52 protein-coding genes (1 of these 52 cut by a window edge) are annotated in these 56893 nt (G+C 67.6%); 20 read left to right on the top strand and 32 right to left on the bottom strand.

Annotation, left to right across the window (positions count from 1 at the left end):
* The 3 genes in view from gcvP to ACYVLV_RS03320 are tightly spaced (at most 55 nt apart) and all read left to right on the top strand, a layout consistent with a single transcriptional unit that may run on beyond the window.
* Window positions 1-2693 carry the 3' portion of an aminomethyl-transferring glycine dehydrogenase gene (gcvP, locus tag ACYVLV_RS03310; RefSeq protein ID WP_460807674.1) on the top strand. Its footprint begins 208 nt before the window's first position, so only the last 2693 of its 2901 coding nucleotides appear in the window; its start codon lies beyond the left edge, outside the window; the stop codon is at window positions 2691-2693.
* A gap of 43 nt (window positions 2694-2736) precedes the next feature.
* Window positions 2737-3612 (top strand): mechanosensitive ion channel family protein, encoded by an 876-nt coding sequence (locus ACYVLV_RS03315; protein ID WP_460807675.1) that lies wholly within the window; start codon window positions 2737-2739, stop codon window positions 3610-3612.
* A 55-nt stretch (window positions 3613-3667) separates the two neighbouring features.
* The gene (locus tag ACYVLV_RS03320; protein ID WP_460807676.1) at window positions 3668-4399 is read left to right on the top strand and encodes a sulfotransferase family protein; all 732 of its coding nucleotides are present in this window, start codon (window positions 3668-3670) and stop codon (window positions 4397-4399) included.
* An 8-nt stretch (window positions 4400-4407) separates the two neighbouring features.
* On the opposite strand, the gene ACYVLV_RS03325 is transcribed toward ACYVLV_RS03320, so the two are convergent.
* The 5 genes from ACYVLV_RS03325 to pepN form a co-directional block, all read right to left on the bottom strand.
* Window positions 4408-7557, bottom strand: coding sequence for an AAA family ATPase (locus tag ACYVLV_RS03325; RefSeq protein WP_460807677.1), 3150 nt, complete (start codon window positions 7555-7557; stop codon window positions 4408-4410).
* Complete coding sequence (locus ACYVLV_RS03330; protein WP_460807678.1) at window positions 7557-8732, bottom strand: exonuclease SbcCD subunit D; 1176 nt, start codon at window positions 8730-8732, stop codon at window positions 7557-7559. The genes ACYVLV_RS03325 and ACYVLV_RS03330 overlap by 1 nt, the downstream gene beginning before the upstream one ends.
* A gap of 50 nt (window positions 8733-8782) precedes the next feature.
* A complete protein-coding gene (locus ACYVLV_RS03335) occupies window positions 8783-10156 on the bottom strand; it encodes a hypothetical protein (RefSeq protein WP_460807679.1) in 1374 nt (457 codons plus the stop codon).
* 89 nt (window positions 10157-10245) lie between these two features.
* Window positions 10246-11058, bottom strand: a complete 813-nt coding sequence (locus ACYVLV_RS03340; protein WP_460807681.1) for a formate dehydrogenase accessory sulfurtransferase FdhD — start codon at window positions 11056-11058, stop codon at window positions 10246-10248.
* Window positions 11058-13505: an aminopeptidase N gene (gene pepN, locus ACYVLV_RS03345; RefSeq protein WP_460807683.1), complete on the bottom strand. Its 2448-nt coding sequence runs from the start codon at window positions 13503-13505 to the stop codon at window positions 11058-11060. The genes ACYVLV_RS03340 and pepN overlap by 1 nt, the downstream gene beginning before the upstream one ends.
* Window positions 13506-13692: 187 nt before the next feature.
* On the opposite strand from pepN, the gene ACYVLV_RS03350 reads away from it, so the two are divergent.
* Window positions 13693-15540, top strand: coding sequence for a SpoIVB peptidase S55 domain-containing protein (locus ACYVLV_RS03350; RefSeq protein ID WP_460807685.1), 1848 nt, complete (start codon window positions 13693-13695; stop codon window positions 15538-15540).
* 77 nt (window positions 15541-15617) lie between these two features.
* On the opposite strand, the gene ACYVLV_RS03355 is transcribed toward ACYVLV_RS03350, so the two are convergent.
* Complete coding sequence (locus ACYVLV_RS03355; RefSeq protein ID WP_460807687.1) at window positions 15618-16619, bottom strand: NADP-dependent oxidoreductase; 1002 nt, start codon at window positions 16617-16619, stop codon at window positions 15618-15620.
* Between the two features lie 64 nt (window positions 16620-16683).
* On the opposite strand from ACYVLV_RS03355, the gene ACYVLV_RS03360 reads away from it, so the two are divergent.
* Window positions 16684-17190 (top strand): SRPBCC family protein, encoded by a 507-nt coding sequence (locus tag ACYVLV_RS03360; protein ID WP_460807688.1) that lies wholly within the window; start codon window positions 16684-16686, stop codon window positions 17188-17190.
* Window positions 17187-18068, top strand: a complete 882-nt coding sequence (locus ACYVLV_RS03365; RefSeq protein WP_460807690.1) for an oxidoreductase — start codon at window positions 17187-17189, stop codon at window positions 18066-18068. Before ACYVLV_RS03360 ends, ACYVLV_RS03365 begins: the two co-directional genes overlap by 4 nt.
* 27 nt (window positions 18069-18095) lie before the next feature.
* On the opposite strand, the gene ACYVLV_RS03370 is transcribed toward ACYVLV_RS03365, so the two are convergent.
* Both ACYVLV_RS03370 and ACYVLV_RS03375 read right to left on the bottom strand, forming a co-directional pair.
* Window positions 18096-18803 (bottom strand): peptidylprolyl isomerase, encoded by a 708-nt coding sequence (locus tag ACYVLV_RS03370; RefSeq protein ID WP_460807691.1) that lies wholly within the window; start codon window positions 18801-18803, stop codon window positions 18096-18098.
* 103 nt (window positions 18804-18906) lie between these two features.
* A complete protein-coding gene (locus tag ACYVLV_RS03375) occupies window positions 18907-19122 on the bottom strand; it encodes a hypothetical protein (protein WP_460807693.1) in 216 nt (71 codons plus the stop codon).
* A 41-nt stretch (window positions 19123-19163) separates the two neighbouring features.
* Between ACYVLV_RS03375 and ACYVLV_RS03380 the strand changes: the two genes are divergently transcribed.
* From ACYVLV_RS03380 to ACYVLV_RS03390, 3 genes are read left to right on the top strand one after another with little or no spacing between them, the layout of a single operon-like run.
* Window positions 19164-19823 (top strand): nitroreductase family protein, encoded by a 660-nt coding sequence (locus tag ACYVLV_RS03380; RefSeq protein WP_460807694.1) that lies wholly within the window; start codon window positions 19164-19166, stop codon window positions 19821-19823.
* Window positions 19824-19874: 51 nt separating this feature from the next.
* Window positions 19875-20147, top strand: coding sequence for a DUF7218 family protein (locus tag ACYVLV_RS03385; RefSeq protein ID WP_460807695.1), 273 nt, complete (start codon window positions 19875-19877; stop codon window positions 20145-20147).
* A gap of 32 nt (window positions 20148-20179) precedes the next feature.
* The gene (locus ACYVLV_RS03390; protein ID WP_460807696.1) at window positions 20180-20938 is read left to right on the top strand and encodes a sortase domain-containing protein; all 759 of its coding nucleotides are present in this window, start codon (window positions 20180-20182) and stop codon (window positions 20936-20938) included.
* A 96-nt stretch (window positions 20939-21034) separates the two neighbouring features.
* On the opposite strand, the gene ACYVLV_RS03395 is transcribed toward ACYVLV_RS03390, so the two are convergent.
* A complete protein-coding gene (locus tag ACYVLV_RS03395) occupies window positions 21035-21322 on the bottom strand; it encodes a Fe-S cluster assembly protein HesB (protein WP_460807698.1) in 288 nt (95 codons plus the stop codon).
* Between the two features lie 108 nt (window positions 21323-21430).
* The gene (locus ACYVLV_RS03400) at window positions 21431-22015 is read right to left on the bottom strand and encodes a peroxidase-related enzyme (protein WP_460807699.1); all 585 of its coding nucleotides are present in this window, start codon (window positions 22013-22015) and stop codon (window positions 21431-21433) included.
* A gap of 163 nt (window positions 22016-22178) precedes the next feature.
* On the opposite strand from ACYVLV_RS03400, the gene ACYVLV_RS03405 reads away from it, so the two are divergent.
* Both ACYVLV_RS03405 and ACYVLV_RS03410 read left to right on the top strand, forming a co-directional pair.
* Window positions 22179-23480 (top strand): HNH endonuclease, encoded by a 1302-nt coding sequence (locus ACYVLV_RS03405; RefSeq protein ID WP_460807701.1) that lies wholly within the window; start codon window positions 22179-22181, stop codon window positions 23478-23480.
* A 383-nt stretch (window positions 23481-23863) separates the two neighbouring features.
* Window positions 23864-26776 (top strand): helix-turn-helix transcriptional regulator, encoded by a 2913-nt coding sequence (locus ACYVLV_RS03410; RefSeq protein WP_460807702.1) that lies wholly within the window; start codon window positions 23864-23866, stop codon window positions 26774-26776.
* On the opposite strand, the gene ACYVLV_RS03415 is transcribed toward ACYVLV_RS03410, so the two are convergent.
* Complete coding sequence (locus ACYVLV_RS03415; RefSeq protein ID WP_460807703.1) at window positions 26777-27145, bottom strand: VOC family protein; 369 nt, start codon at window positions 27143-27145, stop codon at window positions 26777-26779. It lies immediately after the preceding gene.
* Between the two features lie 200 nt (window positions 27146-27345).
* Between ACYVLV_RS03415 and ACYVLV_RS03420 the strand changes: the two genes are divergently transcribed.
* Complete coding sequence (locus ACYVLV_RS03420) at window positions 27346-27699, top strand: TraR/DksA family transcriptional regulator (RefSeq protein ID WP_460807704.1); 354 nt, start codon at window positions 27346-27348, stop codon at window positions 27697-27699.
* 17 nt (window positions 27700-27716) lie between these two features.
* On the opposite strand, the gene vapC is transcribed toward ACYVLV_RS03420, so the two are convergent.
* Genes vapC through ACYVLV_RS03455 form a run of 7 tightly spaced genes read right to left on the bottom strand, consistent with a single transcriptional unit; the run spans window position 27717 to window position 33680 of the window.
* Window positions 27717-28112 (bottom strand): type II toxin-antitoxin system VapC family toxin, encoded by a 396-nt coding sequence (vapC, locus tag ACYVLV_RS03425; protein ID WP_460807705.1) that lies wholly within the window; start codon window positions 28110-28112, stop codon window positions 27717-27719.
* On the bottom strand, window positions 28109-28318 hold the full coding sequence (locus tag ACYVLV_RS03430; RefSeq protein WP_460807706.1) for a type II toxin-antitoxin system VapB family antitoxin: 210 nt from the start codon (window positions 28316-28318) through the stop codon (window positions 28109-28111). Before ACYVLV_RS03430 ends, vapC begins: the two co-directional genes overlap by 4 nt.
* 41 nt (window positions 28319-28359) lie before the next feature.
* Window positions 28360-28947, bottom strand: a complete 588-nt coding sequence (locus ACYVLV_RS03435) for a hypothetical protein (protein ID WP_460807707.1) — start codon at window positions 28945-28947, stop codon at window positions 28360-28362.
* A 47-nt stretch (window positions 28948-28994) separates the two neighbouring features.
* Window positions 28995-29774, bottom strand: a complete 780-nt coding sequence (locus tag ACYVLV_RS03440; RefSeq protein ID WP_460807708.1) for an enoyl-CoA hydratase — start codon at window positions 29772-29774, stop codon at window positions 28995-28997.
* Between the two features lie 47 nt (window positions 29775-29821).
* Window positions 29822-32173 (bottom strand): ATP-binding cassette domain-containing protein, encoded by a 2352-nt coding sequence (locus tag ACYVLV_RS03445; RefSeq protein WP_460807709.1) that lies wholly within the window; start codon window positions 32171-32173, stop codon window positions 29822-29824.
* A 48-nt stretch (window positions 32174-32221) separates the two neighbouring features.
* Window positions 32222-33409, bottom strand: coding sequence for a cytochrome P450 (locus ACYVLV_RS03450; protein ID WP_460807710.1), 1188 nt, complete (start codon window positions 33407-33409; stop codon window positions 32222-32224).
* Between the two features lie 7 nt (window positions 33410-33416).
* Window positions 33417-33680, bottom strand: a complete 264-nt coding sequence (locus ACYVLV_RS03455; protein ID WP_460807713.1) for a GlsB/YeaQ/YmgE family stress response membrane protein — start codon at window positions 33678-33680, stop codon at window positions 33417-33419.
* Window positions 33681-33888: 208 nt separating this feature from the next.
* Here ACYVLV_RS03455 and ACYVLV_RS03460 point away from each other — a divergent pair, with 208 nt between their 5' ends.
* Complete coding sequence (locus ACYVLV_RS03460) at window positions 33889-34038, top strand: hypothetical protein (RefSeq protein ID WP_460807714.1); 150 nt, start codon at window positions 33889-33891, stop codon at window positions 34036-34038.
* Between the two features lie 25 nt (window positions 34039-34063).
* Here ACYVLV_RS03460 and ACYVLV_RS03465 read toward each other — a convergent pair whose 3' ends face one another.
* Entirely contained in the window at window positions 34064-35080 is a 1017-nt protein-coding gene (locus ACYVLV_RS03465) for a zinc-dependent alcohol dehydrogenase family protein (RefSeq protein WP_460807715.1), read from the bottom strand.
* A gap of 118 nt (window positions 35081-35198) precedes the next feature.
* Between ACYVLV_RS03465 and ACYVLV_RS03470 the strand changes: the two genes are divergently transcribed.
* From ACYVLV_RS03470 to ACYVLV_RS03485, 4 genes are all read left to right on the top strand, one after another.
* Window positions 35199-36725, top strand: coding sequence for a helix-turn-helix domain-containing protein (locus tag ACYVLV_RS03470; protein WP_460807717.1), 1527 nt, complete (start codon window positions 35199-35201; stop codon window positions 36723-36725).
* A 24-nt stretch (window positions 36726-36749) separates the two neighbouring features.
* Window positions 36750-37586, top strand: a complete 837-nt coding sequence (locus ACYVLV_RS03475) for a glycerophosphodiester phosphodiesterase (protein ID WP_460807718.1) — start codon at window positions 36750-36752, stop codon at window positions 37584-37586.
* Window positions 37583-38941, top strand: coding sequence for an MFS transporter (locus ACYVLV_RS03480; protein WP_460807720.1), 1359 nt, complete (start codon window positions 37583-37585; stop codon window positions 38939-38941). Before ACYVLV_RS03475 ends, ACYVLV_RS03480 begins: the two co-directional genes overlap by 4 nt.
* 153 nt (window positions 38942-39094) lie before the next feature.
* Window positions 39095-39478: an RNA polymerase-binding protein RbpA gene (locus ACYVLV_RS03485; protein ID WP_460807721.1), complete on the top strand. Its 384-nt coding sequence runs from the start codon at window positions 39095-39097 to the stop codon at window positions 39476-39478.
* A gap of 19 nt (window positions 39479-39497) precedes the next feature.
* On the opposite strand, the gene ACYVLV_RS03490 is transcribed toward ACYVLV_RS03485, so the two are convergent.
* The 8 genes from ACYVLV_RS03490 to kdd all read right to left on the bottom strand — a co-directional run bounded on the left by ACYVLV_RS03490 (window position 39498) and on the right by kdd (window position 48087).
* On the bottom strand, window positions 39498-40010 hold the full coding sequence (locus ACYVLV_RS03490; protein ID WP_460807722.1) for an FxsA family protein: 513 nt from the start codon (window positions 40008-40010) through the stop codon (window positions 39498-39500).
* The gene (locus tag ACYVLV_RS03495; RefSeq protein ID WP_460807724.1) at window positions 40010-40792 is read right to left on the bottom strand and encodes a polyprenol monophosphomannose synthase; all 783 of its coding nucleotides are present in this window, start codon (window positions 40790-40792) and stop codon (window positions 40010-40012) included. The genes ACYVLV_RS03490 and ACYVLV_RS03495 overlap by 1 nt, the downstream gene beginning before the upstream one ends.
* Window positions 40789-42324: an apolipoprotein N-acyltransferase gene (gene lnt / locus ACYVLV_RS03500; RefSeq protein WP_460807726.1), complete on the bottom strand. Its 1536-nt coding sequence runs from the start codon at window positions 42322-42324 to the stop codon at window positions 40789-40791. The genes ACYVLV_RS03495 and lnt overlap by 4 nt, the downstream gene beginning before the upstream one ends.
* Window positions 42325-42740: 416 nt before the next feature.
* A complete protein-coding gene (kal, locus tag ACYVLV_RS03505; protein ID WP_460807728.1) occupies window positions 42741-43127 on the bottom strand; it encodes a 3-aminobutyryl-CoA ammonia lyase in 387 nt (128 codons plus the stop codon).
* On the bottom strand, window positions 43127-43903 hold the full coding sequence (gene kamE, locus ACYVLV_RS03510) for a lysine 5,6-aminomutase subunit beta (protein ID WP_460807730.1): 777 nt from the start codon (window positions 43901-43903) through the stop codon (window positions 43127-43129). The genes kal and kamE overlap by 1 nt, the downstream gene beginning before the upstream one ends.
* Window positions 43900-45489, bottom strand: coding sequence for a lysine 5,6-aminomutase subunit alpha (gene kamD / locus ACYVLV_RS03515; RefSeq protein ID WP_460807732.1), 1590 nt, complete (start codon window positions 45487-45489; stop codon window positions 43900-43902). The genes kamE and kamD overlap by 4 nt, the downstream gene beginning before the upstream one ends.
* Window positions 45486-47054, bottom strand: coding sequence for an amidohydrolase (locus ACYVLV_RS03520; protein WP_460807734.1), 1569 nt, complete (start codon window positions 47052-47054; stop codon window positions 45486-45488). The genes kamD and ACYVLV_RS03520 overlap by 4 nt, the downstream gene beginning before the upstream one ends.
* Complete coding sequence (gene kdd, locus ACYVLV_RS03525) at window positions 47047-48087, bottom strand: L-erythro-3,5-diaminohexanoate dehydrogenase (protein ID WP_460807736.1); 1041 nt, start codon at window positions 48085-48087, stop codon at window positions 47047-47049. The genes ACYVLV_RS03520 and kdd overlap by 8 nt, the downstream gene beginning before the upstream one ends.
* Window positions 48088-48251: 164 nt before the next feature.
* Here kdd and ACYVLV_RS03530 point away from each other — a divergent pair, with 164 nt between their 5' ends.
* Window positions 48252-49643 carry a KamA family radical SAM protein gene (locus ACYVLV_RS03530; protein WP_460807738.1) on the top strand — a complete coding sequence of 464 codons (1392 nt, stop codon included), beginning with the start codon at window positions 48252-48254 and terminating at the stop codon, window positions 49641-49643.
* A gap of 6 nt (window positions 49644-49649) precedes the next feature.
* Here ACYVLV_RS03530 and ACYVLV_RS03535 read toward each other — a convergent pair whose 3' ends face one another.
* Window positions 49650-50102 (bottom strand): Lrp/AsnC family transcriptional regulator, encoded by a 453-nt coding sequence (locus ACYVLV_RS03535; RefSeq protein WP_460807740.1) that lies wholly within the window; start codon window positions 50100-50102, stop codon window positions 49650-49652.
* A 39-nt stretch (window positions 50103-50141) separates the two neighbouring features.
* Here ACYVLV_RS03535 and ACYVLV_RS03540 point away from each other — a divergent pair, with 39 nt between their 5' ends.
* Entirely contained in the window at window positions 50142-51071 is a 930-nt protein-coding gene (locus ACYVLV_RS03540) for a 5'-3' exonuclease (RefSeq protein ID WP_460807742.1), read from the top strand.
* 57 nt (window positions 51072-51128) lie between these two features.
* Window positions 51129-51806 carry an SDR family oxidoreductase gene (locus ACYVLV_RS03545; RefSeq protein ID WP_460807743.1) on the top strand — a complete coding sequence of 226 codons (678 nt, stop codon included), beginning with the start codon at window positions 51129-51131 and terminating at the stop codon, window positions 51804-51806.
* A 95-nt stretch (window positions 51807-51901) separates the two neighbouring features.
* Here ACYVLV_RS03545 and ACYVLV_RS03550 read toward each other — a convergent pair whose 3' ends face one another.
* From ACYVLV_RS03550 to tatC, 4 genes are read right to left on the bottom strand one after another with little or no spacing between them, the layout of a single operon-like run.
* The gene (locus ACYVLV_RS03550; protein WP_460807745.1) at window positions 51902-54760 is read right to left on the bottom strand and encodes a DEAD/DEAH box helicase; all 2859 of its coding nucleotides are present in this window, start codon (window positions 54758-54760) and stop codon (window positions 51902-51904) included.
* Window positions 54757-55653 carry a diacylglycerol kinase gene (locus tag ACYVLV_RS03555; RefSeq protein WP_460807747.1) on the bottom strand — a complete coding sequence of 299 codons (897 nt, stop codon included), beginning with the start codon at window positions 55651-55653 and terminating at the stop codon, window positions 54757-54759. The genes ACYVLV_RS03550 and ACYVLV_RS03555 overlap by 4 nt, the downstream gene beginning before the upstream one ends.
* A 10-nt stretch (window positions 55654-55663) precedes the next feature.
* Window positions 55664-56065, bottom strand: coding sequence for a hypothetical protein (locus ACYVLV_RS03560; protein ID WP_460807749.1), 402 nt, complete (start codon window positions 56063-56065; stop codon window positions 55664-55666).
* Window positions 56062-56841, bottom strand: a complete 780-nt coding sequence (gene tatC / locus ACYVLV_RS03565) for a twin-arginine translocase subunit TatC (RefSeq protein ID WP_460807751.1) — start codon at window positions 56839-56841, stop codon at window positions 56062-56064. The genes ACYVLV_RS03560 and tatC overlap by 4 nt, the downstream gene beginning before the upstream one ends.
* Window positions 56842-56893 lie beyond the last annotated feature (52 nt).

A 56893-nucleotide genomic window follows, 5' to 3' on the forward strand; every position in this document is an offset into this window, starting at 1 on the left:
AAACCGTCGCCTCCGAACTGCGTCAGATGGCCGCGACGAACAAGCCCGCCACCGCCATGATCGGTCTGGGCTATCACGCCACCATCACCCCACCGGTGATCCGCCGCAACGTGCTCGAGGACCCCAGTTGGTACACGGCGTACACGCCTTACCAGCCGGAGATCTCCCAGGGCCGTCTCGAGGCGCTGATCAACTTCCAGACCGTCATCTCCGACCTGACCGGGCTGCCCACGGCCAACTCCTCGTTGCTCGACGAGGGGACGGCCGCCGCTGAGGCGATGACCCTCGTTCGTCGCGGTAACCGCAAGGCCCAGGGCCCCTTCGTCGTCGACGCCGACGCACTGCCCGCCACGATCGACGTCGTGCGCACCCGCGCCGAGGCGATGGGCATCGAGATCGTGGTCGCCGACCTGTCGCTCGGGCTTCCCGAGGGTGAGCTGTGCGGGGTCCTGATCCAGTACCCCGGCGCCACCGGTCGCATCGTCGACCCCACCCCGCTGATCAGCGCGGCCCACGAGCACAACGCCCTGGCGGTCGTGGCTGCGGACCTCCTGTCACTCACGCTGCTGGAGGCGCCCGGCTCACTGGGCGCCGACGTCGTGGTCGGGTCCTCCCAGCGTTTCGGAGTGCCCCTGTTCTACGGCGGCCCCCACGCCGGATTCATGGCCGTCGCCGCCGGGCTCGAGCGTCACCTCCCGGGTCGACTCGTCGGGGTGTCGATCGACGCCGCCGGCCGCCCGGCGTACCGCCTGGCCCTGCAGACCCGTGAGCAGCACATCCGTCGCGACAAGGCGACCTCGAACATCTGCACCGCCCAGGTGCTCCTCGCCGTAGTGGCGTCGATGTACGCCGTTTACCACGGTCCTGAGGGGCTGCGTCAGATCGCCACCAGGACCCACCGGTACGCCGCCGTTCTGGCCCAGGCCCTGCGCGACGCCGGCTACTCGCTCGGGTCCGAGACGTTCTTCGACACCCTCACCGTCCACACCCCGAGGCGCGCGGCCTCGATCCAGACCGCCGCCCGCGAGCAGGGTCTCCAGGTGCGGCTCGTGGACGAGGACACCATCGGGATCAGCACCTCCGAGCGCACCACCGCCGCGGATCTGGTCGGTGTGCTGGCAGCCTTCGACATCACCTGCACCGAGGCGAACATCGCCGCTATCGATGGCGAGACCGCCGACGCACTCCCGACCGAGTTGGGCCGCACCTCGGCGTACCTCACCCACGAGGTGTTCTCCAGCCACCACAGCGAAACGGCGATGCTGCGTTACCTGCGCAAGCTCTCCGCCCGCGACTATGCGTTGGATCGCGGGATGATCCCGCTGGGCTCATGCACCATGAAGCTCAACGCCACCACCGAGATGGAACCGGTCTCGCTCCCGGGGTTCGCGGACCTGCACCCCTTCGCTCCCGCGGAGGACGCCCGTGGCTACCGCGAGCTCGTGGACCAGCTGGAGGAGTGGCTGGCCCAGGTCACCGGTTACGACCGGGTGTCCATCCAACCCAACGCAGGGTCCCAGGGGGAGCTGGCCGGGCTGCTGGCCATCCGTGGCTATCACCTCTCGCGCCTCGAATCGGGCATCGACACCACGCCCCGCGACGTCTGCCTGATTCCTTCCTCCGCCCACGGCACCAACGCCGCGTCGGCGGTCATGGCGGGCATGCGGGTGGTGGTGGTCAAGGCCGCCGAGGACGGCGGGATCGACCTGGACGACCTGCGGACCAAGTGCGAGCAGCACGCGGACACTCTCGCGGCGATCATGGTGACCTACCCCTCGACCCACGGGGCCTACGAGGACTCGATCACCGAGTTGTGCTCGATCGTGCACGGCCACGGGGGACAGGTCTACGTCGACGGCGCCAACCTCAATGCGCTGTTGGGGTACGCCCGGCCCGGTGAGTTCGGCGGCGACGTCTCGCACCTCAATTTGCACAAGACCTTCTGTATCCCGCACGGCGGTGGAGGGCCGGGCGTCGGCCCGGTGGCCGTCCTGGATCATCTGGCCCCCTATCTGCCCTCGCACGCCCAACACCCGGATCCCGCGAAGCGGGCAGGCATCGGACCGATCAGTTCCGCGCCGTACGGCTCGGCTGGGATCCTGCCGATCTCGTGGGCCTACATCCGCCTCATGGGCGGTGAGGGGCTCACCCGAGCGACCGCGTGCGCGGTGCTGTCGGCCAACTACATCGCCGCCCGGCTGGGGGAGTTCTTCCCGGTGCTCTACCGCGGGCACGGCGACCTCGTCGCCCACGAGTGCATCCTCGACGTCCGGGGCATCAGCAAGAGCACGGGAGTCACGATCGACGACGTCGCCAAGCGTCTGATCGACTACGGTTTCCACGCTCCGACGATGTCCTTCCCGGTCGCCGGCACCCTGATGGTCGAGCCGACCGAGTCCGAGGACCTGGCCGAGATCGACCGCTTCTGTGACGCGATGATCGCTATCAAGGGCGAGATCGACCGGGTCGGAGCAGGGGAGTGGACCCCCGAGGGCTCCCCACTGCGCGGTGCCCCCCACACCGCCCGCACCCTGGTGGGCGAATGGGACCGGGACTATCCACGCGAGGTGGCAGTCTTCCCGGCCGGCATCGATCCCGACAAGTATTGGCCCCCGGTGGGGAGGGTCGACCAGGCGTACGGCGATCGCAACCTGACGTGCTCCTGCCCGCCGCTGGAGGCTTTCGCCGAGTAGGGCTTCCACCCGGGCAGCTGGGCCGATGCGTCAGGATGGGTGCGTGGACGACATCGGCGGGTCAGGCATCTCGGTCATCGAAGCTCTGGTCGCCGTGGGGGTCCTCGCCGGGGGATTCCTGGTCGCGTACGTCGTGCGCCGATTGCTGGTCCGCGCCCTGAGTGGACCCGACAATGCCGCGGGAGCGGCCCGGATGCTCGGACGCTTCGTGCAGGTCATCCTGATCGGCGCGGTGCTGGTGTTCGTTCTGAACTCGCTGGGCCTGGCGATCACTCCGCTCCTCGGCGCCTTGGGGATCGGTGGTATCGCGGTCGCGCTGGCCGTGCAATCGGTCCTGACCAACGCGATCTCCTCGGTGATCCTGCAGATCCGGCGGCCCTTCCGGAGCGGCGACCAGATCGCCACCAACGACCTCGAGGGCCGGGTGTTGGAGGTCAACTTCCGCACGGTGCGCCTGTTGACCTTCGACGGCAACGACGTGTTGATCCCGTCCTCCCACGTCCTGGATGCCCCGATCACCAACTACACCAAGACCCCGGTCCGGCGCACCGAGCTCATCATCGGGTTGGACTACGAGACCGACCTCGAGCACGCGATCCAGGTGCTGCGCGAGGTCACCCCTACCGTGGAGGGGGTGCGCGAGCAGCACGCACCAGAGGCCTGGGTCTTCGAGTTCGGCGACAGCACCATCAACGTGGCCCTCCGGTTCTGGCACGCCTCACCGAACGCCGACATGTGGCGAGTCCGCAGCGAGGTGGCCGTCGCCGCGAAAGCCGCGCTGGACGCCGAGGGCATCACCATCGCCTTCCCCCAGCAGGTCGTTCACTTCGCCCAGTCACGTGAGCAGTCACGTGAGCAGTCACGTGAGCACTCACGTGAGCAGCCACGTGATCAGCCACGTGAGGGGCCCTCGACCTGAACGCAGAGGTGGGTCCCACCGCGCCGAGAGGTTCGGAATCTATAGGGTTCACCTCATGGGACACCCGGCATGGATAGGCCTCGGCGCACAGCGCAGCGGCACCACCTGGCTGACCGATCTGCTGACCCAGCACCCGCAGGTCGGACTCGGGGAGAACCAGAAGAAGGAACAACAGCTGCTGCACAAGGTGGCGGACGGCCGCATCGAGGCTACGGAGTACTTCGACCTCTTCCCGGACAACGGAACGGCCCGCGGCGAATGGTCCCCGCAGTACCTCCGCCACGCCTCGACCCCGGCGACGGTGGCGCATCTCCTGCCCGACAGCCTGTTGCTCGTGCTGTTGCGCGACCCCGTGGCCCGTTTCAAGTCAGCGATGAGCCTGGCGCTGACCCGGGAGCAGCAGAAGCGACGCAGTGACCCGAAGAAGCGCACGATCCAACTTGCCTGGCCCTACCCGGTGCCGATGATGGTGCAGACCTGGACCGGTTTCTATGCCGATCAACTGGCCGCGTGGGCCCAGGCCTGCGGACGGGAGCGGATGATGGTGATGGTCCACGAAGAGGTCCGCAACGACCCTCAGGGCACGGTCGACGCGATCTGGTCCCGGCTGGGAGTGTCCTCGGTGCCCCTCGGCCTGGAGGTCACCGAGAAGTCGCACTCGAGCAGCAAGGTGTCCTGGGAGTGGACCCCGGGTCTGCAGGAGTCGCTGACTGCGATGTACCGACCGCAGTACGCCCGCCTCGAGCAGGAGTGGGGCCTGGACCTGTCCGGGTGGGCCAGCCGCTAGGGCTTCGATCAGCCCCGGATCGCCAGGGTGGAGCCGGAGCGGGTCTTGGTGACCACCAGCTGGGTGGGGATCCGGTCGCGCATCTCCGCCACGTGGCTGACCACGCCGACCACTCGGCCCCCATCGCGCAACGAGTCCAGGGTGTCCATCACGCCGTCCAGTGTCTCGGCGTCGAGGGAGCCGAACCCCTCGTCGACGAACAGGGTGTCCAGTCGCATCCCGCCTGCCTCGCCGCTGATGACGTCGGCCAGACCCAGGGCGAGGGCGAGCGAGACGACGAAGGTCTCACCACCAGACAGCGTTGCGGGGTCCCGGGACTCACCCGACCAGTCGTCGCGCACCAGCAGGCTCAGTCCGCCGCGCTTCTCCCCGGCCCCACGCTGACCGGTGTGCACCAGGGAGTAGCGCTGATCGCTCATCCCCGACAGACGCTCGTTGGCAGCGTCGACGACCTGGCTGAGGCGGTAGGCCAGCACGTAGGCCGACAGCCGCATGTGCCACCGGTTGTCGGCCGACTTGCCCTCGACGAACGCGCCCAGTGCGTTGGCCAGGACCAGTTGGTCATGACGGGGTCGCCACGTGAGATCGGCCTGCGCGTAGGCCCGGGTCAGATCAGCCAGCCGCTCGCTGCGCGAGGTCAGCAACACGACCTGCTCGCGCGCAGTGCTCGCGCTGGCCCGACGCTGGGTGCAGGTCTGGGTCAGTGCTTCGAGGTCCGGCAGGGGCTGCGCGGCCTCCTGCTGCGCCCCGGGCTCGGCCAGGATGCGGCGTACGGCGGCAAGTTGGTCCTCGTGAAGGCGGACCGCCTCGTCGAGTTCGCGGACCTCGGCCTCGGGGAGAAGCGCAGCTCGCGCATTCTCGGTCGTATCGAAACCGGCGCGTTGCAGCGAGGTCGAGAGTCGTGCGTTCGCCTCGTCCAGGGCCAGCCGGGCGACCTCTGCCGCCTGGAGGGCTTCCTGCGCCGTGCGGCCGGCTTCGACCTGGTGATCGCTGCGAGACAGCGCCTGGGCCAGGTCGGTCTCTCCGGTAGCGAGGAGTGCCTCGGTCAGGTCGCCCTCGATGCTGCGGATCTCGGCTTCGAGCACCCGGATCGCGGAGGTCGCCTCGCGCGCCTCGTCCTGGCGATGGCTCACCGCCGTGGCGACCAGATCCAGTTCGCGTTCCTGCGTGGCGCGACGTCCTTCGAGCAGGGTGACCTCGCGGCCCGCGGCGTCAGCGACGCTGCACTCGCGCTCCAGTGTCGCGTGCTGGGTTCGTGTGTCGGCTTCAGAGTCGGTGCCGGCCCGTTGTTGGGCTACCGCGAGCCCGGTTACGAGGTCGCGCACCGCGCCGTCCCGGGCGTGGGCCTCGGCCTTGGCGTCCTCCATCTGGGTGAAGGCCTGCTTCTCCTGCGTGGCGTCCGGGGCACGGGTGTCTCGCAGCGCCTTGTCGGGATGGTCGGCGGAACCGCAGACCGGGCAGCAGTCGCCGACGGCGAGTTGACCGGCGATCTCCGCCGCCATGCTCTCGAGGCGAGCCTCCTTCAGGAACAACCAGGTCTCGCGCAGATCCTGAGCGCGCTGTTCGATCACGTGGTGTCGCTCCCGCGCTGCCTCCAGGCGGGCCATCAGATCGCGCACCTCGGCGTGCGCGGACAGTCGCTCGATTGACTGCGCCACCCGGGACATCAGGTCGGGACGACGCGAGGAGTTCTCGCGCGCCACCAACAGGGCGGCATCGATCTCGCTCAGCACCCCGGTGATCCGGGTGGACCGGTCGGACAGGTCCGCCTCGTGTCCGACCGCCATCTCGCGGCGACTCTCGACCTGCCGGACCTCGGCGCTCGCTGCGTCGAGTCGCGCGGCCTTGGGCAGGAGATGACGCAGACGAACACATCGATCGGACGCCTTATCCACGGCGGTTTGCAGTGCTTGTGCGACGGCCGGTGCGGATTCGTCCAGTGTGGCGGGATCGAAGGGCTTCGGGCTCGCGGAGGTCCCGGGATCGTCCCACTCGAACAGGAGCTGCCCGTCCTGCCCGTCCTGCCCGCGCATGCCAGCCTGTTCGGGGGGAGGAGCGGTCATGGGCGACTGGGCTGTCAGTTCAAGACCGCTCTCGACAGCCAGGAGAACGCTGGCCCGGGCGTGGGCCCGCGTCGGGGTGTAGCGCTGCTGCCGGTCCGCAGCGATGTCGAGCACGTCGGCCAGACCGGCGGCCCGTCGGGCGAGTTCGAGGCGTTCCCGACGCCACAGGTGATCGACGGACTGCGCCTGCAGTGCCGTCCTCTCCGCCGATGCCTCGACGAGCCGAACCCGCCGGCCTCGGATCAGCTCGGCCTCCTGCAGCGCAGCCTGGGCCTGATCCTCGGCCAAGGCCGCCAGCTCGTGGGTGTTGCGGGCGCCGTCGAGGCGCTCGTCCACCTCACTGCGGTGCGCGCTCAGCCAGGTGAGCAGGCTGCCGCTCGTGGCCGGTTCGGTGAGGTCGCCGAGATCCCAGTCCTCCGGCACCGGCTCGTCGACCACCTCGCTGACCCGGCTGATCACCTCGGCGAGTTCGTGGTGGGCCTGCGTGGTCTCCCGTCGCAGTTGGAGACGGTGCTCGCGCAGCCAGGCCTCGACCCGTTCGAAGCGACCGGTGCGGAAGAGTCGCTGGAGCAGTTGGTGGCGCTCCTCGGAGGTAGCGCGCAGGAAGGCCTGGAACTGACCCTGGGGGAGGAGGGCGACCTGGGTGAACTGGGTGAGGTTCATCCCCACGAGGTCGCCGATGATCTGTCCCGTCTCGTCGGCGCGGCTGGACAGATGGCGCCAGGTGCCATCGACGCTCTCGCTCAGCGAGACCGCCGGGGGCTCCGAGGTGAGACCGGTCCCACGCTTCTTGGGTCGATCCCACGAGGGGGACCGGGTGATCCGGAACCGTCGACCGGCCAAGGTCGTCTCCAGCGCAACCTCGGGCCTGGCGCCGGGTTCGGCGTGGTCGGAGCGGAGCCGTTTGGCGGCGTTGCGATCCCCGGGTACCGCGCCGTACAACGCGAAGGTCACTGCATCGAGCACACTGGTCTTGCCGGAGCCGGTGGCGCCGGAGAGCAGGAACAGGCCGGCTTGGGAGAGTTGATCGAAGTCGACCCTCACGGTGTCGGAGAACGGGCCGAACGCCGTGACCTCGAGATGGTGGAGACGCATCAGCCACCAGACCGATCGGGATCGGCGTCCGGGTCGGCACAGCAGGCGTCGACCGCCTGGAGCAACAGGGCGCTTTCCTCGGCCGTGGGGTCGCTGCCCCGCATCTGGCGCATGAACTCGACGGCGATCTCGGACTCGCTGCGTGAGTGGGTCGCCGACGCCGGGAGTCCACCCCAGGCCGGGGCGGGAGTGTCGAAGGAGAGGACCAAGGTGTGCGGGAAGCGGCGCCTGATCTGGTCCATGGCCTGGGCAGGACGGGCCACGTCGGTCAGGGTGACTTCGAGCCAGGACTCCTCGTGCGTCCGCAGGTCGGGGTCGGTGAGCAACTCGTCCAACGAGCCACGAAGACGCGCCAACCGTCGCGGCACGGGGGCCTCGATGAACTCGACCGACTCGAGGCCGCCAGACCCCAACTCGACCAGCCAGGACCCCTTGCGGTGGGTCGCCTCGGAGAACGAGTAGGCCAGCGGACTGCCGCTGTAGCGCAGTCGGTCGGAGAGGGTGTGACGACCGTGCAGGTGACCCAACGCCACGTAGTCGGGGCCGTCGAAGACGCCGGCCGGGACGTGGGAGATGCCCCCCACACTGATGTCGCGCTCGGAGTCACTGGGCGTCGTCTCGGCCTCGCCGCCGATGACGAAGGCGTGGGCCAGCGCCACCGAGCGAGTACGCCGGTCGCGGGCGGCGAGATCCGCGCGGACCCGTGTCATGGCGTGTGAGAGGGCGGCCCGGTGCGATCGCTCGCTCAGAGCCCAGGGCTCGGCCACCGCCAAGGGGTCGAGGTAGGGAAGCGCGTGGACGACCACCGGCCCGTGGTCGTCGGCCAGGATGACCGGGGTCCCCACGGTGCCGGGATCGGTGCGGATGAACACGCCCGCCTCGTCGATGAGTCTCGAGCTGAAACCCAACCGGTGCGCGGAGTCGTGGTTGCCGCTGCTGATCACCACCTGCGCTCGCGATCGCGCCAACCGGACCAGGGTCTCGTCGGCCAGCGCCACGGCGTCGACCGCGGGCAGGGCTCGGTCGTAGACATCGCCGGAAACCACCACCAGATCGACTGATTCCTTCTCCACCGCCTCGAGGAGATGGTCGACGTACGACGCCTGGTGCTGCAGCATGCCCTCCCGGTGGAACGACCGGCCCAGATGCCAGTCGGAGGTGTGGAGGATGCGCATGTGAAGACCGTAGAGCGGACCGCCGACAGTTCGGCGTACCCACGCCAGGGTCAGGGCTGACGAGACTCCAGGAGAGCCTGAAAGGCCTCGTAGTTGTCCCGTTCGATCTGGTCCACGTCGACGAAGAGCCCGGCGACGTCGATCAGCTTCTGACCCACATCGTCGAGGGTGCGGGCCGTCCCTCCGGCCAGGGTGACGTACTCGTCGCGTAGATCGTCCCACTCGGGAAAACCGCCGTAGGGGGACATGCCCACGGATCCCGAACGCGACCACGCGTTCAACTCACCCGACCTCGCCACCTGGTTGCGAGCGCCGCGCACCTCTCCGGCGATCACCGGGACGACCGCACGACCCAGGAACACGAGAGTCTCCGGTTTGACGTCGATGTCTCCCGTGACCAGGACCTGGTCGTCGGGTACGGACAGCAGATCCGGAGTCATGGCCAGGTCGAAGGAGCCCGCGTTCGACCGGACCTCGTCGAGCCCGGAGTTCAGGCTCTGCTGGATGATCTCCTCCTCGTCGTACAACGCCTGGTCGAAGGCCGCGAGATTTTCGCGAAGTTTGTCGAAGACGGCGCCCGGGCTGTCGCCTCCGTAGGTCTGCTGGGCCGCCCCCGACGCGGCCTCGTCGGGGGCGAAGGCACCCAGGATTCCCAGGACCGTGCGGACGCCGCCGAGGACGGCGGCCGAGGTCCCGGCGGTGACGAACAGGCTGGCTCCGGCGAGAACCGCACCGATGATCTTGAGCGCCTCCCCACTCCCGCCGCTGCTCTTGGCCTGGAGAACGCGCAGAACGTCGTCCGCGATGGCGGCCACGTCCAACCGGGCTTCCTTCCAGAGGTTGCGCTCTCCGGTCAGGCAGGTTCCCAACAGCCCGACCATGGCCAGTTGACCGCGCACGACGCCCGGCAACCGGTTGGAGTAGTTGGCTGCGAAGAGGTCCATGGTGACGCCGTTCATGGCCACCACCTCACCCACCACCGATTGGAGTGCGGAGTCCAGATCACCGTTGCCGGTCTGGATCTCCGCGTCGGTGCCGGCTCCGGTACTGGTCGCGATCGTTGCCACGTTCAGCCGCCCGGCCGCCTCCTGGAGCACGTTCACCTGGGAGTCGAAATCGGCCGGATCCGGGAGGCCCAGCCATGGCCGGAAGGCGTCGTTCATCTGTTCGTACCAACTGCGCCACAGCGCCCGGAAGTCGGTCTGGACCCCTGCGAACTCACCGACGTTGAACCGCTCGTCGTTGTTGACGTCATAGAGGTAGAGCCCGGTCGCGTCCAGTTCGTAGGTGGTCATCGGGGAGACCGCGAACCCGGAGACCCACCCATTGGCGGTGGGGTACCAACCGAGCAACTCCATGTCCCACTCGATGGCCGCGTCCGCCATCCGCGCCACGGTGCCCAGCAGTTCGTCATAGGTCGACATGCGTCAGATTCTCTTCTTCGGTTGGTCGGGACATCCTGGGTGTTACCCGCGGACCCCGGTCGGCAAACCTGCTCGAGCCGTTGGGGCAGTTACGACGTGTAACGAACCGTCCTCTGAGCGGAGGTGAATCCATAGAGGCTCAGACCTCCGGTGCGCGCGAGATCCACGGCCAGACTGGTGGGGGCGCCGACCGAGATCATGGTCCCGATCCCGGCCGCCAGTGCCTTCTGCACCAACTCGAATCCGGCCCGCCCGCTGACCACCAGGGCCGCTTCCGCCGGAGACTCTCCGGCCATGATCCTGGCCCCGGTCACCTTGTCCACCGCGTTGTGCCGCCCCACGTCCTCACGCACGACGAGAAGCGCACCCTGGGCGTCGGCGAGGCCGGCGGCGTGGACACCGCCCGTGTGGTCGAAGACGCGCTGCCTCTGGCGCAGGGCGTCCGGCAGGCGTCGGACGACGTCGGGGTGGGGCGCGGGACCGCTCCACGCGAGAGCGGGATCGGGGATGGCGGCCTGCACACTGTCGCGTCCGCACACCCCACACGCCGAGGAGCCCGCGGTCACGGACTCGTGCTGGTGGGGGACCTCGGACGGCGCCTGCTCCAGGGTCGCGGTGACGACGTTGAACTCCTGATCCGGTGCGAGGTCCACGTCGGTGCAGTAGGCGATGCGACTCACCGTGCCGAGACCCTCATGCGCGATCCAACCGGCCACCAGTTCGAAGTCATGCCCTGGGGTCCGCATGGTCACCCACACCCGCTCGGCGGGGCGCCCGGGCCAGGCCAGACGGATCTCGAGAGGTTCCTCGGTGACCAGCCGGTCCTCACGCTGGCGTTCCCGGTCGCCGACGAATTCCGTGACGCGGGTGCGCGTGACGGGGCCGGGTCGTCGGTCGCGCATCAGTGGGGGAAGGTCGCGCGGACCAGGCAGCGCCGGCGCAGGTCGTCGAGTTGGTCGGCGACCCGGCGTGCCACGGCGGGCACCAGCACGTCGGGTTCGAGGAGTGTCTCCAATGCGGCTACGGCTTCTGCGGTGGCGGCGGTGCGCGGGAAGAAGGACTCCGCGGTCAGGGCAAGGACCCAACCGCTGCGCACCTCGGCAGTGGCGGGGAGTTCCTGGATGTAGCGCGCGACGTACTGGTCGGTGAGGGATTCCTGTCCGTCCTGCCACAGCCCGGCGCCGGCTGCTTCCAGCTCGTAGTTGGGTACGTCGACCGCACCGGTGAAGCGTTCCCAGGCAAACTGCTTGGCCTCGGGGGTGGGCATGGAGGCGACGGCGCGGGCGTGGTGGGCACGCGTGGTGACGGTCTCCTCGGACGCCAGTAGACGGTCCACGTCCGCGCGGTCGACGGCTCCGCTGCGCGCCAACGCGGTCGTCAGGCGCCACCGGAGATCACCGTCGAGGTCGAGTCCGGAGGGCAGGTCGGTCCCGTCCCGCCACCCGCGGAGGAGGGCAGCGTCACAGGTGGTGGAGATCGAGGCCCGGAAGGCAGTCAGTTGCTCCTCTGATCCAGGGTCCGTGGTGCCCAATGCCTCCATCAGAGCGGCGTTGATCCGTTCCAAGGACCCCTCGGAAGCAGCCGGTAGGACCTCCCGAAGCAGCCACGGAATCGTGCGCCGACCGGTGTCCTCCGAATCGGCTAGTGGCGGAGCCGCCACGACGAGGTCGACGATGTCGTCCGGATCGATGGCCGCCACGGAGTAGCCGCTCTTGAGGTTGTTCCACGTCGCGGCGATGAGTCGGTGATCCTCGACGCGGGGGAGGTGCTCGACCAGGGATTCGACGGTCAGCGGATTCGGCACGTAGACCGCCCAGCTGGTCTCGTCGGGGTCCAGGATCACGGGGCCAACGGGGTCGACCGACACAGGAGTCACCGGTCCGTCGATGGTGACCGGGGTCCGGCCCACCCCGAGCACCTCCACGTCGAAACGGTGGGTCCGGTTGGCGGGGTGCTCGGGAGGAGGCGTCCGGACCAGCGTGCCGTTCGAGCGGTCGAGGGTGATCCGGTCGGGACCCGCGGTGCGAAGCCACTGGTCGATGACGGGGGAGAGGTCGCCCGCACCGCTGCGTTCCCAGCTGGCGAAGAGATCATGCATGGTCGCGTTGCCGAACCGGTTGCGGGTGAAGTGGTCGACGGCCCCGGCGAAGAAGACGTCGTCGCCCAACGAGGTGGCCAACTGCTTGAGGATGCTGGAGCCCTTGGTGTAGGAGATCCCGTCAAAGTTCTGCAGGGCGGCCACGGCGTCCACGGCGCCGTTCCCGGCGACCGGGTGGGTGCTGGGACGCTGATCGGCGGACAGTCCCCACTGGCGACGGGCCCAGGACACCTGGGTCCAGGCGTCGTCGTACTCGGTGACGTCGGCGGTCACCCGGTTGCCCATGTATTCGGCGAACGACTCGTTGAGCCACAGGTCGTCCCACCACACCGGGGTGGTGATGTTCCCGAACCACTGGTGGGCCATCTCGTGCGCGACGGTGGTGGCCCGGCCGATCCGGGTCCCTCGGGTGACCCGGGTGTCGAAGAGCATCTGATCGCGGTAGGTGACACAACCGGGGTTCTCCATGGCTCCGGCGTTGAACTCGGGCACGAAGGCCTGGTGGTAGTTCCCGAAGGGGTAGCGGATGCCGAAGAGCCGGTGGAACTCGTCGAAGCATTGCTTGGTGAGGGTGAACAGTTCCTGGGCGTCGGCTTCGAGTGGACCGGCCAGGCTGGCCCGGCTGCTCAGGCTCAACGGGATGCCGTCGTGCTCGTCTCGGATCAGGTGGTACGGCCCGGCGACCAGGGTCACGAAGTACGTCGAGAGCGGCTGGGTCTGCTCGAACTCCCAGACGCCGGGTTCGACCTGCTCGCCGGGGGCGTTCCCGATCACCGTCCACGCCCGAGGGGCCCGCACGTGGAAGGTGTACGGCGCCTTGAGGTCCGGTTGGTCGAAGCACGCGAAGATCGTGGGTGCAGCGTCCATGAACGACATGCCGTAGACGTAGGTGTTGCCGTCCACCGGGTCGGTGCTGCGGTGCAGTCCCTCGCCGTCGTTGCGGAACGGCATCACCGCCTCGACCACCAGGCGGTTGGTGCCTTCGAGGGTCTCGAGCGGGAGCCGACCGTGCTCCAACAGATCACTGCTCAACGTCTGATCGTTGAAGACGACGCGGACCAAACGGTTCGGTTTGACCTCGATGAACGTGTTGCCGCCGCGGCTCTCGAAGGTCACCTCGGTCACCGAACCGAACGTCGATTCGTCCGCGGCCGAAGAGAGATCGAGCCGCACGTCGTACGACGTGACATCGATCTGACGGAACCGGGCCTGCGCCTCGGTCTGGAGAAGTGGTTGCCCCTGCGTGGTCACCGGTTCACCCTACGAGGACTCACGGAACGAGTGGTCGGCGAGTCGCCGGCAAATGGTGTTCCCAATTGCAGAAACGAAGCCTATATTTCGAATACTCGGCGTCGACGACCGGTGATTCCTCCCCTCGTCGCGACGGGGACAGGGTCCTCGCTGTGAGGTCCCGCCTCGTGAAAGGGAATCACCCCAGATGTCGTCCTATCGAGCCTCTCGAATCTCTCATCTCCATCCGGGTCGTCCTCACCTGCGCCGTCCGGCGCTGCTGGGCCTCACCGCTGCACTGGGTCTGAGCGCCGCCCTTGCGGCCCTGAGCCCGGGTCAGTACGCCGTGGCTGCCGACCCGGCCGCCGATTGCGCGGTCGCCTACCCGATCTCCGAACTGAGCGAGGGTGACGCCGTGAACGGGCTCACCGTCACCCGGGGCACCACGCCCAGCGCCTTCACCGGTGAGGTGATCGGGGTCCTCGAGAACGGCATCGCCCCGGGGCTCGACATGGTCCTGATGAATCTGGAGTCTCCCGAGATCAATCGGGTCGGCGGGATCTGGCAGGGCATGTCCGGCTCCCCGGTCTACGCCGCCGACGGTCGCCTGATCGGCGCGATGGCCTACGGACTGGTCTACGGGTCGACCTCGGTCGCGGGCATCACCCCCTTCGAAGACATGGACGAATACCTCCCCGGGGCACGCCCCGCCGGTCGCGCCGACCTGGACCCGGCCATGGCCCGGAAGGTGGCCCGTCACAGCGATGTGACGGCTCGCCAGGCCAGCGAGGGCCTGCGCCAGCTCCCCATGCCGCTGGGCGTAGCCGGAGTGGGGGCCAACCGAGTGAAATCCACGGCGGACCGCCCGTACCTGAATCGCGACGCCTACGCGTTGGGCCGCAGCACGTCCGCAGCAGCCGGTCCAGACACGATCGTGGCTGGCGGCAACATCGGCGCCTCAATGTCATACGGCGACATCACCCTCGCGGCGGTCGGCACCGCCACGTCGGTGTGCGGGGGCCGTGTGGTCGGGTTCGGCCACCCGATGATCTTCAGCGGCGAGACGTCCCTTGGGTTGCACCCCGCCTCGGCCCTGCTCATCCAGGAGAACCCGCTCGGGGTTCCCTTCAAGGTGGCCAACATCAGCGACCCCGCCGGCACCATCACCGATGACCGGCTCACGGGGATCAGCGGCTTCTTCGGGCCGGTTCCATCCAGCACATCGGTGACCTCGACGGTGACCAAGGGCGCCAAGAGCCGGACCGGGACAACCGAGGTCGTATTCGCGGACGCCTCCGCCGAGGCGACTTTCTATCAACTGCTCGCCAACCACGACCGGGTCATCGACGGCCATGGGCCAGGTTCGGAGGTGCAGTCCACGACGATCAGCGGCACCGATGAGAAGGGCGCGCCCTACTCGATCATCCTCGCCAACCGATACACGTCCAAGACCGGGACCGTCATCAACTCCAGCTACCCCGTGGCCGATCTGGTCTACTCGTTGACCTCGCTGGCCGGGGTCTCTGTGGACTCCGTGACGGCCACAGCCACGGCAACATCGGACGCCTCGGAGTACCAGATCGTGCAGATCCAGCAGCGTCGCGCCGGCGCGTGGACGAAGCTCAACGGGCGCAACCCGGGAACCATCAAGGCAGGGAAGAAGCTGAAGCTCCGCTACGTACTGCGGAGCTCGGCCGGCACCCGCACCGTGCAGGACACCTACCGGATCCCCAAGCAGGCAGCGGGCTCACGCATCAAGGTGCGCGTGAACGGCGGCAACCAGGGTGACGACTTCTTCTTCTACGAAGAGTTCGGCGGCCGCACCAACACCGTGGCCCGGATCAAGAAGAGCACCGAGGGCGCAACCCGCAACGACGAGATCTCCGCCTCGCTGTTCACCGCCGGTCAGGGCGGAGGCTCCGAGAACTTCGGCTTCGAGTTCTTCCGGGGTAAGGCGGGCAAGCCGTTCGAGGGGATCGACCGCGAACGCACCAAGGGCCCCCTGGACCGCGTGGTCAGCGGACGCCTGCAGAGCCGGATCAAGGTCACCGGCTGAGTCGCCAGCAACTTAAACTCGTGAATCCCATGCACCTGGTGCATGGGATTCACGAGTTAGTGGGGTGTGTGGCGGGCTCAGTCCAGGCGGACGATCATCTTCCCGGTGTTGCCACCGGTGAAGAGCGCCCCGAAGGCGTCGACCATCCGGTCGAGACCCTCGTAGGCCGTCTCGCGGAAGACGAGGTCGCCGGAGGCCACCAGGGGTCCGAAGGTCTGGTAGAACTCGCTGGTCGCCTCGGGGAAGTCGGAGACGATGAAGCCCTGGATCTTCAGGCGCTTGGAGATGATCATCATCATGTTCCGCGGGCCAGGCTGGGGCGCCTCGGCGTTGTAGCCGGCGATGGCTCCGCAGGCCGCGATGCGGCCGTAGTCGGCCATGTGGAAGATCGCACCCTCGAGGTGATCACCACCGACGTTGTCGAAGTAGACGTCCACAGGGCCGTGCTCGGCGAGCTGCTTGGCGACCGAACCGTCGTGGTAGTTGAACGCGGCGTCGAAGCCGAGCTCGTCGACCAGCCACTTGACCTTCTCATCCGAGCCGGCCGAACCGATGACCTTGCCGGCTCCGAGGTGGCGCGCGACCTGGCCGGCGACCGAACCCACGGCACCGGCGGCGCCGCTGATGAAGACGGTCTCGCCCTTCTTCAGCTCACCCACGCGGGACAGGCCGGCGTACGCCGTCAGACCGGGCATGCCCAGGACGCCGAGGTACGCCGAATCGGGGGCCACCTCGGTGTCGACCGGGCGGACCTGGCTGCTGGGAAGCAGGGCGTGGGTGCGCCACCCGGCCATGTGCAGCACCGAGGTGCCGACGGGGACGTCGGGGTCACCGGAGGCCTCGACCACACCGACCGCGCCGCCCTCCAGGGCGGCGTCGAGGGCGAAGGGCGGGACGTAGGACTTGACGTCGTTCATGCGTCCGCGCATGTAGGGGTCGACGGACAGGACGGTGTTGCGGATCAGCACCTGACCGGCGGCGGGGTCTTCGAGAGTCGTCGTCTTCGTCTCGAAGTTCTCGGGCACAGGCGTTCCGGCCGGCCGGCTGATCAGGTGGATCTCACGCGCTTCGGTAGTCATGTCCTCGATCCTGTCAGGCGGTTCCTCATACACAGCACCGGGAGGGTGCGCCAAGATGACCCTCATGTCTGACACCTTGATCCCCTGCCGCGCCGTCACGACCGCTGAGGTCCACCGCGCTCCCGTCCGTTTCGTGAACTCCGTCGACCTGCCGGTGACCCCCGAGCAGCTCTTCGAGGTGCTCGCCGACGCCGAGTCCTGGCCCCAGTGGGTCCCCGCGATCAAGAAGGTCACCTGGACCAGCCCCGAACCCATCGGGGTCGGGACGACGCGCACCGTCGACATGGTCGGGGGGATCGTGGGCGACGAGGAGTTCATGGACTGGGACCCGCCCCGGACGATGGGGTTCTACTTCACCCACACCACGGCGCCCGGCATGGAGGCCTTCGGCGAGTACTACGACGTAACCCCCACGGCGACGGGATGCCACCTGACGTGGACTTTGGCGATGTGGCCGTCGGGCCGGCAGAAGTACGTCATGCCCGTCATGCAGCCCGTCCTCAACCTGGGTTTCAAGGTCATCCTGCGCAAACTCCGCGGCTACTGCAAGAAGCAGTACGCCGCGGCATGAGCAAGCCACACTGGACCGAGCAGGACGTGCCTGACCAGACGGGGCGTCGCTTCGTGATCACCGGAGCCAACTCGGGGGTCGGGCTGGAGACGGCCCGGGTGCTGCTCTCCCGGGGTGCGGAGGTCGTGCTCGCCGTCCGGAACGCGGAGAAGGGGGAGCGGGCCGCCGCTGGTCTCTCGGGTACGCCGGAGGTCCGGGTGCTCGACGTGGCCGATCTGACGTCGGTGCGGCGTTTCGCGCACGCCATCGGTCCCGTGGACGTCCTGATCAACAACGCCGGGATCTTGGGTGTGCCGTTCGGCACGAGCCCCGACGGGGTGGAACTCCAGTTCGCCACGAACCACCTGGGTCACTTCGCCTTGACGAACCTGATGCTGCCGCAGATCAGTGATCGGGTGGTCGCGATCGGTTCGAGGGCCCACCACTCCGGGGTCCTGGACGTGGACGACCTGGACTGGACGCGGCGTACCTATCGACCCTTTGCGGCCTACGCCCAGTCCAAGTTGGCCAACCTGCTCTTCGTGGCCGAGTTGTCGCGCCGCCTGACTCGGGCCGGGTCCACGCAGCGGGTCGTAGCCGCTCACCCGGGGTCGACCGCGACCGCCATCACGCACAACACCGGCAGCGTCTGGAAGACGCTGGTGGGGAAGTACGGCCACCGGTTGGTGGGCATGTCCGCCGCCCAGGGTGCGCTCCCGTCGCTCTACGCAGCGACGATGGATCTGCCGGGCAACTCGTTCATCGGCCCGGACGGGACCGCCGAGATGCGTGGGTGGCCGGTGTCGGTGGGTCGTTCGCACGCCGCCAGCGACCCTGACCTGGGCAAGGCGCTGTGGGCGGCTTCGGAGGACCTGAGCGGAGTCACCTTTCCGCTGTGACTCCGCCCAGGCCCGCAACGATGAGGGTCAGTTGACGGTCACCGAGGAGATGTCGACCGCGGTGTTCGGGGTGCCGTCGCCGGGACCGTTCTGCTCGTTGGAGCCGTCGGCAGCGACGCCGCGGAGGACCTCGAGGCCGGCGTCGTCGATCGTGCCGAAGACGGTGTAGGCCGGGGGCAGCTGCGAGTCCTCGTAGACCATGAAGAACTGGGAGCCGTTGGTGTTCGGGCCGGCGTTGGCCATGGCCAGGGTCCCGGCCGGGTAGGTCTCGTCACCGCTGAGCTCATCGTCGAAGGAGTAGCCCGGGCCACCGGCGCCGGTGGCGGAGGGGTCTCCGCACTGCAGTACCGAGAGGCCGCCGCCACCGGTCAGGCGGTGGCAGGTGGTGTCGTCGAAGTAGGACTGAGTCGCCAGTGAGGTGAACGAGTTCACCGTGCACGGGGCAGCGGCGGCGTCCAGGGTCAACCCGAGGTCACCCTCACTGGTCTCCATCGAGATGGAGACGTCACCGGTGTCGGCCGGGTCACTGGGCGGGAGGTCGGCGTCCTTGGCGGGGGCGGAATCCTCGACGTACTCGCAGGCACCGGTGGTGGGCTCGGTGGAGTCGGTCGACTCAGTCGACTCAGTGGATTCGGAGGGACTGTCGGTGGCCACGGGGTCGGCATCGCTGCTGCAGGCCACGAGGCCCAGGGCGAGTACGGACAGAGCCATCAGGTGGGGAAGTCGCTTCAACATGCGGCGATCGTAGGGGAGTGGCCCCAGATATCCATCAACAGGGATTGGGAATCAGACGCCGGGGGGCAGGGCGATGAGGTGGCCCGGCTCCCCGACGACGGGTTCAGCCGAGAACGCCCTTCACGTCGACCGGACCCTTGTTCGACTCGATGGCCAGAACGAGGGCGGCGACGTCGCTGTCGTCGACGGTGACGCCGACCTCAGTGAGTCCCTCGCGCAGTTCCTTCTCGATCGTGCCCTCAGGAGCGCTCTCCTGGTAGGACTCGACCCGGTCGACGACGGCCTGGATTGCGGTGATCTTCTCGTTGTCATGTGTCATGCCGGATCGGTACCCCTCGCCTGGAGGTCTACGCTCCTGCGATGAGCGATTCCGATCACATGCGCGTGCCGGCGCCGCGGTTGGCCCTGCATGGCGAGGATCCGCTGACCCGGGTCACCGAGTTCGTGGACGACCTGGTGCGGCGGCGTACGGTCAGGGACTTCGCCGCGACGCCCGTGCCGGCTGGGGTGATCGAGCAGGCGATCCGGGCCGCGGCCAGCGCACCGAGCGGAGCCAACGTCCAACCCTGGCGGTTCGTCGTGGTGACCGATCCAGCGGTGCGGGAGCGGCTCCGCGAGGCGGCTGAGGCCGAGGAGCGCGAGTTTTATCAGCGTCGGGCGTCGGGGGAGTGGCTCGACGCGTTGGCCCACCTCGGCACGGAAGCCACGAAGCCCTTCCTGACGGAGGCTCCGGCGCTGATCGTGGTTTTCGAGGTGCACCAGGGTGAAGGCGAACCCCGTCCGTACTACGTCAAGGAGTCGGTGGGAATCGCCGTGGGATTCCTGTTGGCGGCCCTGCACCTGGCGGGGCTCTCGACCCTGACCCACACTCCCAGCCCGATGAAGTTCCTGACTGAGGTGCTGGACCGTCCGTCCAACGAGCGGGCGTTCCTGGTCGTCCCGGTGGGCTATCCCGCACCGGGCGCCACGGTGCCGGACATCGAGCGCAAGCCGCTTGCCGAGGTGCTGATCGAACGTTAGAACCCTGCGTCGATCGGGTATCGACCAATACCGACGATCTCAGGAGGAGACATGGCCAAGAAGGACGAGCCCGGCCCCAGCGTCAAGGACGACGAGCTCTACGAAAAGCTGCGTGATGAGGGGAACAGCAAGGAGAAGTCCGCCCGGATCTCGAACGCGGCCGCGAACTCTTCTCGCTCAGAGGTGGGTGCGCGGGGAGGTTCCTCCCCGGCGTACGAGGAATGGACGGTGGAGGAGTTGCACGACCGCGCCGCCGAACTCGACATCGAGGGGCGGTCCTCGATGAACAAGAACGACCTCATCGAGGCGCTGCGCGAGCACTGATACGGCGACCACCACAGGACTACTCTCGACGCATGCCGTCGACCCTGCCGCTGCGCCGTCGCCGGCTGTTGCGCAGGTGGTCCCTCGTCGGGACCGTGGTGGTCCTGGCTTGGGGAGCCGCGGCCTGTGGGGGTGACAGCGCCGACCCGGTGTCCACGCCAGCGCAACAGGCGGATCCCGGTGCCGTAGCACCCGAGGCTCCAGCGGGGGCACCGGAACCTGTCGTGGAGACAGTGTCACCGGCTGTCCCGGAGCCGTTGTGGGAACCCAGCGACGGTCGACCGCGCGACGCGCTGATGAGCATTCCCGGGTTGGACATCGAGAACCTCGAGGTGCGGACCTACGTAGGTAAGACGGACGACGCCGCGGGCCACGCCATCCAGAACACGGGTGTCGTCGCGAGCCCGACCGGGAACGACGGAGGCGTGGGGCCCGGGGGAGTGGGGAACTATCAGGTCACCGGGCACCGGACATCGTCGACCCGGATCTTCGAGTTCTTGCCGAACCTGACGAAGGGCGACCTGATTCGGGTGCGCTCGGGGAAGACGATCTACGTCTATCGGGTCCAGACGACGCGGATCACGTCCTTCCGGTCCGAGCAGTCTCTGCGCGAGCAGCGGGCCGCGGTTCCGGGGCGTCCCGGCGTGCGAGCCACGCGAGCGAAGATCACCCTTTCCACCTGTCGCACCCAGGAGGACCACGCCGAGGGCAACTACTGGTCCGACGAGTTCGACAACCCCGAGCACCGGATCGACAAGATCGGCGTCCTGATCAGGACGATGGCCGCCTGAGCTGAGAAGCGGCCCGAGAAACAACCCGACCCACGAACGAGGGGACACCTACAGGAGTCGCCTCGGCCGTGGGCCGGGTCGGGTGATGCGGCTGGGTCAGCCCTGGAGAGCGAGGGCGAACTCAACGCCACCCTGCTCGTCGACGGCAGCGTCGAGGATCTTGTCGTCGAGCATCTGCGCCGATGCTTCGTCGAGGTACAGCGTCGCGCCGGCCTGCTCAACCACCTGGTCGGTGGGCTCGGGCTGCTCGGCGGCCTGGATCGAGAGGTCGGTTTCACCCGCAGTGGTGATGCGGAGACCGGCAACATCGGGTTGACCGGGCTGTGCGGGCTGGCTGGTGATCTGCTGAACGATCGTGCTGGCATTCTCGGTGAGGGTAAGCATTGCTCGCCTTTCCGGTTGCGTGCAGGAAGCCTCCACCGTCTCTAACTAGGTGGTGGATTTCAAACCGAGGTCGTGCCGGGCGTGTTGGGGCGGCCGGGGGAGCGGCGGTCAGCGCCGGCCCATCGCGTAGAACTCGTCATTCGGTTTCAGCGCTGTCAGGTGCGCGATGCGGTTGGAGAGCCCGAACAGGGCGGTGATCGATCCGATGTCCCAGATCTCGTCGTCGGTCAGGCCCGCGGCACGAGCCACGTCGAGGTCGGCCTCGGTGAGCGTGGCCGACTCGGTGGCGACCAGGAGGGCAAGGTCGACGATGGCGCGCAGTCGCTCAGTCAGTTCGACCGAGTAGGGGTTGGTGGCCACCTGGTCGGCGATGTGGGAGTCCTTCATCCGGATCCGCAGGATCGCTCCGTGGGCGACCACGCAGTAGGTGCAGTTGTTCGCCCCCGAGGTCGCGACGACGATGAGTTCCCGTTCGGCCTTGCTCAGTCCGTCGTCGCTGTCCATCAACGCGTCGTGGTAGTCGAGGAAGGCGCGAAGCTCCCGCGGTCGACGGGCCAGCGCCCGGAACACATTGGGGACGAAGCCGGACTTCTCGGCGATGGGGGAGAGACGCTCTCTGAGATCTTCGGGGAAGTCCTCGAGTTCGACGTGTCCGAATCTGCTGACGCTGGTGTCGCGTGGGGTGGTGACCATCGCCTCATCCTTCCACTTCGATCAGCAAGCGCGGGGATCTTGACGACCCCACGAAAACTTATCCACAGATTGTCGGTTGCTCTTGTTTTCGATTGCTTGTTCTACGATAATCAGGGGTATGACTTTGGCTCTCGGAATCCTTAAGACGTGGCACCGTCACGCGATGGAGTCCGCGTTGCCCGAGGGTCGCGACGGGGTCACCGACGCCGAACGCGTCGCGATGCTAGAGACCCTGGAGGACCTGAAGAACACCATCTGCGCCCTCCAGGGCGACCTCGCAGTCGACCTCGATGCCTCCCAACGAACCCAGCAGGCCGCGGCCGGGGAACCCGCACGGCGGCACGGACGGGGGGTGGGCCACCAGGTCGCCCTTGCGCGACGGGAGTCCCCGCACCGGGGGCAGGTGTTCCTCTCGGTCGCCAAGACCCTGCGGGCCGAGATGCCCCACACCGCGGATGCGTTACACACCGGCAGACTCTCGGAGTACGCCGCAATGCTGATGGTCCGCGAAACCGCGTGCCTCACCGTCGAGGACCGCCGGTGGGTCGATGAGGTGATGTGCGCTGACGAGACCGTGCTGGAGGGGGTCGGGACCCGCCGGCTGGTCGGGATGCTCCGCGCCCACGCAGCCCGGTTGGACCCGGCCGCGGTCGTTCGCCGCAACCGGAGAGCCGAGACCGAACGCACCGTGTCCTTACGGCCTGCCCCGGACACGATGTCCTACCTCACCGGGGCACTCCCCGCCACCCAGGGAATCGCCTGCTGGGCCGCGCTCCAGTACGCAGTCGCTGCCGCGAAAGCAGCCGGCGACGAACGGTCCAAGGGCCAGATCATGGCCGACACGATGGTTGCCCGCCTGACCGGTCAGGAACACGCTGAAGAGGCACCGATCACCGTCAACATCGTGATGTCCGATACCAGTCTCTTCGGCGGTGGACACGAACCCGCCGACGTCCCCGGCTACGGACCCGTCCCCGCCGAGATCGCCCGCCACCTCATCGCGAACTCCCTCGATTCTGAGGCCATCACGTTCATCCGGGGCCTTTACGCCGATCCCCACGGCCGACTGGTCGCGATGACCACCAAACAACGCCTCCACACCGAAACCATCGCCGAGTTCCTACGTCTACGCGATCAGGGGATCTGTCGCACCCCCTGGTGCGACGCCCCCATCGCCCAGTCCGACCACATCCACCCCGCAAACAACGGCGGCGAGACCTCCGCAGAGAACGGCCAAGGTCTCTGCGAGGCCTGCAACCACGCCAAACAGGCCCCCGGCTGGACCCAGACCACCAACCCACACAGCCACCGACATCGAGTCACCACGATCACCCCCACCGGCCACCGCTACCGATCAACCGCACCCAGAGCACCAACACCCGCCCGGGGACACCCACCACACACCCCCGCCGAACAGTTAGTCGTCGACATCATCCACGACATTGAACTGGTGCTTGGGGCCTAGCGACCTCAACGTCGTGACATCCATCGAGGTGCCTCGACCCCGGCACCGGTCAGGTTGTCGCAGCGGACGAGTTGCACGTCGATCCGGCTGAGTGGGCATCGGGTCGGCGTGCTGATCAGATGCGCCGCGCCCACACTCGGGCCAGGGTCCGGCTTGGCAACGGCCGGGCCGGAGGCTGCCAGAACAGCGACGAAGACTGCCCCGAGGGTGGAGAGAAAGATGCGTTGAACTTGCTGTGAAGTGTTCACGGTCGTGCCTTTCGGAAGTGAAGAACGAGAGGTCTTCACCGTGGCCCGAGGACCACCACAGCCACATCCAACGGACCCCCTCAGGTTCGGCCTTGACCCCCTCAGACCGCCTGAGGAACGTGGCACACTGAGGCGATGGACGTCCGTCCGCACCCCGGCGACTCCGCGTTCGTCGGACGTGCCGACGAGTTCGCGGCAGTGAGTAGGGTGCTCGACCGGGCCGCTGGGGGCACCGCCGCGGCCCTGGTGATTTCGGGCGACGCCGGTGTCGGCAAGAGCGCCCTGATGGACAGGGCCTGCTCGCACGCGGATCCGTCCGCCTTGGTCCTGGCTGGCGCCTGCCTGCCGCTGTCCGCAATGACGGTCCCCTTCCTGGCGCTCAGATCCGCCCTGCGGTCAGTGCATTCGGTGCTCGAACCGCCGGCCTGGTTGGGAGAACTGGGGGAGACCCCATCGGCGGTCCCGGTCGCCTTCGACGACTGGCTCACCGGTTTGAGCCGTCAACGGCTGGTCATCCTGACCATCGATGATCTGCACTGGGCTGACCAGAGCTCCCTGGACGTACTCATGTATGTGTTGGCTGGCCCCGCCGACCGGCAATTGGCCGTGCTCGCCACGGTGCGAAGCAGCGAGGTGAGCGAGAGACATCCGCTGCAACGCTGGCTCGCGGACGTGCGGCGGCTACCGCGATTCGGGAGTCTCGATCTCGGTGCTTTGGACGGGATCGCAGCCGCGGAACAGATGAGCGGGCTGATGGGGACCGCTCCTCACCAGTCGCTGGTCGACGACGTCTTCGGCCGAACCCGGGGCAACGCCTACCTCACACGTCTACTCGTCAAAGGGCTTGCACCTCATGCCCGCAAGCTGCCTGACGATCTGCCAGAGGATCTGACCTCAGCGGTACTCGCGACGTACTGGACCCTCCCGGACCAGGCGCGGCTCCTGACGCGCATCCTGGCAGCCGGCGGTCAACCGCTGACATCAGGTGAGCTGACCGATGTGACAGGACTGGCCCACCTCGCCGAGACCGCCGAAGCCTCCCTGCTCGAGGCCGCCGAGACGGCCGTTCTTGACGTGGCCCGCAACGGGACCTTCTGGTTCCACCATCCGCTGTTCGCTGAGGTCCTCGAGGCGAACCTCACTGACGATGAACGCATCCGATGGCACACCGCCTTCGCAGTGGGCGCCGAGCGCCAGCTGTCCAACGGTTCGGCACTGACGCCAGAGTTGATGATTGCCGCCACCGACCACCACCACCGAGCAGGGCGGCCCGCCGAGGCCTATCACTGGGCGCTGCGAGCAGCAGAGTGCTCTACCGGTACGGCTGAGGAGCTCCGGCTGCTCCAAAGGGCGGTCGAACTGTGGCCCAGGGTCCCGGAGGCGCAGGAGACCGAGCGCGAGCTGCTGCAACGGATGCGGACGGCCGCCGCCAAGGCGGGGTCCTATCGCGAGGACCTGCGGGCTGTCGACCGACTTCTCGACGTTGTTGACCCCGGCAAGGAGCCGTTGCTGCTGGCTGAATTGATGCTCAGGCGGGCAGATCTACAGTTTCTCACCGGTCGCGACTTCACCTCGGAGAACGACATCCGTTCAGCCGTGAGACTTTCGGCCGACGCCGATCCGGACAGCTGGCAGCACGCGTGCGCGCTGTCGCAACTTGCGGAGATGGCGGCATGGAGCGGCGACCCGGACGCTGAGATGTTGTCCGACCAGGCGCTGTGCGTGGCTCGGGCGAGTGGTAGCTCGATGGCTTTGTCGCGTGCGTTGACGGCCAAGGCGTCGGCCGTCTGCGTGAGCGGTAAGACGGGGGAGAGCCTTCATTTCGCGCAGGAAGCCGTGTCGGCCGCCATCGAGGCTCAGGACTTCTACGCCTTCATTCTGGGCACTTTCGAGGAGCTCAACGGATTGCCTTCGTGTTCCGTGCGAGAAGAAGCGAGCCACGTGCGAAGTCGGCGCGAGCAACTGGTCAGCATGGGGGCTCCACGCGCTTACAGCTCGGCGCTGTCAGCCATTGAGGCGGCCGCTTGGCTGACGGTCGGGGACTGGCGTGCCTGTCAACAGCGACTCAGAGACGTGCTGGGATCGGATCCGGGTCCGTTTGCCGACGTGCATGCGCGGCTAGCGGCAGCACAGTTGGCGGCTTGGCAAGGGAGGACCGCCGAGGCCGAGGGGCACCTGGCTCGAGCCGACGAACTGTTCGCCGAGGGGTCCATGTACTTGCCTTTCACCTTCGATATGACTCGCGCGACCGTCGCCCTGGCTGCGGGTGATGGGGAGAGGGCTCTCAATGCCGCCCTAGCGGGTGCTTCCTCCTCTGGTGTTCCACCCGATAGATGCGAGTGGTTGATGCCATTGGCGGCGCAAGCGCTGGCCACCCTGATCGAAAGCGAGCGTGATGCTGGAGGTGACGCGAGGGACTTGATCGTTCGGCTAAACATGCTGCGGGCACGCTTCCCCTTGGTCATCTTGGACACCGGGTTGAACGCCAGCTCGGAGGGTGCACCTCGCATCATCGCTTTGAACGATTTGTACACAGCGGAGGTGGGTCGAGCGTTGGGGGACTCGGACAATGGCAACCAATGGCTGAGCACCACAGACTCCTGCCACGTTGCGGAGTTGGTATGGGAGGAGGCGTACGCCTGCTGGCGTGCCGCTGAAGCACTGCTGGCGCACGAACGTCATCGCCGGGTGGAGGCTGCGTCTGTGCTTCGAAGGGGACTCGAACTGGCGACCGACCTGGGTGCCGAGCCGATGCGCACAGAGCTCGAGGCCCTGGCGGCCATCGCGCGGATCGGGGTCGAACAGGTGTCCGAGGTCTCGGGGGAGTTGCGTGAACTACCCGGCCTGACGCGGCGTGAGCGCGAGATCCTGGGTCACATCGTGGTGGGCCGTACCTACCGTGAGATCGCCACCGCCCTGTTCATCAGCGAGAAGACGGTCAGTTCTCACGTGTCCAACCTCCTGCGCAAGACCGGAACCGACAACCGCATCGATCTCTCCCGGCTGGCGCGCAGCGTGGCGCAGGCCGACGGCCCCACGCACGGGTGATCAAACTTCCTGGACGGTCTGGGACAGGAGACAAAACTCGTTTCCCTCGGGGTCGGCGAGCACGACCCAGCTGACGTCCGAACCCTGACCCACGTCGGCCGGACGGGCACCCAAAGCAAGCAGACGCTCGAGTTCGGCGCCCGTGGGTGAGCCATCAGCGCGTAGGTCGAGGTGGAGACGGTTGTATCCGGCTTTCGGTCCAGGAACCTGGAGAACGTCGATTCCCGGTGAGGTGCCATCCGCCGCACCGATGCTGATGAGATCGTCGTCTTCCTCGATCACCTGCCAACCCAGAACCTCGCACCAGAAGTCGGCCACCCGTCGTGGCTGAACGGCCTTGATGGCGATGTTGGCGATGCGGCTCGTCATGAGGGGAGTGTTCCACGCAGGTTGCTGCGTCGGTGCGTGTGACAACGATGTGGTTCACCTCCAGGCCGCAACCTGACATAATGTCCCTTATCGGCGGTTCACCCAGGCCTCAGCCAGAAGGCGAGTAGACCGCCAGATACAAGGCAACTGGGTACGATCGCCATCGAGAACCGCGTTGCGAGCAGGAAGTGACGACAGCGATGACCGATCCGGATCGTCTGGATGAATTACAAGACCTGTTGTGCGCCGACCGGGCCCAGACGGTGGCCCGGATGAGGTCGCTGACCAAAGACGTCGACTCGATCGTCGAGGCTGCTCGGCTGACCGCGACCGATGACGAGCACGACTCCGAAGGCTCGACGATCGCATTCGAACGCTCACTGACGTCCACGCTGTTGGCCGAAGCCACCCGACACCTGGCGGAACTCGATCGGGCGTTGGAACGACTCGACAACGGTGACTACGGATCCTGTGAGCGTTGTGGCGAACCCATCTCGCCCGGCCGACTGTGGGCTCGGCCTGCAGCTCGCACCTGTATTTCGTGCGCCGCTTGACTTGAGCAGCAACAGATTCAGCGAAGGTCAATGGTCCTCAGATTCGTGGCGAAAGCGATGCGTTCGAAGTCGATGTCCTGATGAGCGAGGCCTATATCTCGTCGCAGCGCGACCGCCGCAATCAAGCAATCCTGTAGAGATCTGGGTTGGTGGCCGGTGGCCCGAGTGGCGTGAAAGACATCCACAGCGCCCCGGAAGTCGAGGTCGGCCCTGATTCCGCACCACGACTGAGCGAGAAGTAGGCGTTCGATCTTCGCGGCGTGTGCTCCAGGCCGGGCTCCGGCAAGGAGTTCGAGCATGATCGGCTCACTGCATGCGAGCCCGTCACCCAGTCTCTCCTCAACGAATTGGGTGGCTGGCCTGTCTCTCCCACGGAGGAACTCGACCCAGGCCGAGGTGTCCACCAGGATCACAGCTGATCGACCGAATCCCCTCGGAGTTCATCGAGGTCGGCGTCCCAGCCGATCCCTTTGAGTGCTCGCATCTCGTCTCGGGTCATGACGGGGCCAACCAGACGGCGCAGGGCAAAATCGACGGCGTCCTTCTTGGTGCGGCAGTTGAACCGGCGCATGACCTCTCCGACAAGTTGATTGTCGATGTCGATGTTTGTGCGCGCCATACACCAACGATACACCAATCGGGCGTACAGGGCCGGCGCAGTTACTCGGACCGCTCCATCCGGCAGCCACTGCGTCGGAGTACCAGGACCATCACGGTGCCTAAGGCTGTGATGTACACCGGAAAGGCCCAGGTCTCCGGGTTCCAGGTGTCGATCGTCAGCAACGCGATGACGCCGTTGACCGCCCCGAGCAGGAAGACCGAAGGGTTCTCGGTCTCGGGAAAGTTCCAACCCTTGACTAGGGTCGGGACCGCCGCCACCAGATCGGCCAACACCGCAAAGAGCACCGCCAAAGCGGCATCTCCGGATACCTGCCAGATGACGATGGCGGCCACCGACACCGCGCCACAACTGACGTCGAAGCGTGAGAGCCGCCAGTACGCCGCCGGGTTGACGAACGACGAGGCGAAGATCAGCGCTGGCCCCAGTCCGATCGACAGCGTCAACACCGCCGGCAGACCGACCCCGGCGTCGAGTTGAGCAACGAAACCGATCGCCGGCGCCAACGCCCACAGAAACCACGTGACCCGGTTCGGTTGCGTGTGCCCTTGGATGGTGGAGACGGCATAGCGCGTACTGCCGACCAGGCTGAAGAACGCCCCCAGGAAGACGAACTCGGCGGCGATCACGCGATCACTGTGTCAGGACGGGGTCAGCCCATGACCCCCACGGCCCCTCAGGTGCCGGTCCACTCCGGAACCCGCTTGTCGAGGAACGCCGACATGCCTTCCTGGGCGTCACACGTCATGGCGTTGGTGGCCATCACCTCGGCCATTGCGGCGTACGCCTCCCCCTGCGGCAGATCGATCTGGTGATAGAACGCCTGCTTGCCGATCCGCACCGTCAGTGGGCTGGCCACCGCGATGGACGCCGCCATCTCGTGTGCGCGAGCGCCGACTTGTTCAGCGGGAACCACCTCGTTGACCAGGCCCCAGTCGGCAGCCGTCGCCGCGTCGATGACCTCACCGGTCAGCAGCATCTGAAGTGCCCGTTTGCGTCCGATGGCACGGCTGACCGCGACCATCGGGGTGGAACAGAACAAGCCGATCTTGACCCCGGGGGTGCCGAAAACGGCACTGTCGGAGACAACCGCCAGATCGCAGGTCGCGACTAGTTGGCAACCGGCGGCCAGGGCGTGACCCTGCACGGCGGCGATGACCGGCTGTGGGATGGACTGCACCAACTCCATCATCTCGGTGCAGACCTCGAAGACCTCGCGCTCGTCCTCGAGGGTCCGGTCGATCATCTGACGCAGATCGTGGCCGGCCGAGAAGACCGGCCCCTCGGCCTCGATCACCACCGCGCGCACCGAGACGTTCTCCGCGAACGAACGCAGACCGGCGGTCACCGCCCGCATCGTGTCGACCGACAACGGATTGCGTCGTTTCGCGTCACTGAGCCGCAGGGAACCCACGGCCCCCTCTACCGAAACCTGAACAGCGGATGTTTCACCCACGATGACCTCCCAGCTCGCCGAACGGCCACGGTAACCCAGGTCACCTTTCAGCCCCCGACGTACGCCGCCAGGTGCTTCGCGGTCAGCGTCGACTCCCCCGCCACCAGATCGGCGGGAGTGCCCTCGAAGACCACCCGTCCGCCGTCGTGGCCGGCGCCGGGACCGAGGTCGATGATCCAGTCGGCGTGCGCCATCACCGCCTGGTGATGCTCGATCACGATCACCGACTTGCCCGATTCGACCAACCGGTCCAGTAAGGCCAGCATCTGCTCGACGTCGGCGAGGTGGAGTCCGGTGGTGGGTTCGTCGAGCACGTAGAGGTCGCCCTTGCCAGCCAGTTGCGTGGCCAACTTCAAGCGCTGCCGCTCGCCCCCGGACAGAGTTGTCAGCGGTTGGCCCAAGGTGACATAACCCAGACCGACGTCGACCAGACGGTCGGCGATCCGGTGGGCCGCCGGGAGCTTCCCGTCGCCGTCGGCGAAGAAGTCCCGGGCCCGGGCCGCCGACATAGCCAACACCTCGGCGATGTTGAACTCCCCCAGCCGGTAGTCCAGCACCGAGGCCTGGAACCGGCGCCCCTCGCACTCCTCACACGGGGTCGCCATGTCGGCCATGATCGCCAGATCCGTGTAGATGACCCCCGCGCCGTTGCAGACCGGGCAGGCTCCCTCGGAGTTCGAACTGAACAGCGCCGGTTTGACGTCGTTGGCTTTCGCGAACGCCTTGCGAACCGGCTCGAGCAGTTTCGTGTACGTCGCCGGGTTGCTTCGGCGGGACCCTCGGATAGCCGTCTGGTCGACCGCGATCACCCCGTCCCGCTTCGACACGGAGCCGTGGATCAGCGAGCTCTTGCCGGAGCCGGCCACCCCGGTGATCACACACAGGACCCCCAACGGGATGTCCACGTCGACGTCGAGCAGATTGTTATCGGACGCGCCACGGATCTCCAGGGAACCGGTGGCCTTCCGGACATTCTCCTTCAGCGAGGCCCGGTCGTCGAGGTGGCGTCCGGTGACGGTGTCACTCCCCCGCAGCCCGTCTACCGAGCCCTCGAAACAGATCGTGCCGCCGTCGGTGCCGGCGCCGGGGCCCAGATCGACGACGTGATCGGCGATGAAGATGGTCTCCGGCTTGTGCTCCACGACCAGGACGGTGTTGCCCTTGTCCCGCAGGCGCACCAGGAGCCTGTTCATCCGGTCGATGTCGTGGGGGTGCAGCCCGATCGTGGGCTCGTCGAACACGTAGGTCACGTCGGTCAGCGAGGACCCGAGGTGTCGGATCATCTTGACCCGTTGGGACTCACCGCCCGACAGCGTTCCGGTGGGGCGTTCGAGGCTGAGGTAGCCCAGGCCGATCTCCACGAAGGAGTCGAGGGTCTCCCCCAGCGAGGTCAGCAGTGGTGCCAGGGTGGGCTCGTCCAGTTCGCGGACCCAGACGGCCAGGTCGTTGATCTGCATCCGACAGGCGTCGGCGATGTTGATCCCCGCCACCTTCGAGGACCGGGCACCTTCGTTCAGGCGCGTGCCGTCGCACTCGGGGCAGGTGGTGAAGGTGACCGCCCGCTCCACGAACGCTCGGATGTGTGGCTGCACGGAGTCGATGTCCTTGGCGAGGAAGGACTTCTTGATCTGGGGGATCAGCCCGGCGTAGGTCAGGTTGATCCCGTCCACCTTGATCTTGGTGGGTTCGCGGTGCAGGAGGTCGTTGAGCTCTTTCTTCGTGAACTTGGCGATCGGTTTGTCGCAGTCGAAGTAGCCGCACCCACGGAAGATCCGGCCGTACCAACCCTCCATGCTGTAGCCGGGGATCGTCAAGGCCCCGTCGTTCAACGAGAGGCTGTCGTCGTACAGCGCGGTGAGATCGATGTCGTTGACCGAACCCCGACCCTCGCAGCGCGGACACATCCCCCCGGTGATGCTGAACTCCCGGCGCTCCTTGGTGGTGGTCCCACCCTTCTCGAAGGTCACCGCGCCCGCGCCCGAGATCGACGCGACGTTGAACGAGAAGGCCTGCGGTGACCCGATGTGGGGCTGGCCCAAGCGGCTGAACAGGATCCGCAGCATGGCGTAGGCGTCGGTCGCCGTACCCACGGTGGAGCGCGGGTCGGAGCCCATGCGTTGCTGGTCCACGATGATCGCAGTGGTCAGCCCCTCGAGTACGTCGACGTCGGGGCGAGCCAGTGACGGCATGAACCCCTGCACGAAGGCGCTGTAGGTCTCGTTGATCAGGCGCTGCGACTCTGCGGCGATGGTGCCGAAAACGAGGGAACTCTTGCCGGATCCGGAGACGCCGGTGAAGATCGTCAGCCGACGCTTCGGGATCTCCAGGGCGACGTCCTGCAGGTTGTTCTGGCGGGCACCGGTGACCCGGATGAGGTCATGGCTGTCGGCAAGGTCCACGGCAGGCTCCTGAGGTGAGGTGACACCGGCAACCTACCGAGGCTCGCGTCAGCCGGTGGTGAACGGCACGCTGATCGGACGTCGTACGTAGGGGCCGGGAGCCCAGTGGACGCTCTCGAGGTCGACGTCGAAACGCGGGAACCGTTCCAGGACCTCCTCGAGGGCGACCCGCGCCTGCATGCGGGCCGCGCTCGCGCCGAGGCAGAAGTGACTACCCACGCTGAAGGTCAGGATCTGCCCGGGGCGCCGCCCCACGTCGAGATCCTCGGCATCGGGGCCGTAGCGGCGAGGATCCCGGTTGGCGGCGGCGTAGCAGAGCAACACCTTCCGGCCCTGGGGGATCAGGACTCCCGCGATCTCGACATCTCGGGTCGTGGTGCGGGCCAGGCCCTGCACCGGAGAGGTCAACCGGAGGAACTCCTCGACGGCGTCGGCGATTCCGGTCGGTTCCTCCACGAGTGACCGTCGTTGGTCGGGGGCTTCGGCCAGGAGTTGTACGGCGCCGCCGAGCAGTCCGGTCGTGGTGTCGTTGCCGCCGGTGACCATGGTGAAGACGAAGGCGAGCACCGACAGGAGACCGGCGTCATCGTCGGCCACCCCGGAGGCCACCAGATTCGACACGGTGTCCTCCCCCGGCTCCCGGCGTCGGCGCTCGATGAGCTCGACGAAGTAGCCGCTCAACTCGAGGACCGCATCGCCCGCGGCCCCCGCTCCCCCAGCCGACACGATCGCGTCAGTCCACCGATCGAAGCGGACACGATCCGCCTCGGGCACACCCAGATAGTGGGCCACCACCATGCTCGGCAGGGGTTTGAACAACTCGGTCACCACATCGCCGCCGGAGGCGTCGGCCAACCGGTCGAGCCGCTCGGAGACGAAGTCGCGGACCGCGGGCTCGACGGTGCTCACCTGGCGGGGCGTGAACCCCCGCGCCACCAGACGACGGAACTCGGTGTGCACCGGCGGGTCCTGCATGACGAAGGGCGGGTTGTCGACCAACCCGATCCGCTCCAGTTCGCCGTACTCCACGGTCAGACCCTGGGCACTGCTCAACGTCGAGGTGTCGACCGCGGCCGCCAGGACATCCGCGTGGCGCGACAGGACGTAGTAGTCCTGGTCGGGCCGGTCCCCGGGCACCACATGGTGCACGGGATCGTGGTCACGCAACGACGCATACATCGACCACGGAGAGCGCCAGGCCTCTCCGCCGCCGGGGACGAACAGGGGCGTCGTCATCGTGAGCTCAGATGACGGACTTGCCCTTCTTCTCGCTCATGCCCTCGGCCACCCCGATGAGCAGCACAGCGGCGACCACGGCCAGGACGAAGCCGATGACGTTCAGCTCGAAGATGCCACCGGTGCTGAAGAACTGGGCGATGAGCCCACCGATGACCGAACCGACCAGGCCGAGGCCCAGGGTGGCGAGCAGGCTCAAGCTCTGCTTGCCGGGCTTGATGAGCCGGGCGAGGGCTCCGATGATGAGGCCAGCAACGAGGAATCCGATCATGGGCCGAGCCTACGGGCGCGGATCGAATCCGCCCTGCATTGGCCCGCGTGGCGGCACCGCCGAATAGTCACGATTGACTACCCCCTCAGATCCTTCGGATGCACTCCCCACGAGTCCCTGCGCGGCGCCCTCCCACGTCCTACCGTCGAAGCATCACCCCGACGAACAACAGCCGACACCCCCGGAACGGCTGGAAGAGGACACCGCCATGTGGGACACCGTTCAGGACAACACCGTGCATCTCTCCCACGACCTGCCGTGCCCACGCTGCGGTCATGGAGTCCACACCTATCTGGCCTGTGGTGACGCGTGCGCCTGCCTCCCGGTGGTCATGCCCGGCGTGTACGCCGCAGCCTGACCACCGCAGACGAGCCCGTTCCGACTCAGGGTTCGATCATCACCTTGATCGACTGCCGCTCGTCCATCGCCCGGTAGCCGGCCGCCACCTCGTCGAGGGGCAGCACCGAGTCGAAGACCAGTCCCGGCTGCATCCGACCGTTGGTGACGTGGTCCAGGAGTTCGGGCAGGTAGCGACGGACCGGAGCCATCCCGCCAGCCAGTCCGACGTTCTTGGCGAACATCCGGCCGACCGGGAGCTCGACTCCGTGAGGAACCCCCACGAAACCGACCATGGCGCCCGGGCGGGCCACCGCGAACGCAGTTGCCATGGAGTCGCCGGTGCCGACGCACTCCAGGACGGCGTCCGCCCCCACTCCCCCGGTGATCTCCTTGACGCGTGCGGCACCTTCCTTGCCCCGCTCGGCGATGATGTGCGTCGCCCCGAAGGCCGTGGCGATCTTCTGCCTTGACTCGTGCCGCGACATGATGATGACCTTCTCGGCCCCCATCGTCACGGCAGCCAGGACTCCACACAGACCCACCGCTCCGTCGCCGACCACGACGACCGAGTCGCCGGCCTTGACCCGGGCCGAAACCGCTGCGTGCCAGCCGGTCGGCATCACGTCGGAGAGCGCCAGGAGGTGCGGCATCATCGACTCGTCGGGCATCCCGTTCGTGGTGACCAGACTGCCGTCGGCCTGTCCTACGAGCGCGAACTCGGCTTGGCCGCTCTGGGTCATCCCCATGTTCAGGCAGGCAGACTGAGCTCCGGCCTGGCAGTGCACACAGGTGTTGTCGCAGTGGTCGAAGGGCACGACGACGAAGTCCCCGGCCTTGAAGTCGCGGACGTCCGATCCGACCTCCTCGACCACGCCGATGCATTCGTGGCCGATCGTCGAGCCCGGCGTGATGTCGTTCTCGCCGCGGTAGGGCCACAGGTCCGATCCGCAGATGCAGCCCTTGACCACGCGGACGATCGCGTCGGTGGGACGGTTGATCGTGGGGTCGTCGACGTCAGAGACTCGGATGTCACGCTCGGCGTGAATAGTGGTTGCTCGCATGGGGGCAGTCTCGCACCCGTCCCCAGCCCCGGCCATGACCATCAACCGAACCCGCCGTGCCGCACGACACGTACGCGTCGCGTTGGTGGTATCTCATATGTGAGTTAGCGTGGTCGGCATGACGCTCGACTACAAGTCCCGTATCGGCAACCTGATCCGCGACGCCCGCAAACACCGCGGCCTGACCCAGCATGAGCTCGCCGATCTCCTGAGCACGAGTCAGAGCGCCATCAACCGGATCGAGAAGGGTCACCAGAACCTCTCGCTCGAGATGATCGCCCGCATCGGTGAGGCCCTGGACTCCGAGATCGTCGCCCTCGTGGCCGGCCCCACCCACCTGCGGGTCACCGGACCGACCACCCTGTCGGGCAGCATCGACGTCAAGACCTCCAAGAACGCCGGAGTGGCCCTGCTCTGCGCCTCCCTGCTGAACCGCGGCCGCACCACGCTGCGCAAAGTCGCGCGCATCGAGGAGGTCAACCGGTTGCTCGAGGTGCTCAACTCCCTCGGCGTGGAGACCAACTGGATCGGTGACGAGAACGACCTGGAGATCATCCCGCCCAAGGAACTGAACCTCGAGGCGATCAACGAGGAAGCCGCGCGGCGTACCCGCTCGGTCATCATGTTCCTCGGACCACTGCTGCACCGCTCCAACCGCTTCGATCTGCCGTACGCCGGTGGCTGCAACCTGGGCACCCGCACCGTGGAGCCCCACATGTCGGCACTGCGCCCGTTCGGCCTCGACGTGAAGGCCACCGACGGCATGTACCACGCCTCGGTCGACCGCGACATCGAACCGACCCGCCCCATCGTTCTGACCGAGCGCGGCGACACCGTCACCGAGAACGCCCTGATGGCGGCCGCGTTGAACCCCGGCACCACGGTGATCCGCAACGCCTCGTCCAACTACATGGTCCAGGACCTGTGCTTCTACCTCCTGCGCCTGGGGGTCGAGATCGAGGGCATCGGCACCACGACCCTGACCGTCACCGGCCGCGAGGTCATCGACGTCGACGTCGACTACGCGCCCAGCGAGGACCCGATCGAGGCGATGTCCCTGGTCGCCGCGGCCGTGGTCACCCAGTCCTCGATCACCATCCGCCGCGTCCCGATCGAGTTCATGGAGATCGAGCTCGCCGTGCTGGAGGAGATGGGCTTCTCCTACACCCGCACCGAGGAGTACCCCGCCGCCAACGGGCACACCCGACTGGTCGATCTGACCACCGCTCCCTCGCAGTTGCGTGCCCCGCTGGACAAGATCCACCCGATGCCGTTCCCCGGGATCAACATCGACAACCTGCCCTTCTTCGCCATCATCGGCGCCACCGCCCACGGGCAGACCTTCCTGCACGACTGGGTCTATGAGAACCGCGCGATCTACCTCACCGACCTCAACAAGCTCGGCGGCCAGGTCAAGCTGCTCGACCCGCACCGGGTGATGATCGATGGACCTACCCACTGGACCGGCGCCGAACTGATGTGTCCTCCCGCCCTGCGCCCCGCCGTGGTGCTGTTCCTGGCCATGTTGGCCTGCAAGGGCACTTCGGTGCTGCGCAACACCTACGTCATCCACCGCGGGTACGAAGACCTCGCGGAGCGGTTGAACCTCTTGGGCGCCAACATCGAGACGTTCCGCGACATCTAGGCCGCTGGGGTCCATACTTCCCCGGTGAGCACCGTCACCCCAGGTAGTCCCCACACCGGCCCTCATACCGGCTTCGCGTACTTGGACGACAGTCGGACCGACGGAGCCGTTGCGGCCTTCGCGCACCGCGGTGGTGCCTACCACCCGGAGATCGAGGGCCTGGAGAACACGCTGGCCGCGTTTCGGCATGCGGCGGGTCTCGGCTACACCTACATCGAGACCGACGTCCATCTGACGGCCGACGGGGTGCTGCTCGCCTTCCACGACACGGTCCTGGACCGGGTGACCGACCAGCGCGGTGCGATCGGCGATCTGAGCGCCGCGGAGGTGCGCCTAGCCAAGATCGGTGGCCGCGAACAGATCCCGACGCTCGGGGAGCTTTTCGACGCCCTGCCGGGTGTGCGCTTCAACATCGACCTCAAGTCCGACGCGGCCGTAGAGGCCCTGGCCGTCTTCATCCGCGAACGCGACGCCTGGGACCGGGTGCTCATCGGGTCCTTCTCCTACCGACGACTGGTGCGGTTCCGTCGACTCACCCAGGGACGGGTCCCCACGTCGGCCAGCCCGATCCAGGTGGCGGCGTACGTCCTGCTCCCGAGTGGTCGCCTGGCCGACTTCGTCACGAGGCGTCGTGTCGACGCGCTACAGATTCCGCACCGACAGGGGCGCCTGACCATCGCCAGTGCCTGGCTGATCCGCCGGGCCCACGCGGCCGGGAAGCACGTGCACGTGTGGACGATCGATGAACCCGCCGAGATGCACGAGCTCCTCGACCTCGGGGTGGACGGTCTGATGACCGACCGCACCGATCTACTCAAGGCCGTGCTGATCGAACGCGCCCAATGGAAGGCATCTGCATGAGCAACTCCGTACCCAGCCCCATCGCGGACCTCAGCCCTCTGCAGCGCCGCAAGGAGCAACGCTCCTGGTACTTCTACGACTGGGCCAACAGCGCCTTCGCCACAACCGTGGCCGGTGTTCTCTTCGGGCCCTACATCAAGGCCATCGCTGATGAGGCCGCGGTGGACAACCGGATCTCGGTCATCGGAATCTCCATCGCTCCCGGAGCACTGCCGGCGTTCGTCATCACCGCCTCGACTATCATCTCCGCCATCCTGCTTCCCCTTCTCGGCGCGGTGGCCGACCGGACGGCCCGTAAGAAGGACCTGCTCGCAGGGTTCGCCTGGGTCGGCGCGGCTGCAGCCGCCCTGTTGTTCTTCGTCACCGGAGACAACTGGCAGTTGGGTGTGGTCGCGTTCCTGGTGGCGAACCTCTGCTTCGCCGCTTCGGCGGTGTTCAACGACGCCATCCTCCCGCTGATCTCCACCGAAGATGAGCGGGACGCGGTCTCCAGCCGGGGCTGGGCCATGGGGTACGCCGGAGGTGGGCTCCTCCTGGCGCTCAACTTCGTGATCGTCACCTTCTATGAGTCCTTCGGAATGACCGAGGGCATGGCCGTGCGGATCAGCATGCTCTCGGCCGCCGTGTGGTGGGCCGCCTTCACCTTCATCCCCTTCCGAGGCATCCACAACCGGCCGCCCACCGAGGTCAAGATCGTCGAGGGCGGCATCCTGTCGCAGAGCTTCGGCCAGTTGTGGCGCACGTTGAAGGAGATGCGCAACTACCCCGTCGCGCTGACCTTCCTGGCGGCGTACCTCTTCTTCAACGACGGCATCCAGACCGTCATCTCTCAGTCCTCGATCTACGGCACCGAGGAGCTGGGCTTCCCCCTCGGCACGGTGCTGGCGACGTTCCTGCTCGTGCAGTTCGTGGCCGTGGGGGGTGCGCTCGCCTTCGGACGACTGGCCGGTGTCTACGGAGCGAAACGGGTCATCCTCGGCGGGTTGGGCATCTGGATGGTGATCGTGACCGTCGCGTTGGTCCTGCCCAAGGAGCAGCTGATCTTCTTCCTGATGCTCGGCACCGCGATCGGCATCGTCCTCGGCGGCACCCAGGCGTTGGCCCGGTCGTACTTCTCGTTGCTGATCCCGGCCGGCAAGGAGGCTGAGTTCTTCAGCTTCTATCACGCCATGGACCGCGGGACCTCGTGGATGGGCACCCTGGTGTTCGGGGTGGTCTTCCAGCTCACCGGCTCCTACCGCCCCGCCATCTTCGCGCTCGTCTTCTTCTTCGCCATCGGCGGCGCGATCCTGATGAAGGTCGACACCGCCAAGGGCATCGAACAGGCGGGGAACAGGATTCCGGACGTAGTGTGAGCAACGATCGCTCCGACCGAGGAGGATCCTGTGATCTGCGACACACCGTGCGAGGATGTGACGTGGGTTTGGAATCTTGGGACCATGGGTACCGTTGAAGTGATCAAGGCGGGTAGACCCCTGTTTTGACGACTATTAGTTTGGAGGTGCCTCATGGCTGAGCGCACACTGCGCGGCGCACGACTTGGAGGCCAGAGCTTCGAGGACGAGCGTGGAATCGAGTTCGCGGCTCGTCAGCAGATCGGGTACCGCTGCCCACAGGCACACGGGTTCGAGATCACCATGTCGGTCGAGGCCGACGTCCCCGCCGTCTGGGAGTGCCCCAAGTGCGGCGCCGAAGCGGAGAGCACGTCGGGTATCGAGAAGATCGTCAAGGCCGAGAAGCCGGTCCGTACCCACTGGGACATGTTGCTGGAGCGCCGTTCCGAGAAGGAACTCGAAGACATCCTCAAGGAGCGCATCGACCTGCTCCGCGGCGGCGCCATCGGGCCCGCCCACCTGCACCGCAGCACCAAGAAGCGCAAGGCGACCGCCTGACGCTCCTTCGATGACTGATTCAGTCGTCGATGACCTCGCCTCGGACCACCGTCGGATCGGTGGTTCCGGGGCGTGTGGCATTTCTAGGGGAACTGTTGGGGCCGGTCGTGCCCTGTCCGGGTGCGGTCATCGGTACCACCGTCAGGCGGGCCGTCACTGCGCGCGCGAGCAGTCCGCGGAACAGTGGGCGGGTCAGCGGAAGAATCAGGAACACAGCGAAGATGTCGGTGACGAAGCCGGGCGTGAGCATCAGGGTGCCCCCGATGAGGATCAGGGCTCCGTCGGCCAGCTCCTTACCGGGCATCCGACCACTGTTCAGCGCTGTGCGCAGGGCCACGAACGCCTTCCCGCCCTCACGACGGATCAACCAGGCCCCGATGATGCTGTCGAGCACCAGCAGCAGGATGGTCCACCAGGCGCCGATGACCTGTCCGATCTGGATCAGGACGTAGATCTCGATCACCGGGACGATCAGGAACGCCAGCAGCACCAGCGGTGCCAGCCGTCGGCGACGTGGAGGCGTTGCGGTCATCAGGCACTCCCCCGGGTCCGTTTGGTATCCCGACGGCGGTTCAGACGCCCGCGCACCTGATCGCGTCGTTCCGAGATCCCCCACTGGGTGATCCGGACCAATGATTCGGCAGCCACCGCTCCGCTCATCTTGGACTCTCCTCGTTCTCGTTCGATGAACTCGATCGGGACCTCGATCACGGTCAGTCCGGCGTGCAGGGTGCGGGTCACCAGGTCGGTCTGGAACACGTAGCCGGTCGAGCGCACCTGCTGGAGGTCGATCTTCTCCAGGGTGGCGCGACGGTACAACCGGAAGCCGGCGGTGGCGTCACGCACCTCGATGCCCAGCAGCAGGCGGACGTAGAGGTTTCCCCCGCGCGACAGCGCGGCGCGGTGCAGCGGCCAATTGACCACCGAACCACCCGGGACCCAGCGGGAGCCGATCACCAGGTCGGCGTCCGGCAGCGCGGCCAACAACTGTCCGAGTTGCTCGGGTTGGTGGGATCCGTCGGCATCCATCTCACCGATGACCTCGTAGCCGCGGCGCAGCGCCCAGTCGAACCCGTGGAGGTACGCCGCACCGAGGCCGCCCTTGGCCGTGCGGTGTTCGACGTGGATCTGGGGATCGGCAGCGGCTAGTTCGTCGGCGATGCGGCCGGTCCCGTCGGGGGACTCGTCGTCCACGACGAGCACGTCGAGGGCTGGTTGAGCTGCGCGGAGCCGCGCCAGGATGGGGCCGATGTTCTCGGCTTCGTTGAAGGTGGGGACCACCATCACTCCGGGCCCCAGATCCTCCCAGGTCATCGCTGCTCCATCTGCACTGTCGGTTGAGGGCCGGTGCCTGCCGGAGACTCGTGTCGCCTACGAGAATACGCGATCAGGCACAGGATCAAACCCAGGATCGTGGCGCCCCAGGAGAGTCGCGCCGGCCAGAGTCCCATCCACACCGCGGGGGTCTTCCCGTTCATCAACTCGACCTCTTCGACCAGGACGGTCTGGGTCAGCGGGTCGGCCGCGGCCACCACGGAACCGTCGGGGGCCACGACGCCGGAGACGCCGTTCGTTGAGGCGACGACCAGCCAGCGACCGCTCTCGATGGCGCGCAGGCGCGTGATCGCGAACTGCTGGTCGATCTGGTCGGTGAAGATGAAGATCGCGTTGCTCGTCTGGACGGTCAGGAGCTCCGCGCCGCGGCGTACCTGGTCGTAGATCGCGTCGTCATAGGCGATGTCGAAGCAGATCGAGTTCGCCAGCGACACCCCCGCGACCTGCAGGGGCGTGCGTCGCACGCTGCGGGACATGTCGCGCGGGACCCGGTCGAGTTGGGCGAAGGCCCCGTCGAGGTAGGAGCGGAAGGGGATGTACTCCCCGAACGTGACGGGATGGTGCTTGGTGTAGCGGTCACCCGCCCCGGTCACCGGATCCCAGACGACTCCCTGGTTCAGGATCTCCCCCGGTTCGCCATCGACGATGGCTCCCACCACGACCGGCACACCGACGGCGGCCGCGGCCCGGTCCAGGTCGGCCTTGATCTGGGTGTCGGCGAACGGATCGGTGGCGGTCGAGTTCTCGGGCCAGAGGACGAAGTCCGGGGAGGGAACCCGGCCGTCGTCGATGTCCTCGGCCAGATCGATCGTGGCGTCGACGTGGTTGCGAGTCAGTTGGGCGGTGTCGAGTAGGACATCGTTGCCGCGCCCGGGCACATTGCCCTGGACTGCAGCCACCACCGCGGTCCGGTCGACGTCGACCTCGTAGGGCAGTGCGGCAGGGGCCACGGTCACCACCAGGACCCCGGCCAGGACCCCGACGCTGAGCAGACGTTCACGTCCGGTGGCCAGGACGACCCAGCTGATCACGAAACCCATCAGGGCCAGGAGGAACGACACCCCGGTGGTCCCCACGTAGGCCAACGCATCGGCCGCTGGGGTGTCGACCACGGCAAAGGAGAGCCTTCCCCACGGCATCCCGCTGAAGGGCCAGATGCTGCGGAGGTACTCCACGGCCACCCAGGCGATGGCCAACCAGAGCGGCCACCAGCGCAACCGATGGAACAGGGTGGCCACCGCTCCGAAGACCCCGTAGAACAAGGCGATGGCCAGCGACATGCCCAGCCAGGGTCCGACCCCGATCGACTGACTCATCCAGAAGGTGTGCGGCAGGTAGAACGCGAGCCCGAACACCGACCCGAGCAACAGTCCCGACCGGGCACGCGCCGTACGGGTCACGAGTCCCAGCACCGCCACACACACCGGCAGCAGGTAGGCGAAGGCGACGGGTTCGTAGGCCAGCGACAAGGCGGCGCCGGCGACGGCCGCGCCGGCGATCCTGGTCAGCACAGGACGAACCGTACAGCGTCATGCCTCACGGCTCTGCAGAGAACCGGAGGGGCCCAGACTCCCGTCGCACCGTCCCTGGACCCGCCCGGCTGACGGGGCGGGGACGTTATCTAAGGGGGGTCCTGGACCCCTTCCGGCTCGCTCTCGCAGCGGCCGACCGGCTTCCCTGTGAGCATCGCGGACAGGTGTATGGCGCAACACCCTCCGTCGTTGGTCACCCAGAAGTTGGTCCGCCTTCCACGATCTACATGAGCGAACGGGCACCAGCCAAGCGATCCTGAAGCACACTGTCAACCGGCGTCTGACCTGCGTAAACGCGCGTTGCCGCAGGTCAGCGACCCGATCCCGTCACTGAGAATTCCAAATAAATTCACTCTGCTGCGGCGTGTCGCTTGCGACACGCCCAGACGCAAGACTCAACCGGGTACGACGACGGTCCCGGTCGCGGTCGTGGCGAGCAGTGCGGGGTTCAGTACCTGCGCGGCACCGGGGGACGCATCGGTCGCCGAGCCGCGGGCGACCACGTGCACGGAAAAGTCCATGACTCGTGAGCGGCGGCCCACACGGACCAGTTCGCAGGTGATCTCCAAGACGTCTCCGGCACGGACCGGCCCGAGGAACTGCACGTCGGAGTAGGAGGCGAACAGGCCCTCGTCCCCATCGCTGAGGATGCACATCTCAGTGGCTACATCGCCGAACAGCGCGAGACTGTAGGCCCCGTCGACCAGGTTCCCGGCGTAGTGCGCGTGGCTGTAGGGCACGTAGCGGCGATGCACGACGCGGGTGCCGACCTCAGCGGCCATCAGGCGCTCCTGGGCATCGGTGTGGTCTCGGGCGCCAGGCGGCTGACGATGTACGACGCCACCTCGCCCGGGGTCGTCCCCCGGCCGAAGACCCGGTCGACGCCGAGTTCGTCAGCGGCGCCCTCGTCGAAGCGAGGACCTCCCACGATCAACAACGGTCGCTTCGCCGAGGGGTAGGACTCCCGGAACGCCGCCGACATCTCGCGGGTGTTGAGCAGGTGCGCGTCGCGTTGGGTGACCACCTGGGAGACCAGCACCGCGTCGGCGCCGGCCGCCTGGGCGTCCCGGACCAGGTCGGGCACCGAGACCTGCGCCCCCAGGTTCACGACCTTGACCTCCCGGTAGTACTCCAGGCCCTTCTCCCCGGCGAAACCCTTGATGTTGAGGATCGCGTCGATACCGACCGTGTGGGCGTCGGTGCCGATGCACGCGCCCACCACCGTCAACCGACGCCGCAGCCCGGTCTTGATCCGAGCGTTGACCTCGGAGGGCGTCAGCAGCGGATAGTCACGTTCGATGACGACCACCTTGTCGGGCTCGACCAGGTGGGTCACCGACCCGTACACGACGAAGAACGTGAAGTCCGGACCCATCGGCTTGGCGTGCACGACCATCGCCGGGTCCATTCCCATCTTCTTGGCCAGCTGCGCTGCCGCACCCTCGGCGAGTTTCGAGTGCGGCATCGGCAGGGTGAAGCTGACCTGGACCATCCCGTCGCCGGTGGTGTCGCCGTACGGCCGGATCGGCGGGTGTCCGGCGGTGGGGTTCGGGGTCATGAGTCCTCCTCGAGCAGTTCGGTGGCGGGGTTGTAGAAGTCGTCGGCCTTGCGAGCCACGCCGTCGAGGCCACGACCCTTGTCGGCGGGGCGTTTCATCAGCCCGAAGGTGCCTTCGCCGATCGCGGTGAGCAGCGAGTCCTGCACGATGCGGTCGAGCAGTTCGATCGATTCATCCAGGACCTCGTTGGCCCGCCGGTTGATGAACCCGTCGCGGGGTGGGTGGAAGTCCTCGTGCAGGCGTCCTGCGGCCTCCATGACGTAGCGGACGTTCTGCAGCGCCAGGTCCCGGTCGGAGAGCCACGGGGTGACCACGGCCTCGGTCATCATCCCGACGAGCAGGATCCCCTGGCCGGTCAGCGCCCCGGCGAGGTTGAAGAACCCGTCGAGGAGGTAACCCTTGAACACGTCCCCGGTCATGTGGCGGGTCGGGGGCATCCACTTCAGCGGCGCATCGGGGAACAGCTCGCGGGCCAGCAGTGCATGGGCCAGCTCCATCCGGAAGGAGTCCGGGACGGCGGGGTCGATCTCGAAGGCGTGTCCGAGTCCGAGTTGCCAGTCCGCGAGCCCGGCCTCGCGGGCGAAGTACTCGTTGAGCAACTGGCTGGTCGTCACAGTGTGCGCGGCGTCGACAGCGTCAGCGGTCGTGAGGTAGTTGTCCTCGCCGGTGTTGATGATGATGCCGGCCCGGGCGTGGACCTGGCGGCTGAACCGCTGGTCGACGAAGGTCCGGATCGGGTTGATGTCGCGGAAGAGGATGCCGTACATCGAGTCGTTGAGCATCATGTCCAGCCGCTCCATGCCGGCCAACGCGGCGATCTCGGGCATGCACAGGCCGGAGGCGTAGTTGGTCAGTCGGATGTAGCGGCCGAGTTCGCGCCCGGACTCGTCCAGGGCGGCCCGCATCAACCGGAAGTTCTCCCGGGTGGCGTAGGTCCCGGCGAAGCCCTCGCGGGTGGCGCCCTCGGGCACGAAGTCGAGCAGGCTCTGCCCGGTGGACCGGATGACCGCGATGACATCGGCTCCCTCACGGGCCGCCTGCTGGGCCTGGGGGATGTCCTCGTAGATGTCACCGGTGGCCACGATCAGGTAGATCCAGGGCTGCCGGGGGGCGTCGCCCTGCGTTTCGATGAGCCGGTCCCGCTCCTCGCGGCGGCCGTCGATCAGGGACATTCCCCGGCTCACCTGGAGGCGGCTGTTGGTCCGCGCCAGCTTGGCGTCGTCGCCTTCGGGGAGACGGAACGTCACCGATCCCGCTGCGGCCTTCTGAGCCAGTTCGGTCAGATCGCCAGCGGCACCCCTGGCCAAGGCGTCCCAGACCGGGAGGGCCGCGCCGTGCTCGAGCCCGACGTCGGCGCGTACGACGTCCATCAACCGGTTGACCCAGGGGGTCCCCTCCTCGTCGGCCCCGTCCAGGCCGGCGAGTCGCAGCATCGCGCGCTCGACCGAGACCGTGGTGTGGTCCTGCGCCAACTGCACGATCGGGGCACCCGCCTGCGCCGCCAGCGTGCGAGCCCTGGCCATCGTGTCGGGGTCGAGGTGGAGCTTGCTGGCCCGGTTGTCGGCCAGATCTGCGGACGAGGTCACGGGGAAGACTCCTTGTTGAGGTGGATGGTGCGACCCGAGGACAGCAGGCGCCGCAGCACCGGGAGGGGTACGCCGGGGGTCAGGTCGGGAAGGGAGGACTCCCCCAGTCCCCCGGGGACGTCCCAGACCGCTAGGTGCGCCACGGCGCCGACCGACAGGTCGTGCCGGTCCTCGCTGCCCGCGGCGGCCCACCCACCGCTGGTGTGGGCTCGAAAGGCGCTCTCGAGCGGCATCGAGAACTCCGGGACGTGGTGGTGCACGGCGGCTCGGACCGCCGCCCAGGGGTTCAGGGAGGTCACCGGCGAGTCGGACCCGAAACTGATGAGCCGCTCGTCGAAGCGGGCCAGCGGGTTGGTGACGCGCCAACGCTCCCCCAGGCGTTCGGCGTACATCCCGTCCGGGCCGCCCCACAGGGCGTCGAACATCGGCTGCACGCTGGCGGTGACCCCGCACCGGGTGAAGATCTCCAGCGCCCGCTCGGAGGGCATCTCGACATGCTCGAGGCGGTGGTGGGCGTTGATCCGGTCGCCCAGGACCTTCTCGGCCTCCTCGAAACCGGTGGCGATCGCCTCGAGGGCGGCGTCGCCGATGGCGTGGAAGCCTGCCTGCAGGCCCGCCTCGGTGCAGGCGATGACGTGGTCGCGGACCTGCTCGGCGGTGACGTACCCGTGACCGCAGGTCTGGGACGCATCGGCGTACGGCGAGGCCAGGGCAGCCGTGCGCGAACCGAACGCGCCGTCGGCGATCAGATCGCCGGCCAGGCCCGCGGCGCCCAGTCGGCGGGCCGTCTCGATGGCCAGCAACTCTCCCCAGTAGATGGTGGCGTGCAGTCCGATCTCCTCGGCGGCTTGGCGCACGAGGGGGATCTCGGACTCCGGACCGATGTGGGGTGCGGCGTTCTCGTGGAAGGCGACGATGCCGAGGGAGGCCATCTCCCGGCACGCGGCCCGGGCCGCATCGAGGCGGTCCTCGTCGCTGATCAGGGTCTCCAGGGTGTGACGGACAGCGTGGTGGGCGTCGCGCTCGACCCGACCGTCCGATGACCACCCGTCCAGGTCGCTCAGTCCCGGCACCAGGGAGGACAGGGTGGGTGAGACGACCGAGGAGTGGGCGTCGATCCGGGTCAGATAGGTACGCCGACCCGGAGCCGCGGCCCCGAGCTCGCTGCCGGTCGGGGGTCGGGGGTCGGACCAGCGGGTCTCGTCCCATCCCTGACCGACGATCACGGCCTGCTCGGGGTGCGCGTCGGCGTAGGCGGCGACCGAGGCGAGGGTGGTCTGGCGTCCGTCGGGGCCGGTGTGGGTGCTGAGATCCAGGCCGGTCAGCGCGAAGCCGGTGCGGACGGTGTGGACGTGGGTGTCCACGAAGGCCGGGGCGACCAGGGCCCCCTCGAGGTCGATGACCTCCACCGCGGCGCGTGCTCGCTCCGGCAAGGCGTCGAGCCACCGGTCGGCCTCGTCCTCGGTGCCGATCAGATCGATACGGCCGTCGCGGATGCCCACGGCGGTCGAGGTGGGGTGGGCCGGGGCGACCACGCCGTGGCGCAGCAGCGTCGGGTCAGTCATGAAGCCTGCTTTCGAAGAGTGCTCGCACGCCCGCGTCGGAGCGAAGAAGATCCAGGGCCAGTTCGGCGTGGCCGGGGACGTAGCCGTTGCCGACTAGCATCGTGACGTCGGCACCCAGCCCCTCGGCCCCCAGGGCGGCGCCGGCGAACGAGGTGGCCATGGAGAAGAAGATGATGGTTCCTCCGTCAGCGGTGGTCAGGATGGCTCCACCTTCGCAGCCGGGGACGTCGACACACACCACCGTGACCTCGGCGGGTCCCCCGGCCTCGGTGACGGCGCTGCGCAGGGCGATCGGGTCGCGGGCGTCGGCGATGACCACTGCGTCGGCGAGTCCCGCGGCCTCCAGGGCGGTCGCCTCTGCAGCGAAGGGGACGACCCCGATGGTGCGCCCGGCCCCGGCCCGCCTGGCTGCCGCCAGACTGAGGGAGCCCGACTTCCCACCGCCGCCGATCACGGTGACCGTCGGGGCGTCGTACTGGGCCACGACGCGCGCGGTCAACGCCGGGGCGCCGCAAACGTCGAGTACCGAGAGGCTGAGTTCCGCCGGCAGATCGTCGGGAAGAACGGCGGCCACGGAGCGGCCGAACAAGATGGCGTGGCCCCGGCACGGGACCTGCTCGTCGAGTCCGTCCCAGTCGGCGAGGCCGTCCTCGATGACCAGCGGGGTCAGGGTCAGGGACACCAGGGTGGCGATCCGGTCGCCCTCGGTGAGTCCCAGCCGGGAGTGCTCCCCCACCGCTTCGACAACCCCAACCAACATGCCGCCCGAACCGGTGACCGGGTTCTGCATCTTGCCCCGCGCCGCGACGATCTCCAGGACCTCGGCCCGGATCGCCAGGCCGTCGCCCGCGTGCTTCTCCCGCAGTTGGCGGAAGGACGCCGCGTCGAGGTTGAGGCGTTCGACGCGGACGCGCACCTCGTCGGGGCCGATCTCTGCCTCGGCGCGCAGCCGGGTGGCGGCCTGCGGCAGCACCCCCGAGGGCTCCAGGACGCGGTGCAGACCGATCGGGTCGCTCACGACGAGTTGGGACACGGGACCTCCATCAGCGGGCCTTACGGATAGACGCGGGAGAATTTCCTGTCAGGGAACGTGCATGCGGGAGATTCTCCCTCTACTCTGGCAGTGAGGTGACGCGAAACACAAGCGCGCCACGCTCACGACCATCGTGCCTCACGATCGACGACCCGGGAGTTCTCATGACCATCACGGCGGACCGCACCACCACCGGCCAGCAGCCGTACTCCTATCTGCGTCGCGAACTCGTGGAACCCGACTGGACCCGCTTCCCCGGGTGGCGCGAGGTCAGTGCCGACCAGTGGGCCTCGGTGCAGTGGCAGCGGGTGAACTGCATCAAGAACCTCAAGCAGCTCAAGGCCCTCTTCGGGGACCTGATCGACGAGCGCTTCTACGCCGACCTCGAGCGCGACCAGAGCGAGCGCGCCACCATGTCGATGCTGGTGCCGCCCCAGATGATGAACACGATGATGCCCTCCGCGGTGCCGTCGGGTCCCGGGTCGCTGACCGAGGAGATGTACGCCGACCCGATCCGTCGCTACATGATTCCCGTCTTCTCCGACCGGCGTACCGACTGGCCCTCGCATCCGCACGCGTCACGCGACTCGCTGCACGAACACGACATGTGGGTCGCGGAGGGGCTGACCCATCGCTACCCCACCAAGGTGCTGGCCGAACTGCTGCCGACCTGCCCGCAGTACTGCGGCCACTGCACCCGGATGGATCTGGTGGGCAACTCCACCCCCAGCGTGGACAAGCTGAAGTTCATCACCAAGCCAGTCGACCGGCTCGAGTCGATGATGACCTACCTGCGAGCGACCCCCCAGGTGCGTGACGTCGTGGTCTCCGGCGGCGACGTGGCGAACATGCCGTGGGCCCGGCTCGAGGCCTTCCTCACCTCACTGCTGGAGATCGAGAACATCCGGGACATCCGGTTGGCCACCAAGGCCTTGATCGGTCTCCCCCAGCACTGGCTGCAGGACGACGTGCGCGAAGGCATGGCCCGGGTAGCGGGAATGGCCAACCAGCGCGGGGTCTCGATCGCCATCCACACCCACGCGAACCACGCCAACTCCATCACGCCCCTGGTCGCCGAGGCCACCGCAGCGATGCTCGAGGCCGGGCTGCGCGACGTACGCAACCAGGGCGTGCTGCTCGCTGGGGTCAACGACGACCCCCAGTCCCTGCTGGACCTGTGCTTCGGGCTGCTCGACGGCGCCCGGATCATGCCGTACTACTTCTACATGTGCGACATGATCCCGTACGCCGAGCACTGGCGGGTCTCGGTGGCTCACGCCCAGGAACTCCAGCACAACATCATGGGATACCTGCCGGGCTTCGCAACGCCACGCATCGTGTGCGACGTACCGTTCGTGGGCAAGCGGTGGGTGCACCAGGTCGCGGACTACGACACCGAGCGCGGCATCTCGCGCTGGACGAAGAACTACCTGACCTCCATCGAGGCCTCGGACCCCGCCACAGACTCCCTCACGCGGACCTACGACTACTTCGACCCGATCCACACGCTGCCCGAGTCCGGTCAGGCGTGGTGGGCCGACGCCGCTCAGCGCTAGGAGGAGCTAGTCGACGGGTCGGTTCTCGTAGTACGTCGAGAGCACCATGGTGGTCCGGGTGGCGACGTTGGCGGCTACCCGGATCCGGGCCAACAGGTCCTCCAGGTCCACCGGGCGGGGGACCCGCACCTTGAGGATGTAGGACTCCTCCCCCGCGACCGACCAGCACGACTCGATCTCGGTGATGTGGCGCAGTCGCTCGGGACAGTCGTCGGGCTGCGAGGGATCGATCGGTCGGATCGAGATGAACGCGGTCAGCGGTAGTCCGATGGCGTCGTGGTTGACGGTGGCGCCGTACCCCAGGATCAGGCCGCGGCTCTCCAGCCGCTTGACCCGTTGGTGCACCGCCGAGGTCGATAGGCCGGTGGCCTTGCCCAGATCGGTGTAGGACATCCGCCCGTCGTGCGCGAGCAACTGCAGGATGCGTCGGTCGGTCGACTCCAGCTCGGCGTGCGTCACGGGCTCAGGGTAGACCCGGTGCGTGGCAGGATGCCGGATGTGACCAGCAAGCAGACCCCTCGACTGATGCTCCTCGACACCGCCTCGATGTACTTCCGCGCCTTCTACGGCGTACCCGAGATCGCGGGGCCCGACGGGACCAACGTCAACGCCGTACGCGGGCTGATGGACTACATCTCACGTCTGGTCGACGAGTACTCCCCCACGCACCTGGTTTGCTGTTGGGACAACGACTGGCGTCCGCAGTGGCGCGTGGATCTGATCCCCTCCTACAAGGCACACCGGGTGGTCGAGGAGGTGGAGGTCGCCCCCGACGTCGAGGAGGTTCCCGATCCCTTGGAGGCGCAGATCCCGATCATTCTCGAGGTGCTGGCTGCCGCCGGCATCTGCGTGATCGGCGCCGACGGTTACGAGGCCGACGACGTCATCGGCACCCTCGCCACCGACGCGGGGATGCCGGTCGACGTGGTCACCGGTGACCGAGACCTGTTCCAGTTGGTCGACGACGCAGCCGAGGTCCGGATCCTCTACATCGCCCGGGGCGTGGGCCGCCACGAGCGGGTGGACAACGACTGGGTGCGGGCGAAGTACGACGTCGATGCGGCGCAGTACGCCGACTTCGCGACCATGCGGGGGGACTCCTCCGACGGCCTTCCCGGAGTCGCCGGGGTCGGGGACAAGACCGCCGCAGCGCTGCTGAACCAGTTCGACGACATCGCCGGCATCCTCACCGCGGCCGCGGACCGGGACAGCGCCATGGCGCCCGGGCCGCGTAAGAAGATCCTGGCCGCGGTCGACTACCTCGATGTGGCGCCCGCCGTGACCGCGGTGGCTCGCGAGATCGACCTCGACCGAACAGGCCTGGAACTCCCCACCGTCTTCGCCGATTCCGACCGCCTCGACGCCCTGGCCGTCCAGTGGGGGCTGGAGAGTCCTGCCGAGCGTTTGCTCGCGGCTCTCGACCGGTAGGAATTCTCAGCGCTGCTCGACGTTGGGTCCAGAGAAGTTACCGACGAGAGGATCCACATGTCGAACCCCACCTCCACCCCCAACCGGATTGCCGTAGTCGGCGGTCACGGCCAGATCGCCCAGCAGCTGCACCCGATGATCGTGGCGGCTGGCCACATCCCGGTTGCGCTCGTACGCAAGGAGGACCAGCGCGCCGAACTGGAGGCGCTGGGTGCCGAGGTCCGCATCCTGGACCTCGAGGCCGCCGACGTAGCGGGCTACCGGGCCGCCTTCGAGGGCTGCTCGGCCGTCGTCTTCGCCGCCGGTGGTGGTGGGGACGGCAGCGTGGAGCGCAAGAAGACGGTGGACCTCGACGGATCGACCAAGTCGGTCGAGGCAGCGACCGTCGAGGGGATCTCCCGGTTCGTCCAGATTTCCGTGATCGGCGCCGACGACGAACTGCCCGATGACACCGGCGAGGTGTGGCGCGCCTACGTCGAGGCCAAGCGGGACGCTGACGCCGTACTGCGGGACAGCGACCTGGACTGGACGATCATCCGTCCCGGCGCGCTGACCAACGACGCCCCCAACGGCCTGGTCGACCTAGGCACCGACGTGGCCCGCTCCGAGGTCCCCCGCGGCGACGTGGCCGCCGTGATCACCGCGGCCCTCACCGACGACCGCGCCATCGGTCAGCAGTGGAACCTCGTCTCCGGCGACACCCCGGTCCCCGAGGCAATCTCCTCCGCCCTCTGACACGAAGTTCGCCAGTTGGGGCTTCGAAGTTCGTCAGATGGGGATGTTGCTCCCCATCTGGCGGACTTCGCGTCCCCATCTGACGGACTTCGTGGTTATTCGGCGAGACCGGTGTTCGCTACGACGCCGCGGCGCAGGTCCCCGACGGTACGACGAGCGGTCTCGCGAAGGTCCGCGGTCGGGGCGGCTGAAGCCACCTGGCCGGTCAGGTCGATGAGTTGCTTCATCCAGCGGACGAAGTCACCGGCGGCCAGATCCGACTCCCCGAGTACGTCGTCCAGGTCGTCGCCCTGGGCCCAGCGATAGGCGATCCAGGTGAAGCCGAGGTCGGGTTGGCGCAGGAAGTCCAGGTGCTTCTCGCGTTCGAGGGCATCCAGGTCGCCCCACAGGCGCACCATCTCCGCGACGATGGGTTTGACCCGGCCGCCCGGTATCCGGGGCGCCGAGGCGTTGTCGGGGCGCCGGGCCTCGAAGACCATGACGGACAGCACCGCCGCCAACTCCGGCGGTGAGAGGCCCTCCCACAGTCCTGAGCGCAGGGATTCGGCGACCAGCAGGTCCATGTCGGAGTAGACCCGCATCAGACCGCGACCCCGCTCGGTGACCCCGTCGTCGTCGAGGTACTCCAGCACCGTGAGGACCTCGCACACCCGGTCGAACTGCCGGGCCACGGTGTTGGTACGCCGCTCGATCCGCTTCTCGAGCACCCGGGCGTCCCGGTTCAGCTTGAACCAGCGCTCGCCCCAGCGGGCGTGATCCTCCCGGTCCGAGCACCCGTGGCAGGGGTGAGCCCGCATCTGGGCCCGCAACTCGGCCACCTGCTCCTCCTGGCCCCCGGTGGCGACCACGCCACCGCGCGTCCGGATCCGGTCCGGCTTCGTGGCCATCGGCGGTGGTGGGGCGAAGCCCTGGGTCTTGTTCCGCAACGACGAGGCGAGGTCGCGGCGCATCTGGGGGTTGCGTCCGCTGAAGTTCTTGGGCACCTTGACCCGGCCCATCGCCCCGACCGGGGTCGGGAAGTCCATCATCGCCAGGCGGCGGGCCTGCCGCTCGGCGGTCACCACGTAGGGGCGCGGTCCGCCCTGGTCCATGGGTGCCCAACCGGGGTCCACGACCACGGCGTACCCGGAGAACTTGCCGGTCGGCACCATGATCACGTCGCCCGGCTTCAGCGCGCGCAGCGACTCGGCCGCCTCGTCACGACGATCGGAGCGACGGTTCCTGCTCGCGCCCTTCTCGAGGTCGTTGATCTGCCGGCGCAGATCGGCGTACTCCATGAAGTCGCCGAGGTGACAGGTCGCGGACTCGGCGTACCCGTCCAGGGCGTCCTCGGCCTTGCGCAACTGTCGCGCCAGCCCGACCACGGCCTTGTCGGCCTGGAACTGGGCGAAGGACTGCTCCAGCAGTTCGCGCGAGCGGTGCCGTCCGAACTGGTGGACCAGGTTGACCGCCATGTTGTACGACGGACGGAAGGACGAGCGCAACGGATAGGTGCGCGTCGACGCCAGCCCGGCGACCTCGCGGGGGTTGATCCCGGGTTGCCACAGCACGACCCCGTGGCCCTCGACGTCGAGTCCACGACGCCCGGCCCGGCCGGTGAGTTGGGTGTACTCCCCCGGTGAGATGTCCGCGTGGGTCTCGCCGTTCCACTTCGACAACTTCTCGATGACCACGGTCCGGGCGGGCATGTTGATGCCGAGCGCCAGGGTCTCGGTCGCGAAGACCACCTTGCACAGGCCCCGGACGTACAACTCCTCCACCACGGACTTGAAGGCCGGCAGCATGCCGGCGTGGTGGGCGGCGACGCCGCGGGTCAGCGCGTCGAGGAAGTCGTGGTAGCCCAGCACGTGCAGGTCGTCGGGAGGCAGATCGCGGCAGGCCGATTCCACGAAGCCGTGGATCTCGTCGCGCTCGTCCGGGGTGGTCAACCGGACGCCGGCGTTGAGGCACTGCGTCACCGCCGCGTCGCAGCCGACCCGGCTGAAGATGAACACGATCGCGGGGAGCAGTCCCTCGCGGTCGAGTCGGTCGATCACGTCGTAGCGGCTGGGGATCCAGATGCGTCGACCGTTGCCGACCGGACGGGAGCCGCGTTCCCCGGGCCGGCCCTGACTTCCCTGGCCTCCCTTGCCACCCTTGCCGCCCTTGGGGGTACGCCGGTCCTTGATCCGCGTGGCCGCCCAGTCGTCGCGGGCCAGCTTCATCAACTCGTCGTTGACCGGGGCGCCCTCTTTGACGAAGCCCGCGGCAGCGTCGACGTCGGAGGAGGCGAACAGGTCGAGCAGTCGCTTGCCGACCATCACGTGCTGGTACAGCGGCACAGGCCGTCGTTCCTCGACGATGGTGGTGGTCTCCCCACGCACGGTGGCCAACCACTCGCCGAACTCCTCGGCGTTGGACACGGTCGCCGACAGCGAGATCAGCGCGACCGACTCCGGGAGGTGAATGATCACCTCTTCCCAGACCGCGCCGCGGGCCCGGTCGGCCAGGTAGTGGACCTCGTCCATGACGACGAAGCCGAGGCTCTCCAGGGTGCGTGAGCCGGCGTAGAGCATGTTGCGCAGCACCTCGGTGGTCATCACCACGACCGGAGCCTCGCCGTTGACGCTGTTGTCCCCCGTCAGGAGGCCGACCTTGTCAGGCCCGTAGCGGGCCACGAGGTCGGCGTACTTCTGGTTCGAGAGGGCCTTGATCGGAGTGGTGTAGAAACACTTCCGTCCCGTCTCCAGGGCCAGGTGGATGGCGAACTCGCCGACGATCGTCTTGCCCGACCCGGTGGGGGCGGCCACGAGTACGCCGCGGCCCTCCTCGATCTCCCGGCAGGCTCGCGCCTGGAAGTCATCGAGCGGGAAGTCGTAGTACGCCGAGAAGTCCCGCAGCACGGGGTGCTTGCTGTCCCGGCGTGAGGCGGCGTACCGCTCGGCCGCGCTCGGTGATGATTCTTCGCTGGTCATGAGAGGACCCTTACCGCGTTGGGCACGCAATCGATGGTCAGGGGCAGTGGACCGAACCGTTCGCCATCGCCGTAGCCGACGATCCCGCTGGCGGCAACGGTGACGCTGCGCACCAGGTGGTGTTCGTAGAGCGGGTGGTCGGTGTGCGTGCCTTTGAACAACTGGGGGTAGGTGCGGATGAGGTCCCAATTCGCCATCGGTTTGATGAGGACGACGTCGAGCAGGCCGTCGTCGAGCAGTGCGCCCTCGGCGATCCGCAGTCCCCCGCCGAACGAGGGCCCGTTGGCGATGGCCACCAGCATCGCGGAGGTCCGCACGGTCCGGCCGTCGAGCTCGAGGGTGTAGTCGAGGGGTTGGAAGGTCCGCAGTTCGGCCAGGGTCGCGAGGTTGTAGCGCATCTGGCCGTGGGGCCAGGTCATCTTGTTGGCGCGTTCGTTGACCAGGGCGTCGAATCCCGCGGCCATCACCGTGGCGAAGAACCGACCACCGCACCGCGCCAGGTCGATGGTCCGAGAAGTGCCGGCGAGGATGCGTTCGGCAGCGAGGACCGGATCCTTGCGCGGCAGGTCGAAGTAGCGGGCGACGTCGTTGCCGGTCCCGGAGGGAATGATCCCCAGCGGGGTCGAGGTCGTCGCGGTGGCCTGGAGGCCGAGGTTGACCATCCCGTCTCCCCCGCAGACCACCAGCGCGTCCACACCGGAGCGCACGGCGTCGCGGGCGAGATCCAGCGCCTCGTCGGCGTCACGGCCCTGAAGGGCCCGCACCGACCAACCGGCCGATCGGAACCGACCCAGGGCGGCCCCTGCGCAACGCGCTCCGCGACCCTTGCCCGCCGTCGGATTCGCCAGGAGGGCGATCGCTTTCTTGGCGCTTTCCTTCTGGGGGGGCTCCACGGTGGGGAGACTACTCACTGTCACCGATCCGCAGGGACACCGCGTAGCGCTCCGCCGAGGCCCCCACCGCCTTGGCCAGGCGACCGATCACGTCGAGCACCAGATCGGCCGAGAAAGCCGTTCCGGGGACGGCCAGGGTCAACCTGGCGCCACCGTGGGCGCCGAGGTGGAGCAGATAGACCTGCCCGTGACGCCACGCCTGGTGGGCAAGCAGACGAGTGTCATCCGACGCAACCGGGCTGGGATAGGCCTCGTCGACCGCTAGCAGGTCGCATCCCAGGGCTGGCCCGGTGCCGGTCAGGGTGCCGAGGACGTGGTGTCCGGTCCGCAGACCTGACTCGGCCGACCAGGTCACGTCCCCCTCGCCGAGCCAGTCGGGCAGGTCGAAGGGGTCGACCTGTTCGATGCTCACAGCGGGGAGGCTTCGTCGGGTGAGAGTCCGGCACCGATCTTGCGCTTGGCCCGGCGGCGGTCGTTGAAGCGGGCGATGCCCTCGGACAGGAAGAACAACACCACCATGGGTACGGCGAGGAACGTCATGGTGAAGGGGTCGGCCGACGGGGTGGCGACCGCGGCGAAGACGAACACGAAGATGATGATCCACGGTCGGTAGCGGCCCAGGGTCTTGCCGCTGACGACCCCGGCCATGTTCAGCAGGATGACGAACAACGGGATCTCCAGGGCGATCCCGAACACCAACAGGGTGCGGGTGAAGAAGGTGACGTACTCGTTGAAGTCCACGAGGTTGGTCAGCCCGTCGGGGTTGAACCCGATCAGGACCTCCAGTCCCTTGGGCAGGGTGTAGTAGCCCATCAGGACTCCGGCGATGAACAGTGGCCCGGCGACGGTGGCGAAGACGTAGGTCCACTTGCGTTCCCGGGCATGGAGCCCGGGGACGATGAACGCCCAGATCTGGTAGAGCCAGAAGGGACTGGTCGCGAACACCGACGCCATCGCCGAGAGCTTCAGATAGAGCAGCAGGCCGCCCCCGGGTCCGCCGGTGGTCCCCACGGTCTTGCCGGGGTCCAGCTTCGCCGCTGCCTTGAGATACGGATCGTTGACCAGCGCGAAGAGCTGATCGAAGAAGACCAGCCCCAGGCCGAACCCGAGCGCGATGATGACCGCGACCTTGAGGATGCGGGCGCGCAACTCACGCAGGTGATCGGTGAGGGCCATGCGGCCGTCCACGCCCACAGGGTGGACGGGCGTGCCGCGGAAAAGCCGGAAAATGCCAGATAGG

Source organism: Nocardioides salsibiostraticola (assembly GCF_054783655.1).

Excerpts from the sequence above, each read along its gene's own strand:
- ACYVLV_RS03320 (WP_460807676.1), top strand. The coding sequence starts at position 3,668 with ATGGGACACCCGGCATGGATAGGCCTCGGCGCACAGCGCAGCGGCACC.
- ACYVLV_RS03325 (WP_460807677.1), bottom strand. The coding sequence starts at position 7,557 with ATGCGTCTCCACCATCTCGAGGTCACGGCGTTCGGCCCGTTCTCCGAC.
- ACYVLV_RS03330 (WP_460807678.1), bottom strand. The coding sequence starts at position 8,732 with ATGCGCATCCTCCACACCTCCGACTGGCATCTGGGCCGGTCGTTCCAC.
- ACYVLV_RS03335 (WP_460807679.1), bottom strand. The coding sequence starts at position 10,156 with ATGTCGACCTATGACGAACTGCTGGGCACCGTGGCGCGGATGGCGGAC.
- ACYVLV_RS03340 (WP_460807681.1), bottom strand. The coding sequence starts at position 11,058 with ATGCGCGACCGACGACCCGGCCCCGTCACGCGCACCCGCGTCACGGAA.
- ACYVLV_RS03350 (WP_460807685.1), top strand. The coding sequence starts at position 13,693 with ATGTCGTCCTATCGAGCCTCTCGAATCTCTCATCTCCATCCGGGTCGT.
- ACYVLV_RS03355 (WP_460807687.1), bottom strand. The coding sequence starts at position 16,619 with ATGACTACCGAAGCGCGTGAGATCCACCTGATCAGCCGGCCGGCCGGA.
- ACYVLV_RS03360 (WP_460807688.1), top strand. The coding sequence starts at position 16,684 with ATGTCTGACACCTTGATCCCCTGCCGCGCCGTCACGACCGCTGAGGTC.
- ACYVLV_RS03365 (WP_460807690.1), top strand. The coding sequence starts at position 17,187 with ATGAGCAAGCCACACTGGACCGAGCAGGACGTGCCTGACCAGACGGGG.
- ACYVLV_RS03370 (WP_460807691.1), bottom strand. The coding sequence starts at position 18,803 with ATGTTGAAGCGACTTCCCCACCTGATGGCTCTGTCCGTACTCGCCCTG.
- ACYVLV_RS03375 (WP_460807693.1), bottom strand. The coding sequence starts at position 19,122 with ATGACACATGACAACGAGAAGATCACCGCAATCCAGGCCGTCGTCGAC.
- ACYVLV_RS03380 (WP_460807694.1), top strand. The coding sequence starts at position 19,164 with ATGAGCGATTCCGATCACATGCGCGTGCCGGCGCCGCGGTTGGCCCTG.
- ACYVLV_RS03385 (WP_460807695.1), top strand. The coding sequence starts at position 19,875 with ATGGCCAAGAAGGACGAGCCCGGCCCCAGCGTCAAGGACGACGAGCTC.
- ACYVLV_RS03390 (WP_460807696.1), top strand. The coding sequence starts at position 20,180 with ATGCCGTCGACCCTGCCGCTGCGCCGTCGCCGGCTGTTGCGCAGGTGG.
- ACYVLV_RS03395 (WP_460807698.1), bottom strand. The coding sequence starts at position 21,322 with ATGCTTACCCTCACCGAGAATGCCAGCACGATCGTTCAGCAGATCACC.
- ACYVLV_RS03400 (WP_460807699.1), bottom strand. The coding sequence starts at position 22,015 with ATGGTCACCACCCCACGCGACACCAGCGTCAGCAGATTCGGACACGTC.
- ACYVLV_RS03405 (WP_460807701.1), top strand. The coding sequence starts at position 22,179 with ATGGAGTCCGCGTTGCCCGAGGGTCGCGACGGGGTCACCGACGCCGAA.
- ACYVLV_RS03410 (WP_460807702.1), top strand. The coding sequence starts at position 23,864 with ATGGACGTCCGTCCGCACCCCGGCGACTCCGCGTTCGTCGGACGTGCC.
- ACYVLV_RS03415 (WP_460807703.1), bottom strand. The coding sequence starts at position 27,145 with ATGACGAGCCGCATCGCCAACATCGCCATCAAGGCCGTTCAGCCACGA.
- ACYVLV_RS03420 (WP_460807704.1), top strand. The coding sequence starts at position 27,346 with ATGACCGATCCGGATCGTCTGGATGAATTACAAGACCTGTTGTGCGCC.
- ACYVLV_RS03430 (WP_460807706.1), bottom strand. The coding sequence starts at position 28,318 with ATGGCGCGCACAAACATCGACATCGACAATCAACTTGTCGGAGAGGTC.
- ACYVLV_RS03450 (WP_460807710.1), bottom strand. The coding sequence starts at position 33,409 with ATGACGACGCCCCTGTTCGTCCCCGGCGGCGGAGAGGCCTGGCGCTCT.
- ACYVLV_RS03455 (WP_460807713.1), bottom strand. The coding sequence starts at position 33,680 with ATGATCGGATTCCTCGTTGCTGGCCTCATCATCGGAGCCCTCGCCCGG.
- ACYVLV_RS03460 (WP_460807714.1), top strand. The coding sequence starts at position 33,889 with ATGTGGGACACCGTTCAGGACAACACCGTGCATCTCTCCCACGACCTG.
- ACYVLV_RS03465 (WP_460807715.1), bottom strand. The coding sequence starts at position 35,080 with ATGCGAGCAACCACTATTCACGCCGAGCGTGACATCCGAGTCTCTGAC.
- ACYVLV_RS03470 (WP_460807717.1), top strand. The coding sequence starts at position 35,199 with ATGACGCTCGACTACAAGTCCCGTATCGGCAACCTGATCCGCGACGCC.
- ACYVLV_RS03480 (WP_460807720.1), top strand. The coding sequence starts at position 37,583 with ATGAGCAACTCCGTACCCAGCCCCATCGCGGACCTCAGCCCTCTGCAG.
- ACYVLV_RS03485 (WP_460807721.1), top strand. The coding sequence starts at position 39,095 with ATGGCTGAGCGCACACTGCGCGGCGCACGACTTGGAGGCCAGAGCTTC.
- ACYVLV_RS03490 (WP_460807722.1), bottom strand. The coding sequence starts at position 40,010 with ATGACCGCAACGCCTCCACGTCGCCGACGGCTGGCACCGCTGGTGCTG.
- ACYVLV_RS03495 (WP_460807724.1), bottom strand. The coding sequence starts at position 40,792 with ATGACCTGGGAGGATCTGGGGCCCGGAGTGATGGTGGTCCCCACCTTC.
- kal (WP_460807728.1), bottom strand. The coding sequence starts at position 43,127 with ATGGCCGCTGAGGTCGGCACCCGCGTCGTGCATCGCCGCTACGTGCCC.
- kamE (WP_460807730.1), bottom strand. The coding sequence starts at position 43,903 with ATGACCCCGAACCCCACCGCCGGACACCCGCCGATCCGGCCGTACGGC.
- ACYVLV_RS03520 (WP_460807734.1), bottom strand. The coding sequence starts at position 47,054 with ATGACTGACCCGACGCTGCTGCGCCACGGCGTGGTCGCCCCGGCCCAC.
- ACYVLV_RS03530 (WP_460807738.1), top strand. The coding sequence starts at position 48,252 with ATGACCATCACGGCGGACCGCACCACCACCGGCCAGCAGCCGTACTCC.
- ACYVLV_RS03545 (WP_460807743.1), top strand. The coding sequence starts at position 51,129 with ATGTCGAACCCCACCTCCACCCCCAACCGGATTGCCGTAGTCGGCGGT.
- ACYVLV_RS03550 (WP_460807745.1), bottom strand. The coding sequence starts at position 54,760 with ATGACCAGCGAAGAATCATCACCGAGCGCGGCCGAGCGGTACGCCGCC.